Source organism: Pollutimonas sp. M17 (genome assembly GCF_025836975.1).
Classification (GTDB): domain Bacteria; phylum Pseudomonadota; class Gammaproteobacteria; order Burkholderiales; family Burkholderiaceae_B.
Genome location: NZ_CP107548.1, coordinates 2314879 through 2372121 on the forward strand (window position 1 = coordinate 2314879; position 57243 = coordinate 2372121).

Sequence of the window (57243 nt, forward strand, 5' to 3'; positions counted from 1 at the left end):
GCCGTTGGGGCCGATCAGTCCGACGATCTCGCCCTCGCCCAAGGCGAGATCGATGCGGTCAAGAGCCAGCACCCCTCCAAAACGGTGGCTTACGCCTTCGAGAACCAAAAGAGATTTCACGATGCCTTCCTTCTCCATGAGACGTAACGGACCCACCCGTTCCATAAGCCGTAGCGCCTCAGATCGCGCACGCCACCCGGCAGGAACAACACCAACGCCGCCACCAGCAGCCCCAGCAGCCCCGCATGGAACTCCAGCACATTGCGCCAGAGCAGCTCTTCCAGCCCCAGGAACACCGCGGCGCCTATCAGAGGCCCCATGAGCGTGCCCACGCCTCCTATCAAGGCCATGACAATGGGCTTGACCGACAGCGAGACGTCGTAGACGTCCGTCGGATCGATGTAGGTCACCCACGAGGCATAAACCGCGCCGGTCGCGCCCGCCAGCAGGCCCGACAGCATGAAGACCGCAACCTTGCTGGCGCGCGTATCGATGCCGATGACCTGCGCCGCATCCTCGTTCTGCTCGATGCAGCGCAAGGCGACGCCCAGGCGCGATCGATCCACACCCCACGATATGAGCAAGGCCAGGACCGCCATGAGCGCCATGGCCAGGAAATAGAACCGCGTCTGGCCGTCCACGCCGCCCAGGTTGAGCAGGGGCAAGCTCAGGCCCATCCCCCCTCCGGTGACGTCCGTCCAGACGTTGGTGACTTCACGCAGGACGTCGGCGATCACCAAGCTGGCGATGGCGAAATAGTGACCGCGCAGATGAAGGATGGCCCTGCCCAGCAAGCCCGCGAACACGGCAACCAGCAAACCCGCCAGGGGCCAGGCCAACGGGAAAGGCAGGCCCAACGATTGAAAGACACCGGCCGCATACGCGCCCAGGCCGAAGAACGCAGCCGTTGCAAACGACGGATAGCCCGCATAGCCTCCGATCAGATTCCACGCCCAGGCCAGCGCCGCGTACATGCCCACGGTGGTAGCCAGGCGCAGCACATAATTGTCGGCGGTGAAGACGAGAGCCAGCAGGGCCGCAAGCGCGATCAGCAAGCTAGCGGTCAAGCGCACGTTCATTGGAACCCCCGTTTGCCCAGAAGCCCGGATGGCCGGAACATCAACAAGGCGATCAACACCAGGAATGCCAGGGTCAGTGCAAGCTCGGGACCCAGCGCCAGGGTTCCGAAACTCTCGATAACGCCCAGCGCAAAACCGCCCACTACGACACCCGGGATGCTGCCCAGGCCGCCCAGCACGCAGATGACGAAAGCCTTGCCCAGGTAGACCGATGACGTGACGGGCGAAATGGGGAATATGCCGCTCAGCAATGCGCCCGCCGATCCCGCCATGAATGCCCCCAAGGCAAAGGCAAGCGCATACGTGCGGTTGACGTCTATGCCCATCAGGGCGGCAGCCTGGCTATCCATACGGACCGCGATGATCGCCCTGCCCAGTTGCGTGTTGCGCAACAAAAGCCATAGCGCGAAAACGAGCGCCAGGCCCGTTGCCGTCGCCATCAGGCGGTCCACCGGCATCAGCACTCCGCCCAGATCCAGCAGCCCCCAGGGCTCATCGAAGGTGATCTTGCGGAAATCCGCGCTGAAGAACTTCAGCATCGCGTTGTCCAGAAACAGGTTCAAGCCGAAAGTCAGCGTCAGCGTGATCAGCACCGGCCTGCCCATGACCCGATTCACCACATGCTTCTGCAGGGGGTAGGCCAGCATGAACAGCGCCAGCCCCGCGATCGGAGCGAACAGGAAGGGATCGATGCCGAATTTCTGATGAGCGAAAAATGCCAGGTAGGCGCCCAGCACGATCAGTGATCCGTGCAGGATGTTGATGACATTGAGCACGCCCCAGACCAGCGAGAATCCGGCCGCTATGCAGGCATACAGGCCGCCAAGCGCCATGCCGTTCAGAAGGACCTGAAAATAAAACACGGAAAAACTCCAGAAGAGAAAAGACGGGCCGCTCGTGCCGCCCGTCTTTCCGGAACGGATGGCCTGTTAATGGCCTATGCCGCTGCGGAAATCGCTGGTGGCGATATCGGCCGGATAAACAACCTGTACCTTGCCGTCCTGAATCTGATAGACCGGCGGGATATAGGAGTCGGCCATGCCATTGGGTCCGAAGGAGATCGGCGCAAAGAAGGTCTTGAAGCCGCCTTTTTTCAGTTCGGCGCGCACGGCATCGCGGTCCTTGCTGCCGGCACGCTCGATGGCCTGTTGCAGGATGACTCCCACAGCGGCGCCGGACGCCTGGGTAAAGTCGGGCGAACTGCCGAACTTCGCACGGAACAGCTCAACGAACTTGGCGGTCGAGCCGAAGACATCTTCGCTTTGATACGACAGCACAGGATGGAACCAGCTTGCCGTTGTCACGTTCTCGGCGAGCTTGCCCGAGGCCGAAATCCATTCGTCGTAGGCGGGGCCGTTGATCATGGTCAAGGCTTGCGCGTCCACGCGCAGGTCGGCCAGTTGCTTGCGCGCCAGAATCAGGTCGTTGATGTAGCCCGTGATGACGATCCAGTCCGGACGCTTCGCGGCCAACTGGGTCAGCGCCGCGGCATGGTCGAGCGTGCCGATGGCATAGCGCTCGAAATACACGACTTCCAGTCCGCGTTTCTTGGCCGACTTTTCGAATTCATGCGCCAGCGACAATGGATAGAGATCGTTGCGCGCAAGAATCGCGACGCGCTTGGCGCCGGGGATCTTGGCCTGCACCAGATCGGCAATGGGTTCGCTGAGGGTGCTGTTATCCGTATACAAGCCGAACAGGTTCTTGTAGCCCTGATCGAAGACTTCAGCGGAAGAAGCGCTGGATGCCAGGAGAGGCACGCCATTCTTCTCAGCCATCGTGCTGGCCGCCTTGGCCGCGCCCGAACCGAACGGCGAGAAGAGGAAGTCGACCTTGTCGTCGGTGATCAGTTTCTCGGCCAGTTGCACCGCCTTGGGCGTGCTGGACTGGTAGTCGTAGTAACGCATCTCGACGGCCAGCCGCTTGTCGCCGACCTTGATGCCGCCCTGGGCTTTCACCTGATCGAGCCATAAGTCATAGCCCTGCCGCAGCTTGGTCCCTTCAGGCGCAAGCGCGCCAGTGAGCGGCAGCGGAGCGCCGATGCGCAGCACTTCTTGCGCCACGGCCGGCGCGCTTAAGGAAAACGTTGCGGCAAGCGCCACCGCCGTCGTCGCGAATATACCTCGGCGTACCCAATTCAAAGACATGTTTCTTTCCACATAAGCTGTCGCACGACATATGCGATCAAGCTGCGTATGGTAATAACTTGAAATGGGCTGGGCCAAGATTTTATATTTCTATTTATATAGCCCTAAGGTCTTAAAGAATTCTTCAGTCTTGCAAGAAGGAATAAAAGGCCGGGCCGCGGCGGTCGACCCGGGAGCCTCAGTTGAACACGCCCGTCGACAAATAGCGGTCGCCGCGGTCGCATACGATGAACACGATGGTGGCGTTTTCGACACGCGCGGCCACCCGCATGGCGGCGACCAATGCCCCCGCCGACGATATGCCGCCGAAGATGCCTTCTTCGGCCGCCAGGCGGCGCGCCATGTCCTCGGCCTCGGTCTGGGAGATCAGTTCGAAACCGTCGATCTGTTCAGGATGGTAGATGGCGGGCTGGTAGGCCTCGGGCCATTTTCGTATGCCCGGAATCTGGGAGCCCTCGGCCGGTTGGGCGCCGATGATCTGTACCGCCTTGTTTCTGGAGCGCAGATAGCTGCCCACGCCCATGATGGTTCCCGTGGTGCCCATGGCGCTGACGAAATGGGTGATGGCGCCGTCGGTCTGTTCCCAGAGTTCGGGGCCGGTGGTCTCGATGTGAGCCAGGGGATTGTCGGCATTGGCGAATTGATCCAGCACCTTGCCCTTGCCTTCGGCCTGCATGCGGATCGCCAGGTCGCGCGCGTACTCCATGCCGCCCTGGTTCGCCGGCGTGAGAATGAGTTCGGCGCCGTAGGCCGTCATGGATGCGCGCCGCTCGACCGACAGGTTGTCGGGCATGATGAGTATCATCTTGTAGCCGCGCACCGCGGCCGTCATGGCCAGGGCAATGCCGGTGTTGCCGCTGGTGGCCTCGATAAGGGTGTCGCCGGGCTTGATGTCGCCGCGCTGTTCGGCGCGGCGGATCATGGAACTGGCCGCGCGATCCTTGACCGAGCCCGCGGGATTGTTGCCTTCGAGCTTGGCCAGGATCACGTTGCCGCGCTGCTCGCCGAATTCGCCTGGAATGCGCTGCAGCCGTACAAGAGGCGTTGCGCCGATCGTGTCTTCAATGGTCAGGTATTTTTTCATGCTGGAAATCATACACCCAAGCGACTGACGCCGGCATGACAGGCGGCATGCCGGCGCTATCTGGCGCGCGGCCGCTGGCCGGACGGCGAGTCGGGACCCGATGCCGGGCGATCGGCGGCCTTGCCGGACTTGGCGGCCAAGGCCCGGCCAGAAGACGATGCGGATGCGTCGGGACTCTGCTTGACGGCCGCGCCGGAACCCACGGTCAGCCCCGATGCCTGCAGCGCGGCCGCTTTCTTCGGCCCTATGCCCTTGACCCGGTCGGAAAGGTCGTCCAGGGATTCGTAGCGGCCGCCGCGCGCGCGTTCTTCGATGATGACTTGCGCGGTCTTGGGGCCGATGCCGCGCAGTTCGCGCAGTTGCTCTTGCGTGGCGGCATTGACGTCGATGGCGAACGCCAGGCCATGCATGGAGACGCCGCCGGCCAGGACACCCAGCACCAGGCCGGCCAGTGAGCGGCGTCGCCTTCGGGCACGTGTGGCCACCGGCAGCGGCCCGGCCAGCTTTACGCAGGCCTTTTCGGCCCATGGACGGGCCACGGTGGATTCAGTAAAAGGATTCATGAGCAGCCTCCGAGAATGAAGTGAAGGAAAGTTCGCGGCGCCGTCCGTGGACGGACGCTGCCCCTTCCAAGCTCGATGATCCCCGTATGGCGCCGGAGCGGATAGCGGCCTCACAGGCATTGATCCATGCGTAAACCTACCTGGGCGCGCCGCCGCCGCGCCTTTGCCTCCTAGATGCGGCCCTGCTCCAGCAAGGCCCGGACGTAGTGCGCGACTCCCGTCTGGACGTCGCGGAACGGCTTGTCGTAGCCGGCGGCGCGCAACTGCGTCAGGTCCGCCTGCGTGTGGCTTTGATAGCGCCCCTTCAGGTCGTCGGGAAAAGCGATGTACTGGATGGCTTTCTGGCTGACCAGTTCCTGCAAGGGCAGCTCGGGCAGGTCCCGGCTGGCGCGCAAGGTATTGACCACGGTGCGTGCCACATCGTTGAAGGGCTGTGCCCGCCCCGTCCCGCAATTGAATATGCCCGATTTTTGGGGATGATCGAGAAAGAACAGGTTGACGTCCACCACGTCATCGACATAGATGAAATCACGCAGTTGCCCGCCATCGACATAGCCGTCCCAGCCGCCGAACAGCCTGACATGCCCTTCGGCCTGGAACTGGTTCATATTGTGGAAGGCGACCGACGCCATCCGGCCCTTGTGCTGCTCGTTGGGCCCGTAGACGTTGAAGTAGCGCAGGCCCACGACGGGCGCGGCCAGCGTATCCAGATGGCGGCGCAGCACCTGATCGAACAGGAACTTGGAATAGCCGTAGACGTTCAACGGCGATTCATACAGGGGATCTTCGGCATACACCGGCCCCGCGCCGTAGACCGCCGCCGACGAGGCGTAGATCAGGGGAATCCTGGCGGCCTGACAGTGCTGGAACAACTCAAGCGTTACGCGGTAATTGTTGTCCAGCATGTAGTGGCCGTTGCGCTCCGTGGTGTCCGAGCATGCCCCCTGATGAAAAACGGCCTCGATATTCTGGATCTGCCCCTTGGCGATGCGCTGGCGAAAATCGTCCTTGTGCAGGTAATCGGCGATTTTTCCGTCCACCAGATTCAGGAACTTGTCGCCCTCGGTCAAATCGTCGACCACCAGGATATCGGTATGGCCGCGCCGGTTCAGGCCGCGCACGATATTGCTGCCGATGAAGCCGGCGCCTCCGGTTACTACAATCATGATAGTTCTCCCGCGGTAACGACCGAAGTTCCAAGCTTTCCCACCACCACGCCGCCGGCGCGATTGGCCCACGACACCGCGTCGAACCATGGCAGCCCCGCCGCGCGGGTGACAGCCAGGGCGGCCAGTACGGTATCGCCCGCGCCCGAGACGTCGAAGACCTCGTGGGCATGCGCATCGGTGTGCTGGCGGCCCTCTTCGGTGAACAGGGTCATGCCCTGCTCCGATCGCGTCACCAGCAGGGCCTCCAGGTCCAGGTCGTTGCGCAGTCCTTGCGCGCGCCGCTCTAGGTCGTCCTCGTCTTTCCAGCGCCCGACGGCGTCCTGCATTTCCGAACGGTTGGGGGTAATGACGGTGGCGCCCCGATAGCGCTGGTACAAATGCCCCTTGGGATCGACCAGCACCGGTACGCCGGCCTCGCGCGCCGCGGCGATCAGCACCTCGACCCGGTCCAGGGCGCCTTTCGCGTAATCGGACAGCACCAGCATGTCGTGCTGCGCGACCAATTGCCTGGCCAGGGCATCGAGCCGGTCCAGGCATGGCGCGCCGGGACCTTCTTCGAAATCCACGCGCAGCAGTTGCTGCTGCCGCCCCAGCACCCGCATTTTCAGCGTGGTGGGCGAGGCGTCGTCGGTGACCAGGCAGGAATTGATGCCCGCTTCGCGAGCCAGCGCCGCAACCTTGGCCCCCGCCTCGTCGCTGCCGACGATGCCCAGCAGGCTGGCCTGCGCGCCCAGAGCCACGATATTGCGGGCAACATTGGCGGCGCCGCCCAGCCGGTCTTCGCGGCGCGCGACGCGCACCACCGGAACCGGCGCCTCGGGCGAAATGCGATCGACTTCTCCAAACCAGTAGCGGTCAAGCATGATATCGCCCGCCACCAGTACTTTTACGCGGCTTACCGCCTCTGCCGGAAACGGCATCATTTCATCTCCTCCAGACGGCGAGGTTCATAGGTTTCCCAGGAATTGCAGCCCGGGCACTGCCAGTAGAAATGGCGCGCCTCGAAACCGCACACACGGCAGGCATAGCGGTCCAGCCGCTGGGTATGCTTGTGGATCAGGGAGCGCAACAGGCTCAGGTCGGCGCCCGAGGCAATGTCGGCCGCGGCCGTATTGGCCTGGGCCACGCGATTCGCGCCGTCGGCCGCGTCGACGATGGGGTTCTGGTCTTCGTAGGCCGCCAGTTCGGCTTCAAGCAGCCTGTCCAGCCCCAGCAGCGAGGGGTGTGCGCGCAGCGCTTCGCGGGCAAACGCCCAGGCGGGCTTGTACCCCTGCTGGGCGCGCAGTTCGCGAAACACCACATTGAACATGTCCAGCGAAGGATAGCGCAGGTAGTGCGCACGCAGCACCTCGAGGCCTTCGGCCTGCTGCCCCACCCGGCGATAGCATTCGAGCAGGTCGCCGGCGATCAGGCTGGCGTATTCGGGCGCGATGGTCAGCACCGAAGCCAGATAGGCCCGTTCGCGCTCGGGCTTATTGTCCAGGCGCGACAGCTGCGCCCGCAGCATGGCGATGCGCGCCTCGGAGGCCTGCCCACGAGCCTGGCCCCGCAATGCGGCCGCCGCATGGTCGGCCGCATCCAGCGCCTCGCTGGCGGCGGTCAGGTCGGGGGATTTGCCCGCCATGGCCGATACCGCGCGTTCGCATTGATAGTGCACCAGCTGGGGGACCGGCTCGTCGATCAGGGCGCGCAGCCGCTTGACCGCTTCGATGGCGCGCGGCCAGTCGTGCTCGGACTCGTAAATGCGTATCAGCGCCCGCACGGCCGGCACGGCGAAACGCGTATCGAGGACTTGCTCGAAAGCCTGCTCGGCGCGATCCAGCATGCCGGCCTTCAGGAAATCCTGGGCCAGTTCATGCTGGGCGCTTTCGCGGTCGGCCTGCGGCAGATCGGCGCGGGAAAGCAGGCTTTGATGCACCCGGATCGCTCGTTCCATTTCGCCCCGCCGGCGAAACAGGCTGCCCAGCGCAAAATGCAGCTCGGACGTTTCGGGGTCGAGCTTGGCGACCTCGATGAAGGCATCGATGGCCCTGTCGGGCTCTTCGTTGAGCAGGAAATTCAGCCCCTTGAAATAGGAATTCGGCAAGGATCGCGTTTCGGAAAGCATCTGCCGAAAATCCACGCGCGCCGCGATCCATCCAAGCGCGAAGAGCAGAGGCAGAAATATCAACCACCAGGGTTCAAAGTCCACTGAGTTCAACCTTGTTGCGGATTACAGGGGAGCCAGAGGCGCGACGGTTTCGGGAGCCACCGCCGCGGCGGGCACGTTGGGATGCCGGCTTTGCTCTTCCAGTTTGGCCAGCTCGCGCCTGAGCCGGGCCGCTTCGCGGCGGCGGCGCATGATGGACGGCGCGGCAATCAGCAGTCCGAAGACCACGCCCAGCACAAACACCGCCAGCATGACGACGATAAGGGGCACGCCCGTAACGACATGGTCGGCGAAAAAGCTCACGTCCACCGGCCCGGTGTTCTTCAGGGCGAACATCAGGACGACGACGAACACGGCCAGTCTCAAGATCCAAACCAGGTAACGCATGGGAATACTCCATAAATCGGGAATCCGATAATTGTAAGGGGAATCGGGCGCGAATCCCGCTTATGCGCCAAATAGAAAAGGGCCCCCGTGCTGGAGGCCCTGTTTCAGCAATTGCGCCAATGGCAATGACGAGTCGAATCAGGCTTAACCGTGCATCATGCGCGTATCAAGCTGCCCCAGCGCGAAGACGGGCTCGGGGCCGTCTTCGTCGGCCGGAGCCTGCGCGTCGCAGGCCGAATCGACCCGTTCGCGCAGTTCCTTGCCGGGCTTGAAATGCGGCACCTGCTTGCCAGGCACCATGACTTTCTCGCCCGATTTGGGATTGCGGCCTATGCGCGGCGAACGTTCGGACAAGGAAAAGCTTCCGAATCCGCGGATCTCGATGCGCTGACCGCCGGCCAGAGCCTGGGTCATGGCATCGAGCACCGTTTTAACGGCGTAATCCGTGTCGCGCGCCGCCAGCTGCGGGTAGCGGCTGGCAAGAATCGCTATCAGTTCCGACTTGGTCACGCCAATTAACCGTCGTCGCGCTGCTGGTCGAGCTTGGCCTTGAGCAGAGCGCCCAGGTTGGTCGTGCCGGAGGAGGCACTGGCTTCGGACATGCGCTGGATGGTATCGGCGGTTTCGGCATTGTCGCGCGCCTTGATCGACAACTGGATCGAGCGCGTCTTGCGGTCGATGTTGACGATCATGGTTTCGACGTTGTCGCCGACATTCAGCACGGTGCTTGCATCTTCGACGCGGCCGGCCGAGATTTCGGATGCGCGCAGATAGCCCTCGACGTCGACCGACAGGGTCACGACAGCGCCCTTGGCTTCGACAGACTTGATGACGCCGGGAACGACGGCACCCTTGTCATAGGTGGCCACGAAGTTGTTGAACGGATCGCCTTCCAGCTGCTTGATGCCCAGCGAGATGCGTTCCTTGTCGGTGTCGATGCCCAGAACCACGGCGTCGATCTCGTCGCCCTTCTTGAAGTTGCGCACGGCTTCTTCGCCGGTTTCGGTCCAGGAAAGGTCGGACAGGTGAACCAGGCCGTCGATGCCGCCGGGCAGGCCGACAAACACGCCGAAGTCGGTGATGGACTTGATGGCGCCACGGACCTTGTCGCCACGCTTGAAGTTGATGGAGAACTCTTCCCAGGGATTCGCGCGGCACTGTTTCATGCCCAGCGAAATGCGGCGGCGGTCTTCGTCGATTTCCAGAACCATGACTTCGACTTCTTCGCCCAGAGTGACTACCTTGCGCGGATCGACGTTCTTGTTGGTCCAGTCCATTTCGGACACGTGCACCAGGCCTTCGATGCCGGCTTCGACTTCAACGAACGCGCCGTAGTCGGTCAGGTTGGTGACCTTGCCGAACAGGCGGGTGCCTTGCGGGTAGCGGCGGGCAAGGCCGACCCAGGGATCTTCGCCCAGTTGCTTGACGCCCAGCGAGACGCGGCTCTTTTCCTGGTCGAACTTGAGAACCTTGGCTTCGACTTCCTGACCCACTTGCAGGACTTCCGAAGGATGGCGGACACGGCGCCATGCCATGTCGGTGATGTGCAGCAGGCCGTCGATGCCGCCCAGGTCGACGAACGCGCCGTAATCGGTGATGTTCTTGACCACACCCTTGACCACAGCGCCTTCGCTGAGGGTCTCGAGCAGTTTCTGGCGCTCTTCACCCATGCTGGCTTCAAGGACCGAGCGACGCGACAGCACAACGTTGTTGCGCTTGCGATCGAGCTTGATGACCTTGAATTCCATGGTCTTGCCCTCGTAGGGCGTGGTGTCCTTGACCGGACGCAGGTCGACCAGCGAACCGGGCAGGAAGGCGCGGATGCCGTTGGTCATGACGGTAAGACCGCCCTTGACCTTGCCGGTGATCGTGCCGGTAACCATTTCGCCCGATTCCAGGGCTTGCTCCAGTTGCAGCCAGGCCGACAGGCGCTTGGCGCGGTCACGCGACAGGATGGTGTCGCCGTAGCCGTTTTCGAGCGAATCGATGGCGACCGATACGAAATCACCCGCTTCGACTTCGAGCTCGCCCTGATCGTTCAGGAATTCTTCAAGAGGGATCAATGCCTCGGACTTGAGGCCGGCATTGACCACGACGAAATTGTGATCGATGCGCACGACTTCGGCGGAAATTACCTCACCGGACTTCATGTCCTGGTTTTTGATACTTTCGGCAAACAGGTCGGCAAAGCTTTCGCCGCCGGTGGCGACAGAGGTGGAAATGGTGGACATTAAGTTAAATCCAAAAGCCGGAAATGGCTGTTAAAAACACACCGGGACGCAAAGCCCCAGTGGAGTAAAAAATAATCCCGGACACCCGTGGCAAGCTTCAGTCAGCCCGCCTGGCAGCCGCCCGGAACCCCAGGCTCGACCAGTGATCGAGTACTATCCCGACCGTTTCATCGATGCTCAAACTTGATGAATCGACCGTTTTTGCGTCAGGCGCCGCGACTAGCGGTGCGTTCGCCCTGTTGCGGTCGCGCTCATCGCGCGCACGCATATCTTCCAACAGGCCCGATAGATTAGCAGAAATCCCCTTTTCCTTCAACTGCTTACAGCGCCTTTCCGCCCTCGCCCGCACATCGGCCACCAAAAATATCTTCAGCGGCGCGTCCGGAAACACCACCGTGCCCATGTCACGGCCATCGGCCACCAGGCCCGGCGCCAGACGAAAGGCCCTCTGGCGCTCCAGCAAGGCCTGGCGCACCGGTCCATAGGCGGCGACCCTGGAAGCCAGGTTGCCGATGCTCTCCTGGCGGATCAGGGCGCCCACGTCCTGGCCATCAAGCAAAACCTGCTCGCCCTGGAATGAGACGTCCAGGTCCAGGGCGACCCCGGCCACCGCGGCCTCGTCGCCCACATCCACACCCTTCTGCTGCGCGGCCAGGGCCGTCAGCCGGTATAGCGCACCGCTGTCGAGCACCGCCCAGCCCAGAGCCTGGGCGACCCGATGGGCTATGGTGCCTTTGCCGGAGGCCGTGGGGCCGTCGATGGTGATGACGGGGATATCTGCCGACGCTGAAGTCATGCTCGCACCAGTTCGCGGAATACGGAAAAATAATCGGGAAAAGTCTTGCTGACGCAGTCCGGATCCAATATGGTCACCGGCACCGGGCCAAAGGCGGCCAGCGAGAAGCACATGGCCATGCGGTGATCGTCGTAGGTTTTTATCGAGGCCGACTTCCATTCCGACGAGGCGATGGGGGTCACCCTCAGCCAATCGGGGCCGGACTCCACCTGTGCGCCCAGCTTCTGCAATTCGGTATGCATGGCATGGATGCGGTCGGTCTCCTTCACTCGCCAACTGCCGATATTGCGCAACATGCAGGGGCCGTCGGCATACATCGCCAAGGCGGCGGCGGTCATGGCCGCATCGGGAATCAGGTTGAAGTCGCGGTCGAAGGCCTTGAGCTTTTCGCCTTCGGCCACCCGCGGGCCGCTGACCTCGATGGAATCGGGGCGGCGCACGACCGTCGCTCCCATTTCCTGCACGACGTCCGCAAACGCCATGTCGCCCTGGATGCTGTCCGATCCCGCCCCTTGTATATGGACCGGGCCTCCGCCAATGGCCCCCAGGGCCATGAAGTAGGACGCCGTCGACGCATCGCCCTCGATGGCGATGCGACCCGGCGAGGTGTAGCGCGATCCGGCGGGAATCACAAAACGCCGCCACCCGTCGCGCTGAACCTGCACGCCGAATCTGGCCATCAGATTCAGGGTGATCGATATATAGGGCTTGGAAATAAGCTCGCCGTCGACCTGGATCGCCACATCGGTCGATGCGCGCGAGGCATGGATGGGCGCGGCCATCAGCAAGGCGGTCAGGAACTGGCTGGATACCGACCCCTTGACCCGGACGGGTTTGTCCGCCCGGATGCCGCCCCGGCCTATCGCCAGCGGCGGGTAGCCCGGGTTCCCCAGGTAGCGGACGTCCGCGCCCAGGGCCGCCAGGGCATCCACCAGATCGCCTATGGGCCGCTCATGCATCCGGGGCACGCCGGACAGCCGGTAATCCCCGCCCATCACCGCCAGGGCGGCGGTCAGAGGGCGGAAGGCGGTCCCGGCATTGCCCAGGAACAGTTCCGCGCTTTGCGTCGTGAATGGACAGTGGCCTCCGATGCGCGCCCTGTCCGTTCCGTCCAGCTCGACCTGCACGCCCAGCTGGCTCAAGGCCGCCAGCATCACCCGCGTATCGTCGGAATCGAGCAGTCCGTCCAGCTGCGTCACGCCGTCGGCCAGCGCCGCCAGCAACAGCACCCGATTGGAAATGCTTTTGGATCCCGGCAACTTCACCTGGCCCGATGCGGCGCGCACCGGCTGCAAACATAAACTGGGACTCATCGTCATGACAAACCGCTCCTGCTACCCCAAAAACGGCGCGCCAGCGCCGCACGTTCCAGAAAATCCTGCAGCTTGTCGCCGTCGGCGTCTTCCAGCGCCTGTTCGGCTTGCTCCAGGGCGTCCTTCACTTCGCGCAGCTCGGCCAGCACGGCGGGCCGGTTGCTCAGGAAGATATCCCGCCACACTTCGGCCGAACCGGCCGCAATGCGCGTAAAGTCTCGAAAGCCGGTGCCGGCCAACGCCATGCGCAGGTCCGAGTCCTGCGCCGTCGCCACCTGCCACATGAAGACCGACGACAGGAAATGCGGGACATGGCTGACCGACGCCAGCACCGTGTCGTGGATATCGGGCTCCATGCTCAGCACCCGGGCGCCGCAGCTCTCCCACGCTCGCGTCACATAGGCCTTTGCCGCGGCGGTATTTTCGGCCAGGGGCGTGAGGACCGTGGTGCGTCCCCTGTACAGCGATGCATCGGCCGCTTCGGGGCCGGTTTTTTCGGCGCCGGCTATCGGATGGCCCGGCACGAATTGTCCGATCCGGTCGCCCAGCGCCGAACGCGCCGCGGCAACCACGTCGGCCTTGGTGCTGCCTGCGTCGGTGACCAGGGTTTCAGGGCGCAGCAAAGGCCGCAGTTCGGCCATCACTGCGGCGGTGGCGCCTACCGGCATCGCCAGAAAGATCAGGTCGGCCCGCGCCGCGGCCTGCTCCAGGGTGGCGATCTCGTCGATCAGGCCCAGCCTGCGCGCCTGGGCCAGCGAGGCGGCCTGGCGTCCCACGCCCAATACCCGGCCGACGGCGCCGGCCTGGCGCAGGGCGCTGGCGAATGAACCGCCTATCAGTCCGACGCCTACGACGGCCAGCACCGGCATCCACGGCTGAGCCTGCACCGAAGAGGCGGTGGGGCCGCTCATGGCGCCCTGAGGGTGGCCGTCAACGCATCCAGAAAACGGGCGTTCTCGTCGGGCAGGCCTATGGAAACGCGCAGCCATTCCGGCAATCCGTCGCCCGCCACCGGGCGAACGATCACGCCCTGCTTGAGCAACTCCAGATTGATGCGTGCGGCATCGCCCACGCGCACCAGCACGAAATTGCCATAGCTGGGCACGAATTCCAGGCCCAGGCGCGTGAACCCCTCGACCAGGACCTGCTTGCCCGTCTTGTTCAATTCATAGGACTGCTGCAGGAAGGCCGCATCGCCCAGGGCCGCGATGGCGGCCACTTGCGCCAGGCTGTTGACGTTGAACGGCTGCCGCACGCGATTGAGCACGTCGGTCAATCCGGGCTGGGCGATGGCGTAGCCCACCCGCAAGCCGGCCAGCCCATAGGCCTTGGAGAAGGTGCGCGAGACGATCAGGTTGCCATACTGCTCGATCCAGCGAGCGCTGTCGAAACGGAATTCGGGGTCCAGGTATTCGTTGTAGGCCTCGTCCAGCAGAACCGTGACCCGGTCGCCCCAGCGATCGTGCACCCGGGCCAGAAACGCCGCGATCCGGTCGGCCGGCAGAAAGGTTCCCGTGGGGTTGTTGGGATTGGCAATGAAGACCAGCCGGGTGTCCTCGTCGATGGCGTCGTACATGGCATCCAGGTCATGGCCATAATCGCGCGCCGGCACCATGATGTGGCGCGCGCCCCGCGCCTGCGTGGCCAGCCGGTACACGGTGAACGCATGCTGCGCATAAACGGCCGATGCGCCCGGCGCCAGCAGGGCCAGCGAGGCCAGTTCCAGCAAATCGTTCGAGCCATTGCCCAGGGTGATCCAGTCGGCCGGCACGCCGTAGCGCGCCGACAGGGCCGCCTTCAGCTCGAAACCGTTGGGATCGGGATAGCGGCCCAGGCCGCTTATGGCGTCCGCCATGGCGCGCCGCGCCGACTCGGGCAGTCCCAGGGGGTTTTCATTCGAGGCCAGCTTGACGATGCCGGCGGGGTCCAGCTTGAACTCGCGCGCCAGTTCGCCTATGGGCTTGCCTGCCTGGTAAGGGGCGATGGCCAGCACATAATCGGGGACGGCCGCTGCGGCGGCCTTTTTAGTGTCTTCTAGGTTCATGCCAGCCTGTTCCTACTGCCTGGGATAGGATCCCAATACCTTGAAAAAAGCGACCTGTTTCTTCAGGTCGGCCAGTGCCTGCGCGACCGCCGGCTCATTGCGATGGCCCAGCAGGTCGACGTAGAAATAATATTCCCACTGGCCGGTGCGCGCCGGGCGCGACTCCAGGCGCGTCATGGACACCCCGTTGGCCGCCAGCGGGGCCAGCATGTCGTAGACGGCACCGGCGCGATTGGGCACGGCCAGGATGATGCTGGTCTTGTCGCTGTCGGTCGGCAGTGTCTCTATGGCCCCGACCGCGAGGAATCGCGTCCGGTTCTGCGGATCGTCCTGGATGCCCGAGGCCACGATTTGCAGATCCCAGGCTTGCGCCGCGGTTGCCCCCGCGATGGCGGCCACCGTGGGATCCTGGGAAGCCATGCGCGCCGCTTCGCCGTTGCTGGACGCCGCATCGCGCGCAAGCCGCGGATAATGCTGGGTCAGCCACGCCTGGCATTGCGCCAGCGCCTGCGGGTGCGCCATCACGCGCGTGACGCCGTCCAGCGTACCGGACTGCGTCATCAGGTTGTGATGGATTTTTATCGAACGCTCGCCCAGCACCTTCAGGGGCGAATTCAGCAAGAGATCGAGGGTGCGATTGACCGCGCCCTCCGTGGAATTCTCGACGGGAACCATGCCGACGTTGGCCTGCCCGGCCTCGACCGCGCGAAACACTTCGTCGAAGGAATCGCAGCGCAGGCGGGTGACCGAATGGCCGAAATGCTCCAGCGCGGCCTGTTCCGAAAACGAGCCCTGCGGCCCGAGGAAAGCCACCGTCAGCACGCTTTCAAGCCCGCGGCAGGTGGAGATGATCTGTGTCCAGACGGCATCGATGGCCTGCTCGGTAAACGGTCCCTTGTTCAGTTCCTGCAGGCGCCGGATGACCATGGCTTCGCGTTCGGGCTTGAGCACCGGGCCGTCCAGGTCGAACTCCTGTTTGACCTTGCCGACTTCCTGGGCGGTGGCGGCGCGCTGGTTGAGCAGATCCAGGATCTGCTCGTCCAGCGCATCGATGCGTTCTCGCAAAGGCAGCAGGCGGGCCTGCAATGAATTATCCATGTCGGCGCTCGAAGTCCTGCAAGTAAGAAATCAGTGCCTGCACCGCCTCCAGCGGTACGGCGTTATAAATGGAGGCGCGCATGCCGCCCACGCTCTTGTGCCCTTTCAGCTGCATGAGCCCGGCGGCCTCGGCCTCGGACAGGAAGGCCGCGTTCAGCGACTCGTCGCGCAGGAAAAACGGCACGTTCATGCGCGACCGCGACGCCGCATGCACCCGGCTCACATAGAACCGGGAATCGTCCAGATAGGAATACAGGGCCTGCGCCTTGGCGATGTTGGCGGCCTGGATGGCGGCCACACCGCCCTGGCGCTTGAGCCACTTGAACACCAGGCCGGCGATATAAATGGCGTAGGTGGGCGGTGTGTTGAACATGGAGCCCGCAGCCGCCACGTTCGCGTAATCGAAGGCCGATGGGCACACCGGCAGCGCATGGCCCACCAGCTCCTTGCGGATGATGACGACGGTCACGCCGGCCGGCCCGGCATTTTTCTGGGCGCCCGCGTACACCATGGACGCCTTGGAAAAGTCGATGGGGCGCGACAGGAAATGCGACGATGCATCCACCACCAGCGGCACCTGGGCGGCGCCCAGCGACGCCATGTCGGGCCAGTCGGCGAACTCGACGCCGCCTATGGTCTCGTTGCTGCACAAGTGCAGGTACGCCGCATCGGGCCTGACCTTCCAGTCCTGCACCTTGGGGAACCAGGTCCAGGGGTCCTGCTTCACACCGTCCAGCGTGGCCTCGGCGCCGCTGCTTGCCGCGATGGCGATATCGCCGTAGCGCTGGGCCTCTTTGTGCGACTTGTTCGACCAGATCCCGGTAAGAATGTAGTCGGCCTTGCCCGATCCATTACGGCCGATCAGGTTCAGGGGCACGATGGCATTCTCGGCCGTCGCGCCGCCCTGCATGAACAGGACTTCGAAATCGTCGGGCACGCCCAGCAATTCGCGCAGATCGGCTTCGGCTTCGTCGCGTATCTGCGTGAACTGCTTGCCGCGGTGGCTCATTTCCATGACCGACATGCCGCAGCCGTGCCAGTCCGTCATCTCAGAGGCCGCCTGCTGCAGCACTTCCAGCGGCAGGGCCGAAGGGCCCGCCGAAAAATTCCATGGACGCATTACGATGGTTCCCCGCTGCCTTCGGAATCGGAATCGGAGCCGGCGGAATCGCCTTCAGCGGCCTGGTCCGGTGAAACGCCGGCATCGTCGCCCGCCGCCTCGGCCGTTGATCCGCCATCGATTTCGACGATGACGTCGTCATCGGCATCGCTTTCGACCACGCGGCGCACGCCCGACAACATGCTGTCGTCATCCACGCTGATCAGGGTCACGCCCTGCGTCGCGCGGCCCATTTCACGGATTTCCGACACCCGCGTGCGGACCAGCACGCCGCCGGTGGTGATCAGCATGATCTCGTCCGACGGCATGACCAGCACCGCGCCGACCACCTTGCCGTTGCGCGCCGTGGTCTGGATGGCGATCATGCCCTTGGTGCCGCGCCCATGGCGGGTGTATTCGCTTATCGAGGTGCGCTTGCCGAAGCCGTTTTCGGTGGCCGTCAGCACGCTTTGCGACTCGTCGCCCGCCACCAGCATGGCGATCACGGCCTGGCCGTCTTCCAGCATCATGCCGCGCACGCCCCGCGCCGTGCGGCCCATGGGGCGCACGTCGTTCTCGTCGAAGCGCACCGCCTTGCCCGCGTCCGAAAACAGCATGACGTCATGCTTGCCGTCGGTCAGGTCGGCGCCGATCAGGTAGTCGCCCTCGTCCAGCGCCACGGCGATGATGCCGGCCTTGCGCGGATTCGAGAAATCGGACAAGGGCGTTTTCTTGACCGTGCCGCGCGAGGTGGACATGAACACATAGTGGTCTTCGCTGAATTCCTTGACCGCCAGCACCACGGTGATCTTCTCGCCGTCGAGCAGCGGGAACATATTGACGATGGGGCGTCCGCGCGAGTTGCGCGAACCTTGAGGCACTTCCCAGACCTTCAGCCAGTACACGCGGCCCCGGTCGGAGAAGCACAGCAGGTAATCGTGCGTATTGGCAATGAACAGCTGGTCTATCCAGTCGTTTTCCTTCATGGCCGTGGCCTGCTTGCCCCGCCCGCCGCGCTTCTGGGAACGGTACTCGGACAGCGGCTGGCTCTTGATATAGCCCGTCTGCGACAGGGTCACCACCATGTCCATGGGAGTGATCAGGTCTTCGGTATCGAGCTCGGTGGCATTGCGCTCGATATCCGAGCGGCGCACATCCTTGGTGGACGTGGAGAATTCCGCCTTGATGGCCAGAAGCTCGTCGCCGATGATGGTCGTTACGCGTGCGGGCCGCGCCAGGATGTCCAGCAGGTCGGCGATGGTCGCCATGATGTCTTTGTATTCGCCGACGATCTTGTCCTGCTCCAGGCCCGTCAGGCGTTGCAGACGCATGTTCAGGATTTCCTGGGCCTGGGTGTCGCTCAGGCGATACAGCCCGTCGCCCTGCAGGCCGAAGCCCTCGGGCAGCGATTCGGGCCGGTAGGCCGCGCGGCCCCCCGGCGTGTCGCCCTGGTCGGCCCGCTGCAGCATCTCGCGCACCAGCGACGAATCCCAGGATCGCGCCATCAGTTCCTGGCGCGCCACGGGCGGCGTCGGCGCCGCCTTGATGATGGCGATGAAGTCATCGATATTGGCCAGGGCCACGGCCAGGCCCTCCAGCACATGGCCGCGCTCGCGCGCCTTGCGCAGCTGGAATACCGTACGGCGCGTCACGACCTCGCGGCGATGCAGCAGGAAGTACTCGACCATCTGCTTCAGGTTCAGCAGGCGGGGCTGGCCGTCGACCAGGGCCACCATATTCATGCCGAAGGTATCCTGCAGCTGCGTATTCTTGTACAGGTTGTTCAGGACCACTTCCGGAACTTCGCCGCGCTTGAGCTCGATGACCAGACGCATGCCGTCTTTGTCGGATTCGTCGCGGATATCGGAAATACCCTCTATCTTCTTCTCGTTGACCAGTTCGGCAATCTTTTCCTGCAGGGTCTTCTTGTTGACCTGGTAGGGTATGGCATCGATGATGATGGCCTGCCGATTGCCCTTTTCCATGTCCTCGAAGTGGGTTTTCGCGCGCATGATGACGCGTCCCCTTCCGCTGCGGTAGCCCTCGCGCACGCCGGACAGGCCATAGATGATGCCCCCCGTGGGGAAATCCGGCGCGGGGATCAGTTCGATCAGTTCGTCGATGGTGCAATCCGGGTTGCGCAGGCAATACAGGCAGCCTTCGATGACCTCGGACAGATTGTGGGGCGGAATATTGGTCGCCATGCCCACCGCGATCCCCGAACTGCCGTTGACCAGCAGATTGGGCAGGCGCGAAGGCAGCAGCAGGGGCTCGCTTTCGCTGCCGTCGTAGTTGGGCCCGAAGTCGACGGTTTCCTGGTCGATGTCGGCCAGCATCTCGTGCGCGATCTTGGCCAGGCGGATTTCGGTGTAACGCATGGCCGCCGCGCTGTCGCCGTCGACCGAACCGAAGTTGCCCTGCCCGTCGACCAGCATATAGCGCAGGGAGAAGTCCTGGGCCATGCGCACGATGGTGTCATACACGGCCGAGTCGCCATGCGGGTGATACTTACCGATGACGTCGCCAACGATACGCGCCGACTTCTTGTAAGCGCGGTTCCAGTCGTTATTGAGCTCATGCATGGCAAAGAGCACGCGCCGATGCACCGGTTTCAGGCCGTCCCGAACGTCCGGTAAGGCGCGCCCCACGATCACGCTCATGGCGTAATCGAGATAACTGCGGCGCATTTCCTCTTCCAGCGAAATTGGAAGGGTCTCCTTGGCGAAGGAATCCATAGCGTGTCTTAAGCGTAAAAGTCGTGAAGTCTGGCCGATGTCGGGCGAATGGGAAATTCTAGCACTTCCCTACATAAGCTCTCCCGGGCATGCGCGGGGGCATGCAGACATGTGGCAAGCCGGCTTAAACAAGACCTTTCGCCCGATCACTTGATAAACCACTTTAAGCGCATGAGGGCGTTGTCAAAAACCAACATTTATCGGAGAGATAAGGTAGAAAACCGGATATCTGGCGGATATGTATCATTCGTGCTTAACGAACCACCCAGAAATGCCGTAAGATTCGCCCTAACACGCATGAATCCAGCGCAACTCTTTGATCATCAATGGTGTTGCTATACTGGCTCCGTTTTCTTGATATGCGGCGGGGATTCGCTGCGGTCACTTACCAGCATTAAGCTCAACGAGGAGAAACATGAATAAACCCTCCAAAATCGCACTAGCACTCGCCATTGCCGCCGCAACGGCGTCTGGCGCTGTATCTGCACAAACCGTCGATAACTGGCGCAACCCGTTTGGCGACGTTTGGAAAAACGGCACCAACGAACTGTGCTGGCGTGACAACTTCTGGACCCCCGCCACCGGCATCCCCGGCTGCGACGGCGTACCAGTTGCTCAGGCTCAAGCTCCCGTGGTCGCTCCTACCGCTACCAAAGTTGTCCTGAATGCTGACACCTTCTTCGACTTCGACAAAGCCACCATCAAGCCTGAAGGCCGTCAAGTCCTGGATCAAGTTGCCGCGCAAGCCAACACCATCAATCTGGAAACCCTGATTGCAACGGGCCACACCGATTCCATCGGTACCGAACAGTACAACCTGGGCCTGTCGCAGCGTCGTGCCAACTCGGTCAAGGCCTACCTGGTCAGCAAGGGCATTTCCGCCGATCGCATCTACGTCGAAGGCAAGGGCGAATCCAGCCCCGTCGCTTCGAACAAGACTCGCGAAGGCCGTGCCCAGAACCGCCGCGTAGAGATCGAAATCGTTGGTACCCGCAAGTAATACATCACTGTAATACCTGCAGCGTTCAACGCTACAATAAGGGCTCCGCACTGCGGGGCCCTTATCATTTCCGGACAGCCCATGAACACGACAGCCACTTCTTCATCCAGCAGCAAGCACAACGTCGATCAGGCTGAACTGGATAAATTCAGCGCCCTGGCCTCACGCTGGTGGGATCCCGAAAGCGAATTCAAGCCTTTGCACGCCATCAATCCGCTGCGCCTGGGCTGGATACAGGATCAGGCGGGCCCGCTTTCGGGCAAGACAGTGCTGGATGTAGGCTGCGGCGGCGGCATCCTGGCCGAGAGCATGGCGCAAGCCGGCGCCCAGGTTACCGGGATAGACCTCGCAGAAAAATCCCTGAAGGTCGCCAAGCTGCACGGGCTGGAATCCGGCGTTCCGGTCGATTACCAGGCCATCAGCGCCGAAGACCTCGCCAGCCGGCAGCCCGCCCGCTACGACGTGGTCACCTGCATGGAAATGCTGGAGCACGTACCCGATCCCGCTTCCATCGTCAGGGCCTGCGCCACGCTGGTCAAGCCGGGCGGCTGGGTGTTCTTCTCCACCCTGAACCGCAACCCCAAGTCATTTCTCTTTGCCATTGTGGGCGCCGAATACGTTTTGCGCATGCTTCCGAAGGGTACGCACAGCTACGAAAACTTCATCAAGCCCAGCGAACTGGCGGCAGCCGCGCGCCAGGCGGGCCTGGCGCTTGTGCAAATGGCCGGCATGGAATACAACCCCATCATTGATCTGTATAAACTCAGCGGCGACACGTCGGTCAATTACCTGATGGCAAGCCGCCGCGAAAATTGATCCTTATGCGCAAACTGGTTTTATTCGACTTGGACGGCACGCTCGCCGACACCGCTCCCGATCTGGCCGCCGCAGCCAACAGACAAAGAAGCCGCAAAGGCCTGCCGCCCCTGCCCTATGAAGCCTTGCGGCCCTATGCGTCGCATGGGGCGCGCGGCCTGCTGAAAGCCGGCCTCGACATGGACCCCGACCACCCCGACTACGAGGCCTGTCGCCAGCAGTTCCTGGAAGACTACGAACAGGACATGACCACCCACACCACGCTCTTTCCGGGTATCAAGCAGCTGCTGTCCACGCTGAAGGACCATGACTACGCCTGGGGCATCGTCACCAACAAGATGGAATACCTGGCCATGCCGTTGGTCGTGCATCTGGGCCTGTATACCGATTGCGCCGTCACGGTGGGCGGCGATACCACCAGCCACGCCAAGCCGCATCCGGCGCCGCTGCTGCATGCGGCCAAACAGGCGGGCTTCGACCCCTCGCAATGCATATACGTGGGAGACGACCAGCGCGACATCATCGCCGGCAAGGCCGCCGGCATGGCCACGGTGGTGGCCGCCTATGGCTATTGCGGCCAGGAAACCGCGCTGCACGCATGGCAGGCTGACGCCATCGCCGAATCGCCCGAAGACATCTGGCCCGCCGTCCAGGCCTGGGCGGTCCGCTAAGGGCGGCCCGCTCCCCGGCCGCCACCTTCCTATGCGGCCAGGCTGCGCACGGCCCTGATCTGACGCGGGGCTCTGTCCTGCGGCAATGCGACCGCCTCGCCGCGGACATCCAACCGGAAGGCACTGATCGCTTCCGTCAGCTGCGTGGCCTGGCCTTGCAGGCTGCCGGTCGAGGCGGCCGCCTCTTCGACCAGAGAGGCATTCTGGCGCGTCACCTGATCCATCTGCACGATGGCCTGATTGACCTGCTCTATGCCCACGCTCTGCTCGTTGCTGGCCATGGATATTTCGCCGACGATATCGGTAACGCGCTTCACGCTCGCCACGACTTCCTGGATGGTCGTGCCTGCTTCCCCGACCAGCTTGCTGCCCGCTTCCACCTTGCCGACCGCATCATCGATAAGCGCCTTGATTTCCTTGGCCGCCGTCGCGCTGCGCTGTGCCAGGCTCCGGACTTCGCTGGCAACCACCGCAAACCCCCTGCCCTGCTCGCCGGCACGAGCGGCCTCGACCGCAGCATTCAGGGCCAGGATGTTGGTCTGGAAGGCGATGCTGTCGATCACGTCGATGATATCGACGATCTTTCCGGCCGAGCTGTTGATGGACTCCATGGTCGCAACGACCTCGCCGGCGGCCCGGCCGCTTTTCTCGGCAATCTGCGAGGTCGATACCGCCAGTTGATTGGCCAGCTGGGCATTGTCGGCGGTCTGCTTGACCGTGGTGGTCAATTGCTCCATGGCCGATGCCGTTTCGGTCAGCGAGCTGGATTGCTCTTCGGTGCGTGAAGACAAATCCAGATTGCCCGCGGCGATCTGGCCGGACGCGCTTGCAATGCTGTGCGCGCCCTCCCGGACGTTGCCCACCAGCCTGGACAGGTTGTCGTTCATTTCATGCAGGGACTGCAGCAGTTGTCCCGTTTCATCGGTGGAATGCGCTTCGAACCGGGAAGTCAGGTCGCCTCCGGCGATGTTGCGCGCCACCTGGACGGCGCGCATCAAAGGATGTGTGATTCCCTTTGTCAGGCGCCACGCAAACAGCATCCCGAACAGCACCACGACCAATGACAGCCCCAGGATGACGCGGCGGCTGGATTGGTTCGACGCCGAAATGGCCTCGGACGTCTTGTCCATGTACTGCCGTTGGGACTCCACCAGTTCCTCGACCAGGCTCTGGTACTTGCGGGCGCCCGGAATGAACTCGTTTTCAAAGATGCGCTTGGCCTCTTCCGGATTGCCCGCCACTTTCTGTCGTGTCATGGCATCGCGCGTGGACAGGTAGATGGCACGCTGATCCATGATTTGCTGGAACAGCTCCTTTTCCGCATCCGCCTTGAGCAAAGGTATTATTTTCTTCTGGAGCTCGGCCGATGCGCTGGTGGCGGCGGCGGTTTCCTTGGAAAAATAGGGCCCCAGGGACGGATCCGTGCTTTTGGCGATGGCGATCGTGCGATTGACGCCATTGGTCAGGTTGCGATACCAGTCGCTGATCATCCGCTCTTTGGCCAGCGGCACTTCCATCATCTGCTGGTTGGCGGCATGCAAGGCCTGCAATTGCCAGATGCCCAGCCCTCCCGTCAGGACGGCCAGTGCCAGCACAATGCCAAAGCCCAGCGCCAGCCGGTTTCCAATACGCATATTCGTTAAAAAGTTCATTTTCCGGTATTTCCGAGGAATCATGGTTACAGGGACGCACCCGCTGGAAGACCTGGCGCGCATCAGTAGACCGATTCCAGGGAAAACCCTTAGTTGCGCCGGATTAACGGCGGAATATGAAGGCTCTTTAGGCAGGAATTTCAAATAAAAGCGTATCTGGCCCGGCGGACGTCGGGCACAGGGATTGCTGTCCACGGTGGACGCATGCCGTTGACGGGGGATAGACTGATATGGCTTGGCAAACACTATTTGGCGAACGGGCGACAACCAAGATCGCCGCAATCTTCGATACCGAAAGCGGGGCGGCATCCGCAGCGGCAACGCTGCATTCCGCCGTCGGCTTGCACACGACGCAATTGCGCCTGGTCAAGCCTTATGAGAAAGGCTATTCAAAGAAGCTGGAGCCCGAATCGCGCGGCATTGTGCGAACGGCCGTGCGCGCGCACCTGATTCTGGGCGCCGCCGGCGCCGTCGCCGGCGCGATCCTCTGGTGCGTGCTATATGCCCTCGAGCTGCCGGCCATCGTTTCATCGCCCCGTGCCAGCGCCGGCGCCATTCTTTTCTTCTCCGTCATCGGCGGCATGCTGCTGGGCGGGCTGATAACGGCCAGGCCCGATCACCAGTTGGTGATCCAGCGGGTACAGGAAGCCACCCAGGACGGCCGCTGGTCGCTGGTGGTGCATCCGCGCAGCCCGCGCCAGTGCGATGCGGTCATGGACACGCTTGCCCGCCTGGGGCCTGAAATCGTACGCAGCGTCTGACAGCGGCCTGCGAGGCATAGCCCCGACCGTACCGTTCTCCCGATCGGGTCGCTTCAAGACATATCATCAAAAGAATCCCCGATGCCTTCCCGGTGAGTTGCCTGCTATGCTTTGAGACGCTGCATAAGCCTCGGAGGGCTGTTTGCATGCGCCACCAAGGAAGCCATAATGAGCGAGACACTAAAGCGCGGCCGGACCCGTGTTCGGGGGTTCAACGATCCGGAAATGGATTTCCAGCTGATGCGCCAGCTGGGCGTGTCGCGTTACGGAGGCTCGTCCGTCGGCGAATGCCTGGCATTGGCCCAAAGCATACCGGATGCCGATCCCGATGCCTGGGTCAGCGCCTTCGCCCAGGCCGGCGAGCGCCAGTCGGTCGATGCAAGCGCCAGGTTGGCGCGCGGCCATCGCGTCAGCGCCAGCCAGCAATATCTGCTCGCCAGCAACAGCTACCGTGCGGCCGAGTACTACTGCGGCATGGCCGACCCCAAGCATGGGCAATACGGCCTGCTCAGCCGGCAGGCCTTTCTTGCCGCCATGCAGTGCGCAGGCCGGGATTGCGCCGAGGTCTGGATCGAGCTGGACGGCCAGAAGCTGCCCGCCTACCACATCCGCAATCCGCAGCGCTCCACGGGCCGCACACTGATGATCATCAGCGGTTTCGACGGGACACTGGAAGAAACCTATATGGCCCACGGCCTGGCGGCGCTGGAGCGCGGCCGCGATCTGTTCCTGTTTACGGGGCCTGGACAAATGGACACGCTGCGCTTCAATCCCGGCAGCCATTTTGTGCCGGATTTCGAACGCGCCGGCCGCGCGGCGGTCGACCATCTGCTGGCGCAACCCGATACCGCTCCCGACGCCCTGGCCCTGATGGGCATCAGCTTCGGCGGTTATTTCGCCTTGCGCATCGCGGCGGCCGACAGCCGGATCAAAGCTTTGATCCTCAATTCCCCGATCAGCGATCTGCATGCTTATATGAGCTCTTTCGTCGGATTCGATCCGGCGCAGATGCCGGACCCGGACGATTTCGGACCAGGCGATATCGACATGCTGCCCCCGGAAGCAATGAACGCCCAGACACGCGAAATGGCGCGCAACCTGATGCTCCGCTTCGGGCAGGCAAGCTTCAAGCAGACATACGTGGCCATGCGCGAGTTCCGGGTGCCCGATGAGGCCTTGGCCCGCATCGCATGCCCGGTGCTGGCCCTGGCGGGCGAAGGCGAGGGCGCCGAACCCTTGCGGCAGTGGCGGCACGTGCGGGAGCACGTTTCAGGACCGGTGGGGTACTACTGCTTTACCGCCCAAGAAGGCGCGGATGGACATTGCCAGACGGGCAACCTGGCGTTCTCGGCGGCGGTGTCCATGGACTGGCTGGACGAGACCCTGCCCTGATCGATGCCAGCCTGGTCACCAACCTGAACGCAGCCGCGCGGCCTGGGCCTGATTCAGGCGTCTTGCCTCCTCTTCGGCATAGTCCCGTTCCCCTTGCTCATACCGCCCTTCATGCATGCAGCTGCTGCGATTCCAGGCGCATGCGCCGCTGCCCGAGGATGCGGCGCCCGCACGCGGGCTGGAATCCGACCCTAGATCGAGTACGGAGCACCCGGAAACAAGCGCGGCAAGAAACAGCGCGATGCCGCATCGGTTCAATGTTTGAATGGACATTTTCCTGGCCCTGCAGAAATGCTATGGGCCTTTTATAGCACGCTACACGCCCCTTTACTGGTAACAAAAAATGCACGCCAACCGTCGGCGGCAGGATCACCGCCCAGCCCGACAAGGATTCGGTCAGTCCGGGCAACAAAGATCTGACGGGCGTTGTCAGACTGCACCGCAAGCGCCATCTTGCAGTAAAGATAAATTTGTCATCAGAGTTGAAGGACATCAACAATATTTTGGAGAGCATGGGCTTGTGTTGCCTGCAACCACCGTGATCCAAGCGCCTCTTCATGTCTTGCATCAACCTCGCTTCGGCGGGCTCTCTTTTGCACGTTTCAGCCCCGAAGGGGCTTTTTTTCGGCTGTTTCTTGCCCAGCCGGGAAGTCTGGAGGACACAGCTCGCATAGCTAACCCAGGCACCCTGAAAGGGCCGATATTTCTATCGGCCCCGTCTACGTTGTAGCGTTAAACATGAGTTGGCCAGAAATACAGCTTAAGCTGTCGCCAAAGCTATGGTTCCTCATCGGCAACGGTTTGCCGCAGCATTGAAATCGTACTGAGCGGTGCGAGTTTGATGAGCGGAGCGGCTCTGTGCCGGCTCTGCCATCGTGCTGCTATATAAGCAAGAACGATGAAGATCATCGCGATGGCACCAAGATATGCAAAACGAGTCAAGAGCGCCAGCGCTTGTGAAACGGTGTCCTGGAAGATATATCCCAAAGCCAGCGCGGAGCCGGCCCAGATCATGGAACCCATCGCGTCGTAAGCAAGGAACTTTCGCAAGCTTGTCCTGTTCGCCCCTGCAAGCAGTGTCGTCATTGCGCCGGCGCCCGGTAAAAACTTTGCAATCAATAATGTGTTAAGCCCATGTTTTCGATAAAAACCGGCGCTACGCATGACACACACTTCCGGTGACATGGACAGATGGCAGATTCTACGCGTCAATGTGCTACCGAACCGGCGGCCCATCCAGTACCACACGAGGTCGGCCGAAAGGCAGGCGAGAACAGCCATACCGAATATCTCGCAAAGTAAGGCGGCGTCAGCCAGGGTTGCCGGGAGCGAGCCGGCGACAATTAGTGAGGGATAGGCAGGCATAGGCAAACCGATCTGCTCCAGAAAAACCGTTGCGAACAAAAGTAGCTCGGTGTGCTCTTCGAAGGCCACCCGCACTAAATGAAGCAAATAGTCCATGAAGTTGTCTCCGTTTGATCTTCCTATGTAAAGCCAATTCTAGAGAGTCGCTTCATCACGCGGTAGGCTTGAAGAAGGTCCCACTATATTGCCCTCCGGACATCAATCGAAGCGCGTCATCATCTTGCTGAACTGCTTATCTACTCGAGACGAATCGTTGGCGTTGTAGATATGCCTACCCTCAGTTTCGCTGCCGAAGGTTGACCGGGATTGATACGAATGCGCACAGGCAACGCTGTACTACCTTCGTGAAGTTGCCTGTGGCATTGTGTGGGGCAATAGGGACATGGCTGACTCCGCCGGCCGGCCCCAGACTGTCTAGGGTTCGTTTCCGCTGCACTTCGGACTGCTGTAGAGTCTGCACCGTTCCCGAACCTTCAACCCACATGACGGCCCTATTTGGTGCGCATAGGGCAACACTGTGAGCATATTTGCAGGCCTACCGTCACACACCATTGCTACCTACCATGATGACACACGGCCTTCTGCCGTGATCAGTGTCCTGTAAACCAGGGCGCTCCCCCAATCGTCCTCTGGAGCAATCATGACACACCGTATCAATTACATTCAACAATCGCCTGAACTATTCAAGGCGTTCATGCAGTTCAGCAACGCCCTGAAGAACACCGCAATCGAAGAGTCAATTCGCGATCTGGTATCGATTCGCGCCTCTCAGCTGAACGGCTGCAGCTTCTGCCTCGATATGCATGTGAAGGAAGCGCGTATCCACGGCGAACGAGAACTTCGTATTCATCATTTGACAGCATGGCGCGAATCCACACTCTTTGAGCCCCGTGAACGCGCAGCGCTTGCTTGGACCGAAGTCCTGACGAAACTACCTGAACATGGCGTCTCCGACGAAATCTACGATCGAGTGCGCACTCAATTAAGCGAAAAGGAGCTTTCCGACCTGACGTTCGATGTGATGGCCATCAACGCATGGAATCGCGCAAACGTTGCGTTTAAAACTGTCCCGGGTTCGGCTGATAAGGCTTTCGGATTGGACAAAGCCAACCTCGCCTGAACGGCGACCTGTTCCCAGTCGCCCCACTGGCTTGCATTCCGGGGCATCGAAAAACCTATTTGGAGATTTAATCATGCTTAGTTTAGACGACACCCTTGCTCCCGACAGTGTGGATACCGCTGATCTGGTGCCATCACGTTACGCAGTGCAGATCGGCAACATTGACGTATTGGTGATCAGCGATGGAGTTCTACCGCTTCCCACCGCAATGCTCGGACATAATGCAGATCCCGTCGACCGGGCAGCCTGGATGGAAGACATGTTCTTGCCGCCGGACGCGTTCGATTGGGCACTGAACGTGGTCGTGGTACGCAGTGGCGAGCAAGTCATACTAATCGATGCTGGACTGGGGTCGGACCCCGACTTGCAGCTACCCCGTGCAGGGCAGACAGTAAAACGGCTGCAGTCCGCAGGCATCAATCTTGCCAGCGTGACCGATGTGGTACTCACTCATATGCATATGGATCACATCGGTGGACTACTTGTCGAAGGTGTGAAGGATCAACTGCGCCCCGACCTGCGTATCCATGTGGCGGCCGCCGAGGTAAAGTTTTGGGAGTCGCCCGACTTCTCCCTTACTTCGATGCCGACTGGGTTCCCCGATGCGCTTCGATCAACCGCGACGCGGTTCATAAAGGAGTACGGCAGCTACTTGCGACCGTTCGAGGACGAATACGAGGTAGCCCCGGGGGTGGTAGCCCGACGTACGGGTGGTCATACCCCAGGGCACGTCGTAGTTCGTGTAGCGTCCGACGGTGAGGGATTAACCTTCGCCGGCGACGCCGTGTTTACAGTTGGATTCGACCATCCCGACTGGTACAACGGCTTCGAACATGATCCTGAGGAAGCAGCTCGCGTTCGACGTGGCCTCTTACAGGAAGTCGCGACATCCGGCGAGTTGCTGGTGGCAACTCACCTGCCGTTTCCATCCGTTGGTCGAGTGGCGGTCGACGGCGACGCCTTCCGTTGGGTACCCGTCTTCTGGGACTACTGACCACTTGTCAAGTCTGGCCCGAGCAATCGGGCTTTCTCTTTGGAGGATTTTATGGCTATCCTAAAACAAGCCGCGTTCACCCTTGTGATGATCGTAGGCATACCGTTCTTCATCCCAGAGCATTAGGCCGCCTTGACATAATGTAATAGTTTGAAAAAACAAGACTGGCAGCGTCACACGAGGCAGTATTCATACGTCTAGTCAGGTATGAATACTCACGCTTTCCTCTCCACATCGCATGAGCAGCCGCGCCGTCCGCTTATCGGGGCGGCCGACTCACTCGCCAATACCTTCGTCACTAGTTATGCGGGTGTTATTGCATTTCTGGCCGTCGCCAATGAAGGCAGCTTCTCGCGTGCAAGTGAACGTCTGGGCATCGGACGCTCGGCGGTGAGCCGCAGCGTGCAAAAGCTTGAGGCACAGCTGGACGCTCGTTTATTTCACCGCACGACGCGCAGTACATCATTAACCCGCGAAGGCGAACTATTCTACGAAAACTGCCAGCCAGGCGTGATACGTATCGTGCGGGCGCTGGAGGACATGCGTGAACTGCGAAACGGCCCGCCAAGGGGGCACCTACGCATTCACTCGACGCTCGGCTTCGGGCGCAAGGTAATTGCTCCGCTGCTACAAAGCTTTCATGCACAGTACCCTGATATCACGCTGGAGCTTCTGCTGGACGACCGTCCTGCTGATTTCACCGCAGACCGTATCGACGTATCGTTTCGCGACGGCCGAATGGAAAACTGCGATATCGTAGCTCGCCAGTTGATTCCAATGCAGATGATCGTATGTGCTTCGCCTGGGTATGCGGCAGCCTATGACCTACCGCGCCATATCGATGATCTGGGTGAACATCACTGCATTAACTTTTGCACGACCTTGGGGCGTGCCAGAGAATGGGAGTTCAAGATCGATGGCTATGCCCAGAGATATGTTCCGTCCGCCCACCATACGTTCAATGATTTGGATCTGATTTTACAAGCGGTACTGAACGACCAGGGCATCGCACAACTTCCTGCTTACCTGGTATGCGACCTGCTCAATGACCGAAAACTGGTCGCTTGCCTGGCACAGTATGCTCCCGACGATGGCGGCCACTACCTATGCTATCTAAGTCGCAAACAGCTTCCTGCCAGAATTCGTGTATTCGTTGACTACATCACCGAACAAATTCGTTCGCTCGATATCCAATGCCTGACTACGCTGGTGAACGTGGCTGCGGCCTGACGAACCCTCCATTGATGCGCTCAATGCAACACCATGAGTCCGCTTTCGGCTCTACCGCATGTCCGGGCTCAACCCTACAATTTTCATATCCACCTACATCCAGGAGAATGCTATGAAAATCGTTGTCATTGGAGGCACCGGCCTCATCGGCAGCAAAGTGGTCGAAATATTAAAGGCGCAGGGACATGAGGTTATTGCCGCAGCTCCTGCAACAGGCATCAATACCATCACCGGTGAGGGTCTATCGCAAGCCATGGCAGGCACCTCTGTTGTCGTGGATCTTGCCAACTCCCCATCGTTCGCCGACGAAGATGTACTGGAGTTCTTTGAAACCTCTGGTCGCAATATCTTCGCCGCCGAAATTGCGGCCGGGGTACAACATCACGTTGCCCTGTCTGTTGTAGGAACGGACCGCCTGGCACAAAGCGGCTATTTCCGCGGAAAAATAGCGCAAGAGAAACTCATACGAGAGTCAGGCGTGCCATATACCATCGTTCACTCAACACAATTTTTCGAATTTCTCGGCGGCATTGCGCAGGCAGGCAGCTCAGGAGAAGCGGTTCGGATATCACCTGCGTTCTTCCAGCCGATTTCTTCGAGTGACGTCGCAGCGGCGGTAGCGGATTACGCAATTGGTGCTCCCTGCAATGGCATAGTCGAGATTGCTGGCCCAGAGCGTGTAAAGCTCTCTGACCTGGTCCAACGTTACCTGAAGGCAATCTCTGATTCGCGTAGCGTGGTAGAAGATGAACACGCTCTCTATTTCGGTGCGGAGCTTAAAAACGACACGCTGATGCCCAAGGCCAACCCCCGCCTTGGCGCCGTGAACTTTGATACATGGCTTGCCCAGTCGCACGTATCGAAATAGGTGACAAGCTCAGCACGTTATGGCCACATTAAAAGCACCACCCTTATCCTTATTAGAAAAATACCGTGGACGTGATACCAAAACGCTTTACTCCACCACCGTCACAGTGACAGGCGGCGATGCCAGTCATGGACGCGCATCTGGCGTTGCACGCTCTGATGACGGCAATCTGGACGTCCACCTGCGCCTACCAGAGGCGCTGGGCGGACCCGGGGGTGGCTCCAACCCGGAGCAGTTGTTTGCCGCCGGTTATGCCGCCTGTTTCCATGGCGCTCTAAGCTTGCTAGCTGCGCGCGACGGAATCCCCATACCCGATTGTTCAGTGGAGGTTCAGGTTGACTTCAGCCGTGACCCTATGGATGGCTTGTTTGTCCTGACCGCCTACACACGGATTCGTTTACCTGGTGTAGACCAAGCCATCGCCGAAGAGCTGGTTCGCAATACCGAACGCTTTTGTCCATATACCAAGATGGCACGGCAAGGCATCACGAATATTGTGGCGCTCGTGTCAACGGACAAGACCGGCGAACGTTAGCACTAGAGGTTCCCCGCTTTTTACTCTTGAATAACACAATGACCAAACTCAATACTCAAGTTGTGCTGGTGACTGGCGGTGGCGCCGGCATTGGCCTTTCTGCAGCCTCAAAGTTTGCCAAAAGCGGCGCTCGCGTAGTCATCACCGGCCGCAGGCAGGAAGCACTGGAGCAAGCCGTACGCACCGACTCATGCATTGATTACATCGTGGCCGACGCAGGCAACCCCTCCGACGCCGCGCGAACTATCGAAGAACTCATACATCGACACGGACGTCTCGATGTGCTGATCAACAATGCCGGGGCCGGTGCCATCCTGCCCCTGTCGCAGGCCAGCTTTGCGCAAATCAACGAAATATTCTCTGTCAACGTCTTTGGCCCGTCATTGTTGACTACAGCGGCCCTGCCTTATCTGAAGCGATCCGGCGGCAGCATCATCAATGTGACGAGCACCTTTGGACACAAGGCCGCAGAGGCTCTCTCACACTATGCAGCCAGCAAAGCGGCGCTTGAGCATATGACCAGATGTTGGGCGCTCGAACTTGCTCGCGATGGCATACGCGTAAATGCCGTGGCTGCAGGCCCTACGGAAAGCAATTTCCTGTCGGAGAGAATGAAGTTATCGGCTGAGCAGATAGAAAGCGTTAAAGCGAGCGAGCGTGCTCGTATTCCGCTGGGTCGACGCGGAATACCTGACGATGTGGCCAACTGGATCGTTGCTCTCGCATCTCCCGATGCCGCATGGATCACTGGCCAGGTGTTTACCGTCGATGGCGGGCTCAGTGTGACCTGATAAACCCCTGATGCTCGGCAAAATGCAGTCAAGCGGAGGGCGAGCGAGTGATTGAATGCGATGCCTCTTGTACGCTTACGCTTCCAAAAGGGTGTCGACCCTCTTTAGTCGAGTGCAGTCGGCGGTTGCTCCATAGCCCTGGCGCCCTATGAGATAACACATGCACAGGTGATTGCGTATCCTGTTCTCGAGATTGGATCATCTGTGCATTATCACTACTCAGCAGCCGAGCATCTTCTACCAGCAATGCACTGATGCCTGCAAAGTCAGCCCGTTCAAGAACCTGGACCAAGATCTTAAGCAGACGATGATGTACTTCCCGAGAAACGGAAATATGTCGCCGTTTTTTTCGCAGCTGGAGTTTTGCTCGTCTAACGAGTTGGCGGCAGGCTTCCTGTGTCCTATGTAATATTTGAGCTATCTGATCGTAGTCAATATCAAACACTTCGTGCATCAGGAAGGCCGCACGTGTCTCCGGTGTAAGCTGTTCAAGCAGTACTAAGTATGCCATCGACACATCGTCAGCTCGCTCATTGATATCTTGGGGTGTTGTAGGGGATTCCGTCATCTGAAACTCCTGCAACCATAGTTCTGAACAGTGTTCACGATGGGTTTTGATAACGCGTAGCCTGTCAACGGACAATCTTGTCGTGACTGAAACAAGCCATGCTTCCTCATTCTCGATCTCTTGCCCGATTGCTGCATTCCACCGCAACCAAGTATCTTGAACTATATCTTCAGCCTCGGCGACCGAACCCAAGATACGGTAGGCGATTTTTTCCAGCCGCCGCCGAAGTCGAATAAAAGTGCATTCGGCGTCTCCCCTACCTTGCTGACTTTGCTGGGTAGCAACTGACGACAATGATTCGTGCTTCATAGCATTCCCTCTGGCATGTGCCTTTGCTTACGGACTGCTTTGGCAGACTGCCGCACGATGTGCGGCAGCTTTATCTCAACTGCGGATAAAGGAAAGTAGGTCAGCATTGAATCTGTCTCGATGCGTCTCAGGCAAACCGTGTGGAGCGTTTGGGTAGACGATCAGTTTCGACTTTTTGATGAGCTTTGCTGAGGCACGGCCAGCTGCTTCGATGGGCACAATTTGATCATCGTCCCCATGGACGATAAGCGTAGGCACATCGATCTTTTTCAGGTCTTCAGTGAAATCTGTTTCTGAAAAGGCCTTAATCGATTCGTAGGTGTTATGGTGCCCACCCTGCATACCTTCGCGCCACCATTCGTCGATTAATCCCTGTGATGACTTTGCACCAGGACGATTAAAACCATAGAATGGGCCAGCAGGAAGATCTTTGTAAAACTGTGATCGGTTTGCTAGCTGCGCAGCCCGGATTTCGTCGAATACTTCGACCGGCAATCCTTTGGGGTTTCTCTCCGTCTTGAGCATGAGTGGTGTTACGGCTGAAACCAAAACGACTTTGGCAACACGCCGGGTACCGTGACGGCCAATATACCGGGCAACTTCTCCGCCACCCGTCGAGAAGCCGACGAGCACCGCGTCCTTAAGTTTCAAGGTTTCTATAACCGTTGCAAGATCATCTGCATAATGGTCCATGTCGTTACCCAGCCATGTCTGGCTGGATCGCCCATGACCGCGCCGATCATGGGCGATGGTGCGAAATCCCTGTGAGGCGAGGAACAGCATTTGAGCTGCCCAGCTATCTGAACTGAGGGGCCACCCATGGCATAGTATGACGGTGGGTCCAGACCCCCAATCCTTGTAGTAAATCTGTGTGCCGTCCGGCGTGGTGATTATGTTGGAGGATGTCAGGGGCGATGCAGCTTTCATGACGGTTGCTGGCGTGCCGCCGGCAACAGCACGATTGGCAACGCCTGAGGTCAATAGAGCACCGGCTGCAGAAGCGCTGCTAAGAAGCAGACTCCGGCGATTGGAGATAAAAGCGTCAGTAGGTGACATGATGATATTCCTTTGCAAGTTAAACATCAGAGGACAAAGCACTTATTAATAGATGACCAGTCATATATTAATAAGGTAAAAAAAGAGTTGAGGTGGTTACTTCAAAATATGCGGTAATGTGATGTCAATGAAACGTTGAAATGCGTTGCCGTTGCGTTCTATCTTGGAACGTAATGTGGCTCCCTCGAAACTATCTATCATGATAGCCGCCAGCTGATGTGCATCTCGCCGTTTGCTGGAGCCAGCATTGCTGGATGCTTCTTTTATACACGCCGCTATCGCGGCTTCCCACTTACCGAGAATATGGGTCAAAGTCGAGCGTACTCCATCACTGTTGTTGGCTAGTTCGAGAGACAGGTTCCCTATAAGACATCCGATAGTGAAGTTGTTCGCGGCATGTTCGTCCACAAGCAGACTAAAGAAGCGCTTGATTCGAATTAAGGGCTCTATGCTTGCGTCATACAATACAGGCACCAAGCGGTTCTCAATGTCGGTCCAATATTCTTGCAATATGGCAGACGCAAATGATTCCTTACTATCAAAATAGCTATAGAAGGATCCCTTGGGGATTTTCGCAACAGCCGCTATGTCTTGAACGCCAGAGGCATGGAACCCAACTTCATGAACCAGGCGTCCACCGTCTGTTAGCAAGCGCTGAAGAATTTCGGGATTGGGGCGTCTTGGCATATAGTGCTTCCTCAGTTAGTTGGCTTGAATATAAATGACCAGTCGTTTATTGTCAATGCTTTTTTCATCGACAAGATCCTGCAGCACTTAATCATCGGTCGGATCTTCGCCAAGCGGCTACGCTGGCCCAGACGTTTTGTGTCATGAGCCGAGCGGTCGCAGGTATGTGAGCTGTCATTTATCGAACTCATCAAGGCTTTATGCTTCGATATGAGCATAAAGCCAGCCTTTGCTTATCGCTTCGGCCAGTTCGGCTTTGACTTGCTCGCGGGTCTTACTTGCGAACCCATCCTGAAGAGGATAGTTATAAGGAAACTGTTCGTTCAGTTTCAGGCCGCTTTCGCCAAAACTTATGTTGCCTGTGCGCATCGCTTCAGCCAGTTCAGCATTGACTTGCTGACGGCTCTTCGTTGCGACCAATTGTTGTGCGGGATAGCGTTGAGGAAATTGCTCATTCAGCTTTAGGCCGCTTTCATCCGGACTGATGTTTCCTGTACGAATGGCTTCAGCGAGCTCCGCTTTGACCTGCTCCCGCGTAACAGGAGCGTTGATGCCGGCGGCCATGGCTTGGCCTGCAAGTAGAGAGGTAAAAACGAGCGCAATAGCGTAGGTGTGAGTACGTGTCATGATAAATCCATTAAGTAAATTGATTGGCTTGAATGACCCCGGAACATATTTCAAGGGGCCTCGGCAAGGAGCTACCTTTACCTCGCCGATGTAGTCACTTTAAAAGCGACAACCAACTGAATAAATGGCTTGAAAGGACATGTACCTTCCACTCTAATGAAACAATGGAAAGAGCCGAACGGTGTGATTAACCGAGTCTAATGAATGTGCTGGTCCCCGGTTAATGGGGAAGAGCCATGGGGAAGAGCCGGTAGAGCCGGTAGAGCCGGTAGAGCTGGAAGAGCCTGCCCACGTTGGGGCACACAAGAAAAACGCCAAGTATGCAAATACTTGGCGTTGAATTGGTGGAGTCGGGGGGAATTGAACCCCCGTCCGCAAGCCCTCTGCAGGCAGTTCTACATGTTTATTCGGTTCACTTTAAGTTTTAACCTTGGAGCGTGCCAGCCGACAGGCCCTTCCTTGGCGATTCACATTAATTTAAGACCATGCCGAGTGACCCGGCAAGGCCCGATTCTTTGTAGATGACGCTGCTGTAGGTTTGACCCTACCTAACCCAAAGACAAATTAGTGCAGCGGCTTACCGCATTAAGCGGCTAAAGCGAAACGCTCGTCGTTGGCGTTTGTAGTGTTCCAGTGGATTTACGAGCTTACTGGTGCTCGACATGCCCTGCTCTGTTTCGCGACCCACGTCGAAGCCGGATCGACCCCAGAAAAGGAATTATAGCTTATTCCTGAGTTTTTAGACAGTATTTCAAGATGGTAAAATCGTCAGCTGCCTATTTTCAGGCTTCAGATACCCATAAAAAGATGCATCGCGACCGGGACGACAAGGGCGTGACAATGCGCGGCCCGTAGCGGGCGCCAGCGGTGGAGCGAGTTTGCCTACACAAGCCGACAGGCTTGGCTTTGGAGTCCGTCATGCCCCGTGCCGCAGTCAAGAACCCGCTATTGCAATTCGTCAGCAATGGCAGCCTGGTAGTCCAGATAGTGATAGGCCTGCTCGCAGGCATCGTGCTTGGGCTCGTGTCCCCCGCCGCAGCCGGCTGGGTCGATATTGTCGGCGATTTGTTCGTGAATGCCCTGAAGTCGGTGGCGCCCATCCTGGTGTTCGTGCTGGTGGCCGCATCCATCGCCAATCACAAGAAGGGCCAGCAGACCCGGATGGGGACCATTCTGGTCCTGTACCTGATCGGCACTTTCGCCGCGGCCCTGGTGGCCGTGGTGGCCAGCTTCATGTTTCCCCTGACCATCCAGCTGAAAACGGACGCCCAGACCCTCAGCGCGCCGGGCGACATCGTCCAGGTGCTGTCCAATCTGCTCATGAGCGTGGTGGACAACCCCATCACCGCGCTGGCCAATGCCAATTACATCGGCATTCTCGCCTGGGCCATCGCCATGGGGCTGGCCATGCGCCATGCCCACGGCGCAACCAAGAACGTGATCGCCGACCTGTCGCTGGCGCTGTCCTTTATCGTCAAGGCCGTCATACGCCTGGCGCCCATCGGCATCTTCGGCCTGGTCGCCTCGACCATGGCCGAGGCGGGGCTTGACGCACTGCTGGGCTACGCCCGCCTGCTGACGGTGCTGATCGGCTGCATGCTGTTCGTTGCGCTGGCGGTGAATCCGCTCATCGTTTTTGCCAGGATCCGCCGCAATCCCTATCCACTGGTCTTCACCTGTCTGCGGGAAAGCGGCATTACGGCTTTCTTCACGCGCAGTTCCGCCGCCAACATTCCAGTCAACCTGGCGTTGTGCAAGCGCCTGGGCCTGCCCGAAGATACCTATTCGGTGTCCATACCCCTGGGCGCCACCATCAACATGGCGGGCGCAGCCGTGACGATTACCGTGCTGACCCTGGCGGCCGTGAACACGCTGGGCATCCCGGTGGACTTGCCGACGGCGCTGCTGCTGAGCGTCGTCGCCGCCATATGCGCCTGCGGCGCTTCGGGCGTGGCGGGCGGCTCCCTGCTGCTCATCCCGCTGGCCTGCAGCCTGTTCGGCATTTCCAATGATCTGGCCATGCAGGTGGTCGGCGTGGGCTTCATCATCGGCGTGCTGCAGGACTCCACGGAAACCGCCCTGAATTCATCCACCGACGTGCTGTTCACCGCCGCCGGCACCTATTCGCAGATCGCCGACGAAGCGGCCGCCGAAGCCTGATCCCGTCGCCGCAAGCCTGAAAAAGAAAGCCTGGATCGCATCATGCGATCCAGGCTTTTCTGTTCCGGCAAGGCGCTCTGTCGGGCGCGAGGACAGTCAGCCGGCCTGCGCCTCGCGAATGACGGCGCCGTCCTCCAGCCAGGCCAGCAGGTTTTCGCGCAGTCCCTGCGCGAACTTGCGGTATACCGGCTCGCTCACGAAGCCGTAGTGCGGCGTCAGCAGTACATTGGGCAGCTTGAGCAGGCTGTGGTTCGGGTCCAGCGGTTCGGCGTCGTACACATCCAGCGCGGCGAAACCCGGCCGGCCTTCCTTTAAGGCTTCAACCAGGGCGCCGGTGTCGATCAGATCGGCACGGGATGTGTTGACCAGCAGGCTTCCCGGCTGCATCAGGCGGAGGCGGTCCCGATCGAGCAGGCGGCGCGTCTCTCCCGACGGAACCAGGTGCAGGCTGACGACCGCCGAGGTGGACAAGAGCTCGCTGAGCTCGACCGACTGCGCGCCGTGCTCCTGCGCCCGCTCTTGCGTCATGTGCGGGCTCCAGGTCACGACATTCATGCCCAGCGCCTTGCCGACCGCGGCAACACGCTGGCCTATCTGGCCCAGGCCAACCAGGCCCAGCCGCTGGCCTTCCAGCACGCTGGGCAGCGGCGCACCGTCCGAACCCTTGCGCCACTCCGGACTCGAGGACGACAGCGCAATGCCGGCCAGCTGCTTGGACGCGGCCAATATCAGCGACCAGGTCATCTCGCAGGTGCTGGCCTTGGAAGGCCCCCAGTCGGTATGGCTGACGCGGATGCCGGCCTCGCGGGCGGCATCCAGGTCCAGCTTCTTGTTGCGCGTGCCGGTGAAGGAGATATGACGCAAACCGGGCAATTGCTCGATGAGGGCGCGATCGAACGGCGTGCGGTCGCGCATCAGCACCACGCATTCCGCCGGCCGCAACGCTTCCAGCAATGCGGCCCCGGACAGCGGCTGCTTGTGGATGACGACCGTGGCCCGCTGTTCGATGGCGGACCAGTCGACCAGCCGGCGCAGGCCGTCTTCCCAATCATCCAGCACGACGATCAATGGCTTGCTCATCAATGCCTCATTTCCTTGAAAGGCGGGCCACCTGGCTGACGTCCGGCGCATCGGCCAGCTTCCAGCACTCGGCGATCAACTGCGAGGTTTGCTCGCTGCCCAGCAGGGCGTCCGTCATGCCATGGAACTTGTTTTCAAGGTCGCCGTCCGTCATGGGGCGCTGCAAGGAACCGATGGCATGCTCGACATAGACATGCACCGTGCTGCCATCGGTCAGCGTGGCCACCGCATCCACGCTGGCCTCGTCCATGCCGCTGTCGACAATGGCATTGACTTTGCGGCGCACGTCGACCATGTCGGCGCGGTTCACGATGTCGTCGGCATACTCGTCTTCCGAGGCACGGCCGAAAATAAGGCCGGCCGCGCAGCCATGATAGACGCTGAACTTGCCCTGCAAACCATCGGTGGGTTCCTTCTTGCCGGTCAGCTCAAGGACCAGCGGATGCACCTTCAGGTCGATGCGTGCCAGATTATCCGCGGTCACGCCTTTTTCGCGCAGCTGCACGCAGGCGTCGATGCTGGGATGGATGACGATGCCGCAGGCAAAGGGCTTGTAGGAGTTGAAGGAGATTTCAAAGCGCTCGCCCAACTGCTCGGTGATCTCGTTCCAGTCGTACTTGACCGAAACGACCTGGGCAAAGCCGCGGGGCGCCTCGATGGCACGGCTGCTGGAGGTGAACCCCGACTTGGCCAGCAGGGCCGACATCAGGCCCGCCTGGGCGGCCGCGCCCGGGTGGAAAGGCTTGGTCATGGTGCCGAACTGCTCCCGCAGGCCGATGGGCTGCGATGCGGCAATGCCCAGGGCCATGATGGTTTGCTCCACGTTCATGCCCAGCAGGCGCGCGCAGGCGGCGGCGGCGCCGAGCACGCCAGTCGTGCCGGTGATGTGCCAGCCGCGGTCGTAGTGATCGGGATAGATCATGTTGCCCGCGCGGCACGACACGTCGATGCCGATGACCAGGGCATCGATCAGCTGACGGCCGCTCGCGCCGGTATGCTCGGCCAGGGCCAGCAAGGCGGAACATACCGGCCCGGCCGGGTGAATGATGGTCTTCAGGTGCGTGTCGTCGAAATCGAAGGTGTGCGATGTAATGCCATTGATAAGCGCCGCGCTTCCAATATCGACCTTCTCGCTGCGGCCCAGTATGGTGGCCTGCGCCGAGGGCTGCAGCACACTGACGGCATCCAGCGCCGCCTGGGCCGCCTCGTGGCCCGATGCGCCCACGGCGCAACCCAGCCAGTTCATGAAGGTGCGATGCGCCTCGTGTTCGACCTCGTCGCTCCAGCCGCGTGAGGGATGGTTGACGACATACTCCGCCAGAATGCGGGTGATGGGCGGTGCATTGCGGTCGGCATCGACCTGTGTATTACGAGCCATGGAATTTCACTTCACTTAAAAAGACAATTAAACAATCAAGCAGTCAAACTGATATTCTGCTCTTTGGCAAGTTTGGCCCAGCGCTCGTAATCGAGCCGCGCATAATCGGCGAACTCCTGCGGCGACATGGGCATGGGATCGATAGCCTCGATTTCAAGCTGCTTGGCCAGTTCGGGCTGTACCAGCACCTTGTTGAGGCTGTCGTTCAAGGTCTTGACCACGTCCGCATCCATGCCGGCGGGGCCGGACACACCATACCACTGCAGGACATCGTCGAATCCGCCTACGCCCAGTTCCTCGAAAGTGGGCACATCGGGGAAGCGGGGGTTGCGCGCCTTGCCGGTGACGGCAATCGCCCTGACCGTGCCGTTCTTCAAATGCGGCACGGCGGCGGCCAGCCCGGGGAACATGGCCTGAGTCTGGCCGGCGACCAGATCGGTGAACGCGGGAGACACGCCCTTGTAGGCGACGTGCAGCATCTTCGAATCCAGACGCTGCTTCAGCAATTCCATCAGCAGGTGGGTCAACGATCCCGCACCAGCTGATCCGTAATTGATGGTGCCGCCCTGTTCCTTGGCATAGGCCGCGAACTCCTTGAAGTCCTTGACCGGCACCTTGGCGTTGACGACGAGCACATTGGGCGTGCCGCCTATCATGCCCACGGGTGTGAAGCTCTTGATGGGGTCGTAGGGCACCTTGCGCGTGGCCGGGCTGGTCGCCAGAGTGGCCACGTAACCCTGCATCAGCGTATAGCCGTTGGGCGCCGAGCGCTCGGTCTTCTGGCAGGCGATGATGCCGCCCGCGCCGCCCTGGTTTTCCACCACGAAGGTCTGGCCCAGCTCTTTACCCCAGGCAGCGGTCACCGCCCTTCCGACGAAATCGCTGCCGCCGCCCGGCGAAACGGGCACGATGTAGGTGATGGCGCGCGACGGATAGGCGGCCTGCCCAAATGAAAGGGAAGGCAGGCTCATGGCGGCCGCGCCGGTGATTAGAAATGAACGACGGTTCATGGATTGTCTCCTCGTGTGTGACGGAATGAAATTCTGTTTGCCGCTGCGCGGGCTTACTCCAGGCCGTGCAGCCGGTCATGCGCATTGATCACGTGGTGATCCAGCAATTCGGCGCAGTAGTTGGCATGGGCAAGCGTCTTGGAATCGTGCAGCGCCCTGACGATCTGCTTGTGCTCGGCATTGGAACGCTGCCGATACGCCGCCGTGGACAGGTTCTTCAAGCGCGACAGGTGCAGCTTCTGTATGACTTCGCGGTAAGCCTTGGCTATTTCCTTGTTGCCGGCATACTCGATGAACAGCCAATGGAAATGCAGGTTTTCACGATAATAGGCCTGAGAGTTCTCGGCCTCGTTCGCCTCGTCCATGGCCGCGGTGCTGGCTTCCAGGGCTTCGATCAATTTGTGGCGGCTTTCGGACGGCAGCTGCGATGCAACACGCCCCGCGTGGCTGTCCAGCAGCGCCCGGAAATCATAGAGGTCGCGCACTTCGGTGTCGCTCAGCTCGCGCACATACACGCCTGAGTGCTTGCGCGAAACGACAAGGCCGGAGCTTTCCAGTTCGCGCAGCGCTTCACGCACCGGAACGCGCGACACCTTCAACTGGTCGACCAGTTCGGATTCCCTCAAGGCCTGGCCCGGCACGAATACGCCCGCCAGTATCTGGCTGAGCAGTTGATCGCGCACCAGCTTGCCCAGCGATGTGTTCTTTATTTCGGCGAAATCGCCTTCGCCGACTTCATTGAAAAGCCATTCCATGAATGCCTCCTGCGAGTTTCGTAGAATTGTATACGATTATACAAATCACGCCAATACAAAAACGGCGGGCTGGAGAGCCCGCCGCATTCAAGCCGCGTTCGCCGTGCGCCGGCGCAAGCCGGCGGCGGCTGGAGGCTTAGTGGCCGGATGAATGATCTATTTTCTCGGTGGAATGGAAGATGCTGTGGTCTTCCTTTCCGGTCACCGTCAGGATGCCCGACAAGCCTTTCTCGACCCTCGACAAGGCATGGTCGACCAGGATGTAGTTGCCCGGAACGTCGACCTTGAACTCGACCATAGTCGCGCCGCCCGGGGGCACCAGTGTGGTCTGCACATCGGTCAGCGGCGGGCTGGTGAACGATGCCTGGTTGTACACCTTGTCGAACACTTCGCCGATGACGTGGAAGCTGGACGTCAGGTTGGGCCCGCCCACGCCGAAGAAGATGCGCACGGTTTCGCCGACCTTGGCTTGCAGCTTGTACTTGTCGGTCAGGGCGTTCATGGTGCCATTGAACATCAGGTGCTCGGGGTTTTCATCCAGCAGCTTCTCCAGCGAAAATTCCTGCAGGCCCTGGGCGCCGTGCTTCTGGGCGGTATAGAGCTCGCCCTGCATCACGTAGAACTCGCGGTCGACCTTGGACAGGCCGCCTTCCGGCTCGACCAGGATCATGCCGTACATGCCGTTGGTGATGTGCTGGGCCACCATGGGCGTCGCGCAGTGATACACATAAAGGCCGGGGTGCAGCGCCTTGAAGGTGAAGCTCTTGGTCTGGCCCGGGGCAACCTGCGTGACCGCCGCGCCGCCGCCGGGGCCCGTCACCGCGTGGAAGTCCACCGAATGGATGTGCGATGCGTCCTTGGCGTTGGACAGATTCACTTTCACCGTATCGCCGACCCGCACGCGAATGAAGGGGCCGGGCACTTTATCGTTGAACGTCCAGTATTTGTAGGTGCTGCCGCTGGCAAGCTGGCCGACGACTTCGGTGGTCTCCAGATCGACCGTAAGCGTTTGCGGGCCGCGTTTGCCCACCGGCTTGCCGACCGCGGTGGGATCCTGGGCGATATCCAGCGCCTCGCTTTCGGCCGCCTTCTGCGGTTCGCCCACGATCAGCTTGCCGAACATGCCGGCCGCCTTGTGGCCCGGCAAGGTGCACAGGTATTCGAAGGTGCCGTCCTTGTTGGCGCGGAATACGATGGCGGTGGCGGCGCCTTTGCCGGTGATGTGATCCGATTTCGCGGCGAACTCGGGCACCGCGATGTCGTGGATGGCGCCATCGCCGTTGATGACGTTGATCTGCACCACCGCATCCGAGGGCACCTGCAGATCCGGGTTGACCTTGCCCGCAATGGCCCCGGCATCGCCCACGAACACCAGCTTGCCATCGGCGATGTTGGTGCGCAGCGTAAAGGTGATGTCGGGCGTATAGGTGACGCTGCCGTGCCCGGGAGCCTCGTGGGCCGCCAATGACGGCGCCCCGAAGCCCAGCGAAAAGGCCAGTGCGAAAAACATTAACAAGGCTCTCATTGATACTCCCCATTTTCTTGAGCGGGGCGCCCCTGCGGCCCGCTACGTGCCTGAACGCATGTGAAGCACGCGTCCCTGTTCAAAAACTTTGCCGCTTGCGCGACGACTACGCTTACAATTTGCCCTGATTCAAGCATACCGTCTTTGACTCATATCAAATGTAGCCGTTTTCGCGCTGTTTATGACCTCTCGCCACCCGCCCATGTCGTTTTCCGATGCATCCCTGAAAGAGCTTACCCTGCGCGGCGTCGTGCTGGGGGCCATCATCACCCTGATCTTCACCGCCTCGAATGTATACCTGGGCTTGAAGGTAGGCCTGACATTCGCCTCGTCCATCCCGGCGGCGGTGATCTCCATGGCCCTGCTGCGCGCCTTTGCCGATTCCAACATCCTGGAAAACAACATCGTCCAGACCCAGGCCTCGGCCGCGGGCACCTTGTCGTCCATCATCTTCGTGCTGCCGGCGCTGCTGATGCTGGGTTACTGGCAAGGCTTTCCCATGTTGCAGACCGCCCTGATCTGCGCTTGCGGCGGAATACTCGGTGTCGTGTTCACCGTGCCGCTGCGCCATGCGCTGGTGGTGAAAAGCGATCTGCCCTATCCCGAAGGCGTCGCCGCCGCCGAGATCCTGCGCGCGGGGAACCCGCAAGACGATGAGTCCGCCGACGACACGCAGCGCGCGGGCGGCCACGGCCTGCGGCATATTCTCGCGGGCGCCGCCATTGCGGGCGGCTTCAGCTTGCTGACCAACGGCTTCAAGCTTGCCGCCGACAGCGCCAGCTACTGGTTTACCGCCGGACGCGCCATCTTCCAGATTCCCATGGGGTTCTCCTTCGCCCTGGTCGGCGCGGGCTACCTGGTGGGCATCGTGGGCGGCCTGGCCATGCTGTTCGGCGTCTTCCTGTCTTGGGGCGTGGCCGTGCCCTGGCTGACCGCCGCCGCTCCCATGCCCGATGGCGCCTCCATCGCCTCGTACGCCACCGACGTGTGGGTTTCCAAGGTAAGACTGATCGGCGCCGGCATGATCGCCATCGCCGCCCTGTGGACGCTGATCACGCTGGTCAAGCCCATGTACGAAGGAATGAAGATATCGCTTTCAGTGCTTAGAGGCGGTTCCGGCGCCGCGTCCAGCCTTGCGCGCACCGACACCGACTTATCGCCCAAGTCCCTGCTGCGCATCACCTTGCTGATGCTCGTGCTGCTGGCCGCCACTTTCCATTCCTTCATAGCGGATGCCGGCCTGCCGGCCGCAATGGCCTGGACGCTGGTGCTGGCGGGCACCGTGCTGGCCTTTCTGTTCGGCTTCCTGGTGGCCGCGGCCTGCGGCTACATGGCCGGCCTGGTGGGCTCCTCGGCCAGCCCCATCTCAGGCATCGCCATTATTTCCATTCTGGCGGTCTCGCTGATCTTCATCGGCATCGGCCAATCGCAAGGCCTGCTGGACGATCCGGGCCAGGTCGAGTTCTTCACCGCGCTGGCGATTTTCTGCACTTCGGTCGTCATCGCCGTGGCGGCCATTTCCAATGACAATCTGCAAGACCTGAAAACCGGCTGGCTGGTGCATGCCACACCCTGGAAGCAGCAGGCCGCGCTGATCATCGGCTGCGTGGTCGGCGCCGTGGCGATTCCGCCGGTGCTGGAACTGCTGTACAACGCCTACGGATTCCTGGGCGCCCTGCCGCGCGCCGACATGGATGCTTCGCAAGCCCTGGCGGCACCCCAGGCCACGCTGATGATCACCATCGCCACCGGCCTGTTCGCGCATACGCTGGACTGGACCTACATTCTTATCGGCATCGGCTCGGGCATCGCCGTCATCATCGTCGATATCGTCCTGGGACGCTGCACACGGCGCTGCCGCCTGCCCTCGCTTGCGGTGGCCATGGGCCTGTACCTTCCGCCCTCCATTGTCGTCGCCCTGTTCGTGGGCGCCCTGATTTCATGGTATGTGAAGCGCCGCATCGCCGCCCAGGCCATCGCAGCCAACATGGACCCCGCTCCCAGGCAGGAAGAGGCCGAGCGCAAGGGCACGCTGTTCGCATCGGGCCTTATCGTGGGCGAGAGCCTGGTCGGCGTTGCGCTGGCCATGATCATCGTGGTTTCAGTGGGCTCGGGCGGGAGCGATGCACCGCTTGCATTGGCGGGGGCCGATTTCGCGGATGCGGCCAGGCTGATCGGATTGGCGGGCTTTATCGGCATGTGCGTGCTGTTTGCCCGGCGGGCGATCAAGCGCGATTGATCGAAACAGCAGCCCCGACCGCTTCATAAAAAAGGAACACCACACTGACATGAGCACCAGCACCATCGGGCCCGTAAACGAAGCCGCAAGCGCCGGAGCAGCGCGCGCACTGAATCTGCAGGTATTTCTCTTTCTGCTGGGCATGGTTGCGCTCTGGACGGTATTTTGCGGCGTCAGCCACCGCGCACCCGACCTGGACGGCATGGAGGAGCTGGTCTGGGCCTCCAGCCTGGAACTGGGCTACTACAAGCATCCGCCTGTGCCCTCGTGGTTCATGCATGTGCTTACCCAGGTGTTCGGCCGGCCGGTGTGGCTGACATTTTTCGCGGGCCAGCTGTTTTCGGCGCTGGCCCTGTGGTTCATATGGAGGCTGGGGTGTGAATTCACCACGCCGCGCAAGGCGCTCATGGCCATGCTGATCGTATCGACCAGCATCTACTTTTCCTTGCGCGGAACCATCTACAACCACAACACCGTGCAGCTCTGGTCCATCGCCGCGGCCACCTGGCTGTTCTATCGCGCCCTGCGCCATCAACGCGCAAGCAGCTGGCTGTGGCTGGGCGCGGTCAGCGCCATTGCCACCATGACCAAGTACAGCGCCGTCATACAGTTCACCGCCTTCCTGTGCTTCATGCTGCGGCAAGGCAGTTTCAAGGACGCGCGCAACCTGAAGGGGCTGGCCCTAGCGCTCGCCGCCTACCTGGTCGTGATCTCCCCTCACGTCTACTGGCTGGCCATCCATTCGTTCCAGCCTTTGCGCTACGCCGACAGTTCGCTGGATGCCAGCGGCTATCTGGACGCCTTCAAGCACATCGTGGACTTCACCCTCGACCAGTTGGCCCGCCTCAGCCCCATGCTGGCGGTATGGCTGGCCTGGGCCTGGTGGAACCGCAGAAAAGCCCGGCGCACCGTCTACGCGGTGGATGCGCATCTGGAGCGGAAAAAATACTATGCCTCGGAGTTGTCCGCCTGGGATCGATCCTTCCTGCTGTGGGTGGGCCTGACACCCTTCGTCTCCACCGTGCTGGTTTCCGCCTTGCTGGGCACGCGCCTGGTGGCTTCCTGGGGCACCACCTTCTTCATCCTCTTCGGCTTCTATGCACTGTGGCGGCTCTCCGGCGACGAGCGCCATACCCTGCGCCGGATCGCCATCGCGGCCATCGCAATACATGTGCTGATGGCGGCCGGCTATGCCATCGGACGCGGGCCGCTGGCCTGGTACACAGGGCGCGACACGCGTTCGATGTTTCCGGGGTCCATCATTTCACAGCAGATGGACGCCGTCTGGCGCCAGCACGTAAGCCAGGTCCCCTTGACCCTGATCGCCTCCGACACCTGGCTGGGCGGCAACATCGCCATCCATCTCGGACCCGAGGCCCAGGTATTCATCAACGGCCGCTACGAAGAGTCCCCCTGGCTGGATCGCGCCACCGCGCTCGATTGCGGAGCCCTGCTGGTCTATAGCCGGCGCACCCGGGGCGAGCCCGATGCGCAATTGCAGCGGCTGTTCGAACAGGCGCGCTGGCAAGGCACGGCCAGCACGCCCTGGTCATCGGAAAAAAGCCCCTTGATCGACCTGAACTGGGGAATCATCCCGCCCACCGGGAAGTGCGTCCGCCCATAGGCCGATGCGGGCACCGGACGGGATCAGGCCCGATGCCCCGACGCCTCGGGCACCAGGAGCTCGCCCAGGAAATCCAGGAAGGAGCGCACCGCCGGCGCCAGGCCCCTGCGCGAGGCGAAAACGGCATGGATGATGCCCGGTTGGGGCGCCCAGCCCGGCAATACCGGAACCAGCCTGCCATCGGCGATTTCGTCGCGGCACATATAGTCGGGCAGCACGCCCAGGCCCATGCCGCCTTCGATGGCGAACTTCAGCGTCAGCAGATCGTCGGCCACGAAGCGCGGCTTATGCGTCACGGTGTACTGGGCTCCATTGGGTCCGAACAGCTTCCAGAAAGCACGGCCATCGCTGACCGACATGGCCACGGAATCCAGCAGTGTCAGGTCGCTGGGAAGCTGGGGGGCTCCCTGCCGCTCCAGTTGCGCGGGGCTGGCCACCAGCACGCCCAGCGACTGGCCCAGCTGCTTGACCACCAGGCTGCCGCTGTCGGCCAGCGACCCGCGCACGCGCAAGGCCACATCGACGCCTTCTTCGACCAGATCGACCACCCGGTTGCTGGCCTGCATATGAAGCTGCACCTGAGGATGGCGCGCCTGGTAGGCGGGAAGCATGGGGCCGATCACTGTCTGGATCAACGTAACGGGGCAGACCACCCGTATGATGCCGCGCGGCTCGGTCTGGATCTGCGCCACCGCGGCGGCGGCGGCCTCGGCCTCTTCGCGCAACGCGACGCAATGCCGGTAATACAGCTCGCCGGCCATCGTCAGCGACAGTTTGCGCGTCGTGCGCTGCAGCAGCCGCACGCCAAGCTCTTCCTCGAGCCGGGCGACCCGGCGCGACAGGCGCGACTTGGGCAGCCCCAGCGCGCGGCCTGCGGCGGCAAAACTGCCTTGGCTGACGACTTCCGCGAAGTAAAGCATATCGTTCAAGTCCTGCATGCCGCCCCTCTTTCCATATTGGCCATATAAATAGGACAATCTATCGCACTATAGGTAACTTATCAATAATAAAGCACCAATGCATAATGGCTCCAACATCAGATTCCACTTAAAACACCGGAGCTCATCATGAAACTGCTGCATGTCGATTCCAGCATCAACGGCGCCAATTCCGTCTCGCGCAAACTGACCAAAGACACCGTCGCCCAATGGCTGAACGACACTCCCGACACCCAGGTCGATTACCTGGATCTGGCCGAGGACACGCCCACCCACTTTTCCCGCGATGCCATGGGCTTCCGCCTGCCTCCTTCGAGCGAAACGCTGACCGAAGCCCAGCGCAAGGAAAACGAGCTGTCCGAAACGCTGGTTTCCCAGTTCCTGGCCGCGGACGTCATCGTCGTCGGCGCGCCGCTGTACAACTTTTCGATTCCCTCGCAGCTCAAGGCATGGATCGATCGCCTGGCCCAGGCGGGGCGAACCTTCAAGTACACCGAAAACGGTGTGGTCGGCCTGGCCGCCGGGAAAACCGTCATCGCGGCACTGAGCCGTGGCGGGGTCTACTCCAACAGCGAAGCGGGACGCGCCATGGAGCACCAGGAAACCTACTTGAAGACGGTATTCGGCTTCTTCGGCATCACCGACGTGCGGATCGTGCGCGCCGAAGGCACCGACCTGGGCGCCAACAGCCGCCAGCGCGCCTTCCAGACAGCCGATGAATGCATCAAGGTCCTGGCCTCCCAGTCGTTCAATCCCGAAACGGCCCAGGCCGCCTGACAGGCGCTACAATCGGGCCTGCTCCGTCCGACCCCGCACCATCCTGGAGCGGGGCCGGACATTCGCCATGCCGGGCCTCTTGTGACCTCTCTTTCTTTCTCCACGCTGCCGCTCTCGCGCGCTACCCTCGACAATCTCGACACCCTGGGCTACCAGGCCATGACACCCGTGCAGGCCCAGGCCTTGCCCCAGGTTCTGGAGGGCCGCGACCTGATCGTGCAGGCCAAGACCGGCAGCGGCAAGACCGCGGCCTTCGGACTGGGCATCGTCCATCGCCTGGATCCGGCTCTTTTTGCCATTCAGGCATTGGTGCTGTGCCCCACGCGGGAATTGGCCGAGCAGGTAGCCCAGGAGCTGCGCCGGCTTGCCCGCGCACTGGGCAACATTAAGATCGTCACGCTGTGCGGCGGATCGCCCATCCGGCCCCAGGCCGAATCGCTGAAGTTCGGCGCGCATATCGCGGTCGGCACACCCGGCAGGCTGATGGACCACATCGAACGCAAGACCGTGGACCTCAGCGCCGTCCATACCCTGGTGCTGGATGAAGCCGACCGGATGCTGGACATGGGCTTCTACGACGACGTGGCAAAAATCGTCAAGGCCTGCCCGGCCAAGCGGCAGACGCTGCTGTTTTCCGCCACCTATGCGGACGACATCCGCAAAGCCAGCGCCCGCTTCCTGAGCAAACCCGCCGAAATCAAGATGGAGTCGGTGCATGACGCCAGCCGTATCGAACAGCGCTTCTACGAAATCGACGCGGACCGCCGCCACGCGCTGGTGGCCCAGTTGCTGGAACACTTCCGTCCCGAATCGACCCTGGCCTTCTGCAACACCAAGGCGCAATGCCGTGAGCTGTCGGAATACCTCGAGGCACGCGGATTCAGCGCCCTTGCGCTTCACGGCGACCTGGAGCAGCGCGACCGTGAAGACGTGCTGGTGCAGTTCGCCAATCGCAGTTGCTCTGTGCTGGTCGCCACCGACGTGGCGGCGCGCGGCCTGGATATCGATGGCCTGGACGCGGTGATCAATGTGGAGATCACCCCCGACCCGGAGGTGCATATCCACCGCATCGGACGCACTGGACGCGGCGAAGAGAAGGGGCTTGCGGTCAGCCTGTGCGCCCCGCATGAAATACGCTGGGCCAATCAGATCGAACAGTACCAGGGCCAGGCCATCGTATGGGCCAATCCCAAGGCGCTCAAGCCCGCCCCGGGCGGCCGTTTGCGCGCCCCCATGGTCACGCTATGCATACAAGGCGGGAAAAAAGACAAGCTGCGCCCGGGCGACATACTGGGCGCGTTGACCAAGGATGCCGGCTTCGCCGGGAACCAGATCGGCAAGATCAATATTTTCGAGTTCGTCAGCTTCGTGGCGCTGGAGCGCTCCATCGCCAAGCAAGCCTTTGCCCGCCTTAGCGCGGGCAACATCAAGGGCCGGCGCTTCAAGATGCGCTTCATGGCCGAGGTCTGATTTCCTAGGCACGGACGGTGGAAACCGCCCGGCAGCATGCTAGATGCGTTCTTTCAGCCAGTGGCCGAGCTTGGCCGCCTTGGTGCTCAGATAGTTTTCATTGAAGGGATTGCGATTGACCTGCAAGGGAACGCGCTCGGCCACCCGGATGCCCAGCTTCTCCATGGCGTTCACCTTGCGCGGATTGTTGGTCATCAGTTTGAGGGAGGCGATGCCGAACCGGTCCAGCATGGGCTTGCACAAATCATAGCGGCGCATGTCGGCGGGAAAGCCCAGCTGTTCGTTCGCCTCGACCGTGTCAGCGCCTTCGTCCTGCAGCTTATAGGCCCGTATCTTGTTCACCAGCCCTATGCCGCGCCCTTCCTGGCGCAGGTACAGCAAGGCGCCGCGCCCCTCGGCCGCGATGGCCTGCATGGCGGTCTGCAGCTGCGCGCCGCAATCGCAGCGCTGGCTGAACAGGCCGTCGCCCGTCAGGCATTCGGAATGGACGCGCGCCAGCACCGGCGCGCCGTCGGCCACATCGCCCAGTGTCAGCATGATGTGTTCTTTGGCGGTCGCCGGATCGACGAATACATGTATGGAAAACGTTGCCCACGGCGTGGGAAGCTTGCTGGACGTTATGTAGTCGAGCTGGTAGCCGCCCGTATGAACGGGGTGCGCGCCGGCGGGATCGATTTCGGAAACGTCGGATTCAGCGCCATGGTCGGGCTGCATAAAATAACCTCTAGACATGAAAGTACCGGAGGTTGACAGCGTTCCTTCCTCCGTCCGCGGGCGATGATGCGCGCCGCGCGTAGTATCGATATGATACCTCTGCGCGAAGCCCGGCAGTAGCCGGACTGCATGGCATTCAGTGTTGCAATAGGCGAAGCAATCGCCGGTCGGGATATGCCCCTGCGCTGCGCTGGCTGTCCACCTCGCGGCCTGCATGCCGCTCGGATTCGCCAGGCACAGGAGAGTCCATCGGGACTCTCCTGTGTCCGGGCTCATCCCCAAAGGGGGCTTTCTTGCCTTGGGGCGGCCCGGCGGCAGGAAATGCCCCCACGCTGCACGGGCTCTCGCCCGCTGGCTGCCCCCCCAGGGGGCTTTCTTGCCTTGGGGCGGCCCGGCGGCAAAAAGAAAAAGGGCGGCCGGAGCCGCCCCTTCACTGTCGCTGCGGGATCCGGCCTAGACCTTGACCCCCAGATACTTCTGGATAACGGAATTGTCTTCATGCAGCTGGGCCGGCGTGCCCTCGAAAACCATATGGCCGTTGTTCAGCAGATAGCAACGATCGGCCAGCGACAAGGCCGCATGGACGTTCTGCTCGACGATGACGATGGTGTTTCCGCTTTCGGCCAGATTGCGGCACACCTCGATCAGGTCCCGCACGATGAGCGGAGCCAGGCCTTCGAAAGGCTCGTCGAGCATGATGACATTGGCGTTGCGTATCATCGCCCGGGCAATGGCCAGCATCTGCTGCTCCCCGCCCGACAATTGCTTGCCGCGATTGCGCTTGCGTTCGGCCAGGCGCGGGAAGGTTTCGTAGATTTCGTCCAGCGTCCGCGATTTCTCGGCGGTCATGGCGGCCAGTTGCAGATTCTCCTGCACCGTTATCTGCCCGAAGATGCGCCGCTCTTCCGGCACCAACTGGATTCCCCGCCTGGCGAGCTCGTACGGCGGAAGATGCTGAACCTCGGTCCCGCTGTGGCGGATGATGCCGCTTTTCGGCTGCACCATGCCCATCAGGGACTTCAGCGTGGTGCTCTTGCCGGCGCCGTTACGGCCCAGCAAGGCCACCACTTCGTTTTCTTCCACGCGCATAGACACGTCGAACAGGATATGGGAATCCCCGTAGTAGCTATTGATGTTTTCGACCTCAAGCAGACTCATGCTCGTCCATCCCTCCGAGATATGCTGCCTGGACTGCCGGATTCACCCGAATTTCGTCGGGAGTGCCTTCCGCCAGTTTGCGGCCTTCATAAAGTACAGTGATCCGCTCCGCCAGCTCGAACATGGCATCCATGTCGTGCTCGACGATGACCATGCTGCGGCCCTTGCGTATCGATTTAAGCAGTGCCACCACGTGCACGCGTTCCTCTGGTCCCAGGCCGGCCAACGGTTCGTCGAACAGCAGCACATTGGCGCCGGTGGCCAGGGCCAATCCGATTTCCAGGCGGCGCTTCTCGCCGTATGAAAGCTCGGACACCAGCGTATCGGCCTGATGCGTCAATGCAACCAGCTCGATGGCCGCGTTGACCTGCTCATCCAGCAATTTGGAATGATGCAGGCCGCGCAGCATGTCGATGCGGAACTTGCCGCGGCTGCGCGCCAGTACCGGAATCATCGCGTTCTGCCGGACGGTGAGCCCTTCGAACAGCTGGTTGATCTGGTAGCTCTTGCTCATGCCCAGCTGGCAAACCGCCGTGACGCCGATACCGGTGATCTCCTGGCCGCGGAAGAATACCTGCCCCTTCGTGGTGGCCAGCTCGCCGGCCAGCATGGCGAAGAAGGTGGACTTGCCGGCGCCGTTGGGCCCGATGACGCCTCGCATCTCGCCTTCGGACAGCGAGAAGGTCACATCGCTGACAGCGGTCAGGCCGCCATACTGCTTGGTGATGCCGCGCGCCTCCAGCACCGGAGCGCCGGGGCGGCCGCCGGAGATGGGTGGCACGATATCCAGCTGCGCCATGGCCTCGACATTGGCCTCGGGGTCGACGACCTTGGTGGTCTTGCTGCGGCGCTTCATGTAGTCGAGCACGCCGCCTGCGACACCGTGGCGGAACACCGTGACCAGCACCACGAACACAATGCCCAGTATCAGCTTCCAGTATGCGCCGACGCTGGACAATTGCTGCAGCCCTTCATACAGGTACAGCCAGATCGTCGCGCCGAACAGCGGGCCCAGCAAGGTGCCGGCGCCGCCCATGACGGTCTGTATGACCAACTGGGCCGAGGTATCCAGCGAGAACGCGTCTGGCGGCATGTACGACTGGAACACGCCCAGCAGGCCGCCGGCCAGACCGCCATAGGCCGCCGCGATCACGAACACCGTCAGCTTGTAGCCCTGGATGGCATGGCCCAGCGCCATCGCGCGCTTGGGATTGCCGCGTATGGCCTTGAGCACGGCGCCGAACGGCGAGCGCACGATGCGTCGGGCGATCAGGTAGCCAAGGAAGAAGAAGATGGCCACGAACCAGTACATCGGCCAGCCGCTGGAGATATTGATGGTGACAAAGCCCAGCGCTATTTCCGGAGGGGGCACGCCGGCGATTCCGTTTTCTCCGCCTGTGTACTCCTTGAACAGGGAGTTTTCCAGGAAGTAGAACATCTCGCCGAAGGCCAGAGTGCTCATGGCGAAATAGATGCCCGTTCGCCGCAAGGTCAGGTAGCCGATGGCCAGGCCGGCCAATGCGGCGACGATGACGCCCACCAGCAACGCGCCCAGCATATGGGGAACGATGCCGGAGGTCAGCAGATATGCCGCCACGAAACCGCCGGTGCCGTAGAACGCTGACTGCCCGAAGGACAGCAGGCCGGTATAACCGAACAGCAGGTCGAAGCCCAGGCCGAACAGGCCCCAGATCAGGATACGGGTCAGCAGGTCGGCGCTCATGCCCAGGTGGGGCAGAACGAAAGGCGCGGCCAGCAGACAGATGCCGACGATGATCTCGCCCGTTTGCCGGCGCGCGAATGATTGATTATGCGTGCTCATTCGCGGCCCTCCTGTCCCATCAGGCCTTGTGGCCGGAAGATCAGGACCAGAGCCATGACCACAAACAGCATGACATGAGAATATGCAGGATTGAACATAGAGGTAAGGCTGAGAATTTCACCCGCGATGATGCCGCCGATGATGGCGCCCGGGAAGGAGCCCACGCCGCCGATCACGACCACGACAAAGGAGTCGACCAGTATCCGGTGGCCCATGTCGGGCGACAGGGTGACAATGGGGGAATCGATGACGCCGGCATAACCCGCCGCCATGGCTCCAATGCCGAATACCAGCAGGAAGGTTCTTTTGACGTTGATGCCCAATACATTGACCATCTGCGCGTCTTCGATCCCGGCCCGAACGATCAGGCCCAGGCTCGTGCGGTAAAGGACGTAATACAGCACCGCCAGGGTACCGGCCGCGATGGCCAGCGCTTGCAGGCGATACAGCGGATAGATCAGTGAACCGATATGGGCCACGCCCTGGCCCCACTCAGGGGTCGGAACCGACAGGCTGATCCCGCCGTAGATGGACCGTACGAGCTCCACCAGGATAATGCCTATCCCGAACGTGACCAGGATCTGGTCCTCGGGCGGCCGGCCGTAATACATGCGCATCAGGCCGCGCTCGATGATAAGCCCCACAAACAGCGCAACCAGGGCGCCCGCAATAATGGCAATGACGAACGAGTCCGTCATGCCATACGCGGTAAAGCCGGCATAGGACCCGACAACAAACAGGGCCCCATGCGCAAAGTTAACAACGCCGAGCGTGCCGTAGATAATGGTCAAGCCTGTACTGATGAGTGCCAGCAACAGGCCTGTAGCAAGCCCGTTGAATAGCTGCGATAAGAACAACGACATGCTCGGCATTCAAGCTCCTCCTTTCAAGTTATATGCCCGTCAACACGTTCGATGTACTTAGACGTAAGCACCCAGCTTGCAGCCGAGCACGCCCAGTTCAGGCAATGCGGCCTTGCCGTCGACGACCTCGACGATGTCGAAATAGTCGTCGGGGTTCTTCATGTCGGACGGTTTCTTGCCGCGCACGATGGGGAAGTTGATCACGCCCTGGTGATCGCCTGCCCGGAACGTGACGTCGCCCACCGGACCTTGACGGACTTCGCCGGCTTCATAGGCCTTGATGACATCGGGCGGGTAGAAGGAACCGGCGCGTTCGCATGCATCGGCCCACAAGGCGGTTTGCAGGTAGGCAATGTAGGCCGAATCGCGCGGCTTGGCCTTGAACTTCTTCTCGAAGGCCGCAACGAAATCCTTGGCGATGGGATACTTGTCTTCCAGGGTCCACCAGAAGCCGGTCGCACCATGCACGCCTTCCATGATCTCGGCGCCGATTTCCTTTTCCAGGAAGGCCGACATGTAAGGCACCACGATCTTCATTTTGTCGAGCAGGCCGAACTGCTTGGCTTGCTTGATGGAGTTTGCTGCATCGGCGCCGTAAGCGATGACGACCAGGGTGTCGGCGCCGCTGTTGGCGATGTTGATCAGGAAGGAACTGTAGTCCTTGGCGCCCAGGGGGTGAACCTGTTCGCCCACGGTCTTCCAGCCTTCCTTCTCGGTGAACTCGACCATGGAGTCGTAGGTGGTATGGCCGTAGGTATAGTCGGGCACCAGATAGATGGCCTTGCGGTCCTTGCCCAGCGCCTTGGCCAGCACCGGCGCGATGGCCTTGCAAGCCGGATAGGCGAAGTAGCAAAGGCGGAATCCATAACGCTGGCAGTCGACGCCGGTGGTTTCATTGGAACCGCTGATGGCGGGCAGATAGATGGTGCGTTCGCGATCGCAGACCTTTTGCAATGCAATCGCCACGGCACTGCTGGTGCTGCCCGAAATCATCATTGCCTTGTTGTCGTGGATGAAGCGGCTGGCTGCCTGCACGGCCGTATTGGGCTTGGTTTCCGCGTCGGCCACGCCGAACTTCACGGTTTTGCCCAGCACGCCCTTCTTGGTCAGCGGCGAAATCTTCTTCATTTCAGCCGCGCCGGCGTTCAGTTGCTCTACCGCCAGTTCGTACCCTTTCTGCTGGTCGGCGCCTTGCGCCGAATACGGGCCGGTGATGTCCAGCGTCAGGCCGATAAAGACCGAATCGCCTTCGACGCCCTTCGGGTAATTGCCCACGGGCTTCTTTTCATCGGCCGCCATGGCTGCTCCGGGAAGCAGCATGCTTCCCGCCGCGCCCGCGACGCCCATCTTGAGCATGGACCGACGGTCGATGCCTGCTGCGCCAGTCTTGCCTG

The 57243-nt window shown here is 61.1% G+C and carries 53 protein-coding genes and 1 other RNA gene (2 of these 54 cut by a window edge); 16 read left to right on the forward strand and 38 right to left on the reverse strand.

Annotated features, from left to right (window positions below):
* From OEG81_RS10980 to gyrA, 19 genes are all read right to left on the reverse strand, one after another.
* Window positions 1-120 carry the beginning of an ABC transporter ATP-binding protein gene (locus OEG81_RS10980; RefSeq protein WP_317135346.1) on the reverse strand. Its footprint begins 636 nt before the window's first position, so only the first 120 of its 756 coding nucleotides appear in the window; it begins with the start codon at window positions 118-120; its stop codon lies off the left edge, out of view.
* Window positions 117-1067, reverse strand: coding sequence for a branched-chain amino acid ABC transporter permease (locus tag OEG81_RS10985; RefSeq protein ID WP_264129276.1), 951 nt, complete (start codon window positions 1065-1067; stop codon window positions 117-119). Before OEG81_RS10985 ends, OEG81_RS10980 begins: the two co-directional genes overlap by 4 nt.
* A gap of 8 nt (window positions 1068-1075) precedes the next feature.
* Window positions 1076-1942 carry a branched-chain amino acid ABC transporter permease gene (locus OEG81_RS10990; RefSeq protein WP_264129277.1) on the reverse strand — a complete coding sequence of 289 codons (867 nt, stop codon included), beginning with the start codon at window positions 1940-1942 and terminating at the stop codon, window positions 1076-1078.
* Window positions 1943-2008: 66 nt separating this feature from the next.
* Window positions 2009-3226, reverse strand: coding sequence for an amino acid ABC transporter substrate-binding protein (locus tag OEG81_RS10995; protein WP_264129278.1), 1218 nt, complete (start codon window positions 3224-3226; stop codon window positions 2009-2011).
* A 178-nt stretch (window positions 3227-3404) separates the two neighbouring features.
* Window positions 3405-4310 (reverse strand): cysteine synthase CysM, encoded by a 906-nt coding sequence (gene cysM / locus OEG81_RS11000; RefSeq protein ID WP_264129279.1) that lies wholly within the window; start codon window positions 4308-4310, stop codon window positions 3405-3407.
* 56 nt (window positions 4311-4366) lie between these two features.
* Window positions 4367-4873 carry a ComEA family DNA-binding protein gene (locus tag OEG81_RS11005; RefSeq protein WP_264129281.1) on the reverse strand — a complete coding sequence of 169 codons (507 nt, stop codon included), beginning with the start codon at window positions 4871-4873 and terminating at the stop codon, window positions 4367-4369.
* A 170-nt stretch (window positions 4874-5043) separates the two neighbouring features.
* Window positions 5044-6039 (reverse strand): ADP-glyceromanno-heptose 6-epimerase, encoded by a 996-nt coding sequence (rfaD, locus tag OEG81_RS11010; protein WP_264129282.1) that lies wholly within the window; start codon window positions 6037-6039, stop codon window positions 5044-5046.
* On the reverse strand, window positions 6036-6965 hold the full coding sequence (gene rfaE1, locus OEG81_RS11015; RefSeq protein WP_264129283.1) for a D-glycero-beta-D-manno-heptose-7-phosphate kinase: 930 nt from the start codon (window positions 6963-6965) through the stop codon (window positions 6036-6038). The genes rfaD and rfaE1 overlap by 4 nt, the downstream gene beginning before the upstream one ends.
* On the reverse strand, window positions 6962-8233 hold the full coding sequence (lapB, locus tag OEG81_RS11020; protein WP_264129284.1) for a lipopolysaccharide assembly protein LapB: 1272 nt from the start codon (window positions 8231-8233) through the stop codon (window positions 6962-6964). The genes rfaE1 and lapB overlap by 4 nt, the downstream gene beginning before the upstream one ends.
* A gap of 21 nt (window positions 8234-8254) precedes the next feature.
* A complete protein-coding gene (locus OEG81_RS11025; protein WP_264129285.1) occupies window positions 8255-8578 on the reverse strand; it encodes a lipopolysaccharide assembly LapA domain-containing protein in 324 nt (107 codons plus the stop codon).
* A gap of 144 nt (window positions 8579-8722) precedes the next feature.
* Entirely contained in the window at window positions 8723-9088 is a 366-nt protein-coding gene (locus tag OEG81_RS11030) for an integration host factor subunit beta (RefSeq protein ID WP_264129286.1), read from the reverse strand.
* Window positions 9089-9093: 5 nt separating this feature from the next.
* Window positions 9094-10809, reverse strand: a complete 1716-nt coding sequence (gene rpsA, locus OEG81_RS11035) for a 30S ribosomal protein S1 (protein WP_264129287.1) — start codon at window positions 10807-10809, stop codon at window positions 9094-9096.
* A 97-nt stretch (window positions 10810-10906) separates the two neighbouring features.
* Complete coding sequence (cmk, locus tag OEG81_RS11040; RefSeq protein ID WP_264129289.1) at window positions 10907-11605, reverse strand: (d)CMP kinase; 699 nt, start codon at window positions 11603-11605, stop codon at window positions 10907-10909.
* Window positions 11602-12924 carry a 3-phosphoshikimate 1-carboxyvinyltransferase gene (gene aroA / locus OEG81_RS11045; RefSeq protein ID WP_264129291.1) on the reverse strand — a complete coding sequence of 441 codons (1323 nt, stop codon included), beginning with the start codon at window positions 12922-12924 and terminating at the stop codon, window positions 11602-11604. Before aroA ends, cmk begins: the two co-directional genes overlap by 4 nt.
* Window positions 12921-13829, reverse strand: coding sequence for a prephenate dehydrogenase (locus OEG81_RS11050; protein WP_264129292.1), 909 nt, complete (start codon window positions 13827-13829; stop codon window positions 12921-12923). Before OEG81_RS11050 ends, aroA begins: the two co-directional genes overlap by 4 nt.
* Window positions 13826-14962: a histidinol-phosphate transaminase gene (gene hisC, locus OEG81_RS11055; RefSeq protein ID WP_264129293.1), complete on the reverse strand. Its 1137-nt coding sequence runs from the start codon at window positions 14960-14962 to the stop codon at window positions 13826-13828. The genes OEG81_RS11050 and hisC overlap by 4 nt, the downstream gene beginning before the upstream one ends.
* A 12-nt stretch (window positions 14963-14974) precedes the next feature.
* On the reverse strand, window positions 14975-16060 hold the full coding sequence (pheA, locus tag OEG81_RS11060; RefSeq protein WP_264129294.1) for a prephenate dehydratase: 1086 nt from the start codon (window positions 16058-16060) through the stop codon (window positions 14975-14977).
* Entirely contained in the window at window positions 16053-17186 is a 1134-nt protein-coding gene (gene serC / locus OEG81_RS11065) for a 3-phosphoserine/phosphohydroxythreonine transaminase (protein WP_264132574.1), read from the reverse strand. The genes pheA and serC overlap by 8 nt, the downstream gene beginning before the upstream one ends.
* A complete protein-coding gene (gene gyrA / locus OEG81_RS11070; protein ID WP_264129296.1) occupies window positions 17180-19894 on the reverse strand; it encodes a DNA gyrase subunit A in 2715 nt (904 codons plus the stop codon). Before gyrA ends, serC begins: the two co-directional genes overlap by 7 nt.
* 415 nt (window positions 19895-20309) lie before the next feature.
* On the opposite strand from gyrA, the gene ompA reads away from it, so the two are divergent.
* The 3 genes from ompA (at window position 20310) to gph (ending at window position 22381) form a co-directional block, all read left to right on the forward strand.
* Window positions 20310-20894, forward strand: coding sequence for an outer membrane protein OmpA (gene ompA / locus OEG81_RS11075; protein WP_264129297.1), 585 nt, complete (start codon window positions 20310-20312; stop codon window positions 20892-20894).
* A gap of 81 nt (window positions 20895-20975) precedes the next feature.
* Entirely contained in the window at window positions 20976-21710 is a 735-nt protein-coding gene (ubiG, locus tag OEG81_RS11080; protein ID WP_264129298.1) for a bifunctional 2-polyprenyl-6-hydroxyphenol methylase/3-demethylubiquinol 3-O-methyltransferase UbiG, read from the forward strand.
* A gap of 5 nt (window positions 21711-21715) precedes the next feature.
* Complete coding sequence (gene gph / locus OEG81_RS11085; RefSeq protein WP_264129299.1) at window positions 21716-22381, forward strand: phosphoglycolate phosphatase; 666 nt, start codon at window positions 21716-21718, stop codon at window positions 22379-22381.
* Window positions 22382-22410: 29 nt separating this feature from the next.
* Here gph and OEG81_RS11090 read toward each other — a convergent pair whose 3' ends face one another.
* Window positions 22411-24033, reverse strand: coding sequence for a methyl-accepting chemotaxis protein (locus OEG81_RS11090; protein ID WP_264129300.1), 1623 nt, complete (start codon window positions 24031-24033; stop codon window positions 22411-22413).
* A gap of 230 nt (window positions 24034-24263) precedes the next feature.
* Here OEG81_RS11090 and OEG81_RS11095 point away from each other — a divergent pair, with 230 nt between their 5' ends.
* Both OEG81_RS11095 and OEG81_RS11100 read left to right on the forward strand, forming a co-directional pair.
* Window positions 24264-24794 (forward strand): hypothetical protein, encoded by a 531-nt coding sequence (locus OEG81_RS11095; RefSeq protein WP_264129301.1) that lies wholly within the window; start codon window positions 24264-24266, stop codon window positions 24792-24794.
* Between the two features lie 168 nt (window positions 24795-24962).
* Complete coding sequence (locus tag OEG81_RS11100) at window positions 24963-26186, forward strand: alpha/beta hydrolase family protein (protein WP_264129302.1); 1224 nt, start codon at window positions 24963-24965, stop codon at window positions 26184-26186.
* A gap of 15 nt (window positions 26187-26201) precedes the next feature.
* Here the strand turns inward: OEG81_RS11100 and OEG81_RS11105 are convergent, their stop codons facing one another.
* Window positions 26202-26459, reverse strand: coding sequence for a hypothetical protein (locus tag OEG81_RS11105; protein WP_264129304.1), 258 nt, complete (start codon window positions 26457-26459; stop codon window positions 26202-26204).
* Between the two features lie 504 nt (window positions 26460-26963).
* On the reverse strand, window positions 26964-27647 hold the full coding sequence (locus tag OEG81_RS11110) for a DedA family protein (RefSeq protein ID WP_264129305.1): 684 nt from the start codon (window positions 27645-27647) through the stop codon (window positions 26964-26966).
* Between the two features lie 544 nt (window positions 27648-28191).
* Here OEG81_RS11110 and OEG81_RS11120 point away from each other — a divergent pair.
* The 6 genes from OEG81_RS11120 to OEG81_RS11145 all read left to right on the forward strand — a co-directional run bounded on the left by OEG81_RS11120 (window position 28192) and on the right by OEG81_RS11145 (window position 33089).
* A complete protein-coding gene (locus tag OEG81_RS11120) occupies window positions 28192-28671 on the forward strand; it encodes a carboxymuconolactone decarboxylase family protein (RefSeq protein ID WP_264129306.1) in 480 nt (159 codons plus the stop codon).
* Window positions 28672-28744: 73 nt separating this feature from the next.
* Window positions 28745-29665 (forward strand): MBL fold metallo-hydrolase, encoded by a 921-nt coding sequence (locus tag OEG81_RS11125; protein ID WP_264129307.1) that lies wholly within the window; start codon window positions 28745-28747, stop codon window positions 29663-29665.
* Window positions 29666-29872: 207 nt separating this feature from the next.
* Window positions 29873-30895 (forward strand): LysR family transcriptional regulator, encoded by a 1023-nt coding sequence (locus tag OEG81_RS11130; protein WP_264129308.1) that lies wholly within the window; start codon window positions 29873-29875, stop codon window positions 30893-30895.
* A 112-nt stretch (window positions 30896-31007) separates the two neighbouring features.
* Window positions 31008-31763 (forward strand): SDR family oxidoreductase, encoded by a 756-nt coding sequence (locus OEG81_RS11135; protein ID WP_264129309.1) that lies wholly within the window; start codon window positions 31008-31010, stop codon window positions 31761-31763.
* A 19-nt stretch (window positions 31764-31782) separates the two neighbouring features.
* A complete protein-coding gene (locus OEG81_RS11140) occupies window positions 31783-32298 on the forward strand; it encodes an Ohr family peroxiredoxin (protein WP_264129310.1) in 516 nt (171 codons plus the stop codon).
* Between the two features lie 38 nt (window positions 32299-32336).
* Entirely contained in the window at window positions 32337-33089 is a 753-nt protein-coding gene (locus OEG81_RS11145) for an SDR family NAD(P)-dependent oxidoreductase (protein WP_264129311.1), read from the forward strand.
* 28 nt (window positions 33090-33117) lie between these two features.
* Here OEG81_RS11145 and OEG81_RS11150 read toward each other — a convergent pair whose 3' ends face one another.
* From OEG81_RS11150 to ssrA, 5 genes are all read right to left on the reverse strand, one after another.
* Window positions 33118-33966, reverse strand: a complete 849-nt coding sequence (locus OEG81_RS11150; RefSeq protein WP_264129313.1) for a sigma-70 family RNA polymerase sigma factor — start codon at window positions 33964-33966, stop codon at window positions 33118-33120.
* Between the two features lie 75 nt (window positions 33967-34041).
* Window positions 34042-34893, reverse strand: coding sequence for an alpha/beta fold hydrolase (locus OEG81_RS11155; protein ID WP_412034141.1), 852 nt, complete (start codon window positions 34891-34893; stop codon window positions 34042-34044).
* A 225-nt stretch (window positions 34894-35118) separates the two neighbouring features.
* A complete protein-coding gene (locus OEG81_RS11160) occupies window positions 35119-35709 on the reverse strand; it encodes a TetR/AcrR family transcriptional regulator (RefSeq protein WP_264129315.1) in 591 nt (196 codons plus the stop codon).
* A gap of 198 nt (window positions 35710-35907) precedes the next feature.
* Complete coding sequence (locus tag OEG81_RS11165) at window positions 35908-36336, reverse strand: DUF4148 domain-containing protein (protein WP_264129316.1); 429 nt, start codon at window positions 36334-36336, stop codon at window positions 35908-35910.
* Window positions 36337-36678: 342 nt separating this feature from the next.
* Window positions 36679-37044: a transfer-messenger RNA gene (ssrA, locus tag OEG81_RS11170) on the reverse strand.
* Window positions 37045-37254: 210 nt separating this feature from the next.
* Here ssrA and sstT point away from each other — a divergent pair.
* Window positions 37255-38496: a serine/threonine transporter SstT gene (gene sstT / locus OEG81_RS11175; protein WP_264129317.1), complete on the forward strand. Its 1242-nt coding sequence runs from the start codon at window positions 37255-37257 to the stop codon at window positions 38494-38496.
* A gap of 96 nt (window positions 38497-38592) precedes the next feature.
* On the opposite strand, the gene OEG81_RS11180 is transcribed toward sstT, so the two are convergent.
* From OEG81_RS11180 to nirK, 5 genes are all read right to left on the reverse strand, one after another.
* The gene (locus tag OEG81_RS11180) at window positions 38593-39576 is read right to left on the reverse strand and encodes a D-2-hydroxyacid dehydrogenase family protein (protein ID WP_264129318.1); all 984 of its coding nucleotides are present in this window, start codon (window positions 39574-39576) and stop codon (window positions 38593-38595) included.
* 7 nt (window positions 39577-39583) lie between these two features.
* Window positions 39584-40954: an MmgE/PrpD family protein gene (locus OEG81_RS11185; RefSeq protein WP_264129319.1), complete on the reverse strand. Its 1371-nt coding sequence runs from the start codon at window positions 40952-40954 to the stop codon at window positions 39584-39586.
* Window positions 40955-40989: 35 nt separating this feature from the next.
* Window positions 40990-41964, reverse strand: a complete 975-nt coding sequence (locus OEG81_RS11190; RefSeq protein ID WP_264129320.1) for a Bug family tripartite tricarboxylate transporter substrate binding protein — start codon at window positions 41962-41964, stop codon at window positions 40990-40992.
* 53 nt (window positions 41965-42017) lie between these two features.
* Window positions 42018-42719 (reverse strand): GntR family transcriptional regulator, encoded by a 702-nt coding sequence (locus OEG81_RS11195; protein ID WP_264129321.1) that lies wholly within the window; start codon window positions 42717-42719, stop codon window positions 42018-42020.
* 136 nt (window positions 42720-42855) lie between these two features.
* Window positions 42856-44244, reverse strand: a complete 1389-nt coding sequence (nirK, locus tag OEG81_RS11200; protein ID WP_264129322.1) for a copper-containing nitrite reductase — start codon at window positions 44242-44244, stop codon at window positions 42856-42858.
* 181 nt (window positions 44245-44425) lie between these two features.
* Between nirK and OEG81_RS11205 the strand changes: the two genes are divergently transcribed.
* Window positions 44426-46483, forward strand: coding sequence for an OPT family oligopeptide transporter (locus OEG81_RS11205; protein ID WP_264129323.1), 2058 nt, complete (start codon window positions 44426-44428; stop codon window positions 46481-46483).
* Window positions 46484-46532: 49 nt separating this feature from the next.
* Window positions 46533-48107: a glycosyltransferase family 39 protein gene (locus OEG81_RS11210; protein WP_264129324.1), complete on the forward strand. Its 1575-nt coding sequence runs from the start codon at window positions 46533-46535 to the stop codon at window positions 48105-48107.
* Window positions 48108-48130: 23 nt separating this feature from the next.
* Here the strand turns inward: OEG81_RS11210 and OEG81_RS11215 are convergent, their stop codons facing one another.
* Entirely contained in the window at window positions 48131-49045 is a 915-nt protein-coding gene (locus OEG81_RS11215) for a LysR substrate-binding domain-containing protein (protein WP_264129325.1), read from the reverse strand.
* Window positions 49046-49174: 129 nt separating this feature from the next.
* On the opposite strand from OEG81_RS11215, the gene OEG81_RS11220 reads away from it, so the two are divergent.
* Both OEG81_RS11220 and dbpA read left to right on the forward strand, forming a co-directional pair.
* Window positions 49175-49822 carry an FMN-dependent NADH-azoreductase gene (locus tag OEG81_RS11220; RefSeq protein ID WP_264129326.1) on the forward strand — a complete coding sequence of 216 codons (648 nt, stop codon included), beginning with the start codon at window positions 49175-49177 and terminating at the stop codon, window positions 49820-49822.
* Between the two features lie 81 nt (window positions 49823-49903).
* On the forward strand, window positions 49904-51292 hold the full coding sequence (gene dbpA, locus OEG81_RS11225; protein WP_264129327.1) for an ATP-dependent RNA helicase DbpA: 1389 nt from the start codon (window positions 49904-49906) through the stop codon (window positions 51290-51292).
* A gap of 39 nt (window positions 51293-51331) precedes the next feature.
* Here dbpA and ribA read toward each other — a convergent pair whose 3' ends face one another.
* The 5 genes from ribA to OEG81_RS11250 form a co-directional block, all read right to left on the reverse strand.
* Entirely contained in the window at window positions 51332-52006 is a 675-nt protein-coding gene (gene ribA / locus OEG81_RS11230; protein ID WP_264129328.1) for a GTP cyclohydrolase II, read from the reverse strand.
* Window positions 52007-52459: 453 nt separating this feature from the next.
* On the reverse strand, window positions 52460-53164 hold the full coding sequence (locus tag OEG81_RS11235; RefSeq protein WP_264129329.1) for an ABC transporter ATP-binding protein: 705 nt from the start codon (window positions 53162-53164) through the stop codon (window positions 52460-52462).
* Window positions 53151-54986, reverse strand: a complete 1836-nt coding sequence (locus OEG81_RS11240; protein WP_264129332.1) for a branched-chain amino acid ABC transporter ATP-binding protein/permease — start codon at window positions 54984-54986, stop codon at window positions 53151-53153. The genes OEG81_RS11235 and OEG81_RS11240 overlap by 14 nt, the downstream gene beginning before the upstream one ends.
* The gene (locus OEG81_RS11245; RefSeq protein WP_264129333.1) at window positions 54983-55849 is read right to left on the reverse strand and encodes a branched-chain amino acid ABC transporter permease; all 867 of its coding nucleotides are present in this window, start codon (window positions 55847-55849) and stop codon (window positions 54983-54985) included. The genes OEG81_RS11240 and OEG81_RS11245 overlap by 4 nt, the downstream gene beginning before the upstream one ends.
* Before the next feature lie 57 nt (window positions 55850-55906).
* Window positions 55907-57243, reverse strand: the 3' portion of a protein-coding gene (locus OEG81_RS11250) for a substrate-binding protein (RefSeq protein WP_264129334.1). It continues 16 nt past the right edge of the window; only the last 1337 of its 1353 coding nucleotides appear in the window; the start codon falls outside the window, past its right edge; it ends in the stop codon at window positions 55907-55909.

What these genes read in the sequence shown, in the direction of transcription:
- OEG81_RS10995 (WP_264129278.1), bottom strand. Translation starts at nt 3,226, where the DNA reads ATGTCTTTGAATTGGGTACGCCGAGGTATATTCGCGACGACGGCGGTG.
- cysM (WP_264129279.1), bottom strand. Translation starts at nt 4,310, where the DNA reads ATGAAAAAATACCTGACCATTGAAGACACGATCGGCGCAACGCCTCTT.
- OEG81_RS11005 (WP_264129281.1), bottom strand. Translation starts at nt 4,873, where the DNA reads ATGAATCCTTTTACTGAATCCACCGTGGCCCGTCCATGGGCCGAAAAG.
- rfaD (WP_264129282.1), bottom strand. Translation starts at nt 6,039, where the DNA reads ATGATTGTAGTAACCGGAGGCGCCGGCTTCATCGGCAGCAATATCGTG.
- rfaE1 (WP_264129283.1), bottom strand. Translation starts at nt 6,965, where the DNA reads ATGATGCCGTTTCCGGCAGAGGCGGTAAGCCGCGTAAAAGTACTGGTG.
- OEG81_RS11025 (WP_264129285.1), bottom strand. Translation starts at nt 8,578, where the DNA reads ATGCGTTACCTGGTTTGGATCTTGAGACTGGCCGTGTTCGTCGTCGTC.
- rpsA (WP_264129287.1), bottom strand. Translation starts at nt 10,809, where the DNA reads ATGTCCACCATTTCCACCTCTGTCGCCACCGGCGGCGAAAGCTTTGCC.
- cmk (WP_264129289.1), bottom strand. Translation starts at nt 11,605, where the DNA reads ATGACTTCAGCGTCGGCAGATATCCCCGTCATCACCATCGACGGCCCC.
- aroA (WP_264129291.1), bottom strand. Translation starts at nt 12,924, where the DNA reads ATGACGATGAGTCCCAGTTTATGTTTGCAGCCGGTGCGCGCCGCATCG.
- OEG81_RS11050 (WP_264129292.1), bottom strand. Translation starts at nt 13,829, where the DNA reads ATGAGCGGCCCCACCGCCTCTTCGGTGCAGGCTCAGCCGTGGATGCCG.
- hisC (WP_264129293.1), bottom strand. Translation starts at nt 14,962, where the DNA reads ATGAACCTAGAAGACACTAAAAAGGCCGCCGCAGCGGCCGTCCCCGAT.
- pheA (WP_264129294.1), bottom strand. Translation starts at nt 16,060, where the DNA reads ATGGATAATTCATTGCAGGCCCGCCTGCTGCCTTTGCGAGAACGCATC.
- gyrA (WP_264129296.1), bottom strand. Translation starts at nt 19,894, where the DNA reads ATGGATTCCTTCGCCAAGGAGACCCTTCCAATTTCGCTGGAAGAGGAA.
- ompA (WP_264129297.1), top strand. Translation starts at nt 20,310, where the DNA reads ATGAATAAACCCTCCAAAATCGCACTAGCACTCGCCATTGCCGCCGCA.
- ubiG (WP_264129298.1), top strand. Translation starts at nt 20,976, where the DNA reads ATGAACACGACAGCCACTTCTTCATCCAGCAGCAAGCACAACGTCGAT.
- gph (WP_264129299.1), top strand. Translation starts at nt 21,716, where the DNA reads ATGCGCAAACTGGTTTTATTCGACTTGGACGGCACGCTCGCCGACACC.
- OEG81_RS11090 (WP_264129300.1), bottom strand. Translation starts at nt 24,033, where the DNA reads ATGAACTTTTTAACGAATATGCGTATTGGAAACCGGCTGGCGCTGGGC.
- OEG81_RS11095 (WP_264129301.1), top strand. Translation starts at nt 24,264, where the DNA reads ATGGCTTGGCAAACACTATTTGGCGAACGGGCGACAACCAAGATCGCC.
- OEG81_RS11100 (WP_264129302.1), top strand. Translation starts at nt 24,963, where the DNA reads ATGAGCGAGACACTAAAGCGCGGCCGGACCCGTGTTCGGGGGTTCAAC.
- OEG81_RS11105 (WP_264129304.1), bottom strand. Translation starts at nt 26,459, where the DNA reads ATGTCCATTCAAACATTGAACCGATGCGGCATCGCGCTGTTTCTTGCC.
- OEG81_RS11110 (WP_264129305.1), bottom strand. Translation starts at nt 27,647, where the DNA reads ATGGACTATTTGCTTCATTTAGTGCGGGTGGCCTTCGAAGAGCACACC.
- OEG81_RS11120 (WP_264129306.1), top strand. Translation starts at nt 28,192, where the DNA reads ATGACACACCGTATCAATTACATTCAACAATCGCCTGAACTATTCAAG.
- OEG81_RS11125 (WP_264129307.1), top strand. Translation starts at nt 28,745, where the DNA reads ATGCTTAGTTTAGACGACACCCTTGCTCCCGACAGTGTGGATACCGCT.
- OEG81_RS11130 (WP_264129308.1), top strand. Translation starts at nt 29,873, where the DNA reads ATGAATACTCACGCTTTCCTCTCCACATCGCATGAGCAGCCGCGCCGT.
- OEG81_RS11135 (WP_264129309.1), top strand. Translation starts at nt 31,008, where the DNA reads ATGAAAATCGTTGTCATTGGAGGCACCGGCCTCATCGGCAGCAAAGTG.
- OEG81_RS11140 (WP_264129310.1), top strand. Translation starts at nt 31,783, where the DNA reads ATGGCCACATTAAAAGCACCACCCTTATCCTTATTAGAAAAATACCGT.
- OEG81_RS11145 (WP_264129311.1), top strand. Translation starts at nt 32,337, where the DNA reads ATGACCAAACTCAATACTCAAGTTGTGCTGGTGACTGGCGGTGGCGCC.
- OEG81_RS11150 (WP_264129313.1), bottom strand. Translation starts at nt 33,966, where the DNA reads ATGAAGCACGAATCATTGTCGTCAGTTGCTACCCAGCAAAGTCAGCAA.
- OEG81_RS11155 (WP_412034141.1), bottom strand. Translation starts at nt 34,893, where the DNA reads ATGAAAGCTGCATCGCCCCTGACATCCTCCAACATAATCACCACGCCG.
- OEG81_RS11160 (WP_264129315.1), bottom strand. Translation starts at nt 35,709, where the DNA reads ATGCCAAGACGCCCCAATCCCGAAATTCTTCAGCGCTTGCTAACAGAC.
- OEG81_RS11165 (WP_264129316.1), bottom strand. Translation starts at nt 36,336, where the DNA reads ATGACACGTACTCACACCTACGCTATTGCGCTCGTTTTTACCTCTCTA.
- sstT (WP_264129317.1), top strand. Translation starts at nt 37,255, where the DNA reads ATGCCCCGTGCCGCAGTCAAGAACCCGCTATTGCAATTCGTCAGCAAT.
- OEG81_RS11180 (WP_264129318.1), bottom strand. Translation starts at nt 39,576, where the DNA reads ATGAGCAAGCCATTGATCGTCGTGCTGGATGATTGGGAAGACGGCCTG.
- OEG81_RS11185 (WP_264129319.1), bottom strand. Translation starts at nt 40,954, where the DNA reads ATGGCTCGTAATACACAGGTCGATGCCGACCGCAATGCACCGCCCATC.
- OEG81_RS11190 (WP_264129320.1), bottom strand. Translation starts at nt 41,964, where the DNA reads ATGAACCGTCGTTCATTTCTAATCACCGGCGCGGCCGCCATGAGCCTG.
- OEG81_RS11195 (WP_264129321.1), bottom strand. Translation starts at nt 42,719, where the DNA reads ATGGAATGGCTTTTCAATGAAGTCGGCGAAGGCGATTTCGCCGAAATA.
- nirK (WP_264129322.1), bottom strand. Translation starts at nt 44,244, where the DNA reads ATGAGAGCCTTGTTAATGTTTTTCGCACTGGCCTTTTCGCTGGGCTTC.
- OEG81_RS11205 (WP_264129323.1), top strand. Translation starts at nt 44,426, where the DNA reads ATGACCTCTCGCCACCCGCCCATGTCGTTTTCCGATGCATCCCTGAAA.
- OEG81_RS11210 (WP_264129324.1), top strand. Translation starts at nt 46,533, where the DNA reads ATGAGCACCAGCACCATCGGGCCCGTAAACGAAGCCGCAAGCGCCGGA.
- OEG81_RS11215 (WP_264129325.1), bottom strand. Translation starts at nt 49,045, where the DNA reads ATGCAGGACTTGAACGATATGCTTTACTTCGCGGAAGTCGTCAGCCAA.
- OEG81_RS11220 (WP_264129326.1), top strand. Translation starts at nt 49,175, where the DNA reads ATGAAACTGCTGCATGTCGATTCCAGCATCAACGGCGCCAATTCCGTC.
- ribA (WP_264129328.1), bottom strand. Translation starts at nt 52,006, where the DNA reads ATGCAGCCCGACCATGGCGCTGAATCCGACGTTTCCGAAATCGATCCC.
- OEG81_RS11235 (WP_264129329.1), bottom strand. Translation starts at nt 53,164, where the DNA reads ATGAGTCTGCTTGAGGTCGAAAACATCAATAGCTACTACGGGGATTCC.
- OEG81_RS11240 (WP_264129332.1), bottom strand. Translation starts at nt 54,986, where the DNA reads ATGAGCACGCATAATCAATCATTCGCGCGCCGGCAAACGGGCGAGATC.
- OEG81_RS11245 (WP_264129333.1), bottom strand. Translation starts at nt 55,849, where the DNA reads ATGTCGTTGTTCTTATCGCAGCTATTCAACGGGCTTGCTACAGGCCTG.